This is a genomic window from Nocardioides dilutus (assembly GCF_054779555.1).
Genome location: NZ_BAAGYA010000002.1, coordinates 1 through 57,671 on the forward strand (window position 1 = coordinate 1; position 57,671 = coordinate 57,671).

Below are 57,671 nucleotides of genomic sequence, written 5' to 3' on the forward strand. Positions count from 1 at the left end.
CGCGGTCATGGTCGACACCTTCGCGCCCCTCGACCTGGGCGAGGGCGGCCTGGCCGTCGAGGACCCGGCGTACGCGTGGTCGTGGGCTGGTCGGGGCCCCGAGGGCGGCGACAGCCCGGCGGTGTTCTCCAACAGCTAGAGCTCCCGCTGCATACAGACCGACGTCGCGCTGTCGACGTAGGGCCCGAACCGCGGCACCACCTCGAAGCCGTGCCGTGCGTAGAACCTCATCGCGGCGTGCTGCTTGTCGCCGGTCTCGAGTCGCACCGTGGTCGCGCCCTGGGCCCGCGCGTGCTCGACCAGCGCCTCGATCACCGCGTCCGCGACGCCCTGGCCGCGGTGGCCCGGGTCGACGTAGAACCGCTTGAGCTCGGCGAAGCCACCCTCCTGGAGCTCGACCCCGCCGATGCCCACACACCGGCCCCCGGCGCGGGCACCGACCAGGTGTACGCCGGACTGCTCGAGCTGGTCGAGGGAGTAGCCGAACGTCTCCTCGTCGGAGTAGCCGCTGTCGGCGAGCTCGGCGGTCAGCGCGTCGATGAGCCCGGCGACCTCCGGGTCGCGCACGGAGGCGGGGGCGAGGTCGAGCACGGCGAGAGATTAGCCGTCCGTATCGTGTGGGGCATGCGCTCCTGGCCGACCGTCCTCGCCGCTGCCGCACTCTCCATCTCCCTCGCCGGGAGCCTCGGCGCGTGCGGGGACGACGGCGAGGACCCCTCGGCCGAGGACACCGCGACCGCGTCGAGCAGCCCGACCCCCAGTGAGACGGCCTCACCCAGCGCCTCGGAGTCCGCCGTCGCGACCGAGACGCCGAGCGAGACGCCGTCACCCACCGAGGAGGCGGGCACCGTCGTGGTCATCTCCATCGAGGGTGACCAGATCAAGCCCGGCGGCGACCGGATCGAGGTCGAGCGCGGCGAGGTGGTGACCCTGAAGATCACCAGCGACCGCGCCGGCGAGCTGCACGTGCACAGCAAGCCCGAGCAGTACGTCGAGTTCGAGGAGGGGACCTCCAACCACAAGCTGGCGATCGACGCGCCGGGGATCGTGGACGTCGAGGACCACGAGACCGGGTTCGTGATCGTCCAGCTCGCGGTCCAGTAACTATTCGACGGCCTGGCCGGTCAGGACGCGGTAGGTGTAGGCGCCGCCAAGCAGCACCACGGGGAGCGCGAGGAGCAGGCCCACCCCGCACAGCGCGGCGCCGGCGGCGACCACCAGGCCGGCGAGCACGAACCACACGAGCGACTCGGTGAGGCGGCTCCTGACCAGGTCGACGCTGGCCCGGATGGCCTCCCTGGGACCGTGCCCCCGGTCGATGACGAAGAACAGGCTCCACTGGGTCAGGAAGGCGACCGCCAGGCCCGGGAGGTAGCACAGGAGCGAGCCTAGGAACGTGCCCCCGGCGATGACCAGGCCGGTCGTGACGATGCGGCCGAGACCCTCGGTGCGCAGGACGTCGCGGGCCTCGAACGGCCGGCCCTGCGTGACGCCCAGCGCGCCCCGCAGGAACCCCGCCCCGAACACCTGCGCGGCGACGACGAGCAACCCGACACCGGCGGCTCCGACCAGCAGGCTGAGCCCGAGCCCGGTGGTGACGTCGACGAAGCGCGCCTGGAGCAGGACCCCGACCGCCGCGGCAACGGTGAGCCCGGCCGCGAGGACCAGCACGCCCAGGACGTAGGACGAGGGGTCACCGCGGAACCGGGCCCAGCCGTAGCCGAGGGCGTCGCCCACGTTCCAGCGCATGGGCGCTGGGTGACTGTCGGCGTCAGCCGATCTTCATCACCTGCGTGCCGCCGGCGAACTTGTCGAACCAGTGCTGGCGCTTGACGGGGTCGCCGTTGATGCCGACGGCGATGAGGATGACCGCCGCCAGCTGGGCGAGCCCGGAGAGCCACCAGACGAACGGGATGACCGAGATGATGCCCGCCGCGGCCCAGATGTTGCGGCGGATCGCCTGCTCCATGGTCGGGTTGCTGACGCCGTCGGGGCCGAAGACCTTGAGCTTCATGACGATCTTGCCGACCGTCTGGCCTCGCGACGACTCCATGTAGGCGAAGTAGCCGGTGTAGAGCACGGCCGAGAGCACGCCGATGATCAGGTAGTAGAAGTAGACCTCGGAGCCGGATCGGTAGCCGGTGATGAGCGCGCCGCCGACGATGCCGGCGATGATCGCGTAGATCACGCCCAGGATGACGCCGTCGATGAGCTTGGCCAGGAACCGGTCCACCAGCTCGCCGGGACGGGGGACCCCCTGGGCCATGGCGGCAGCGGGCGGGGGTGCCGACGCGGCCGGCGGTGGCGGCGTCGACGCGGGAGGAGGCGGCGGCGGAGGGGCGGCGCTCTGCCCGGGGTCGGGGGCGGCCGGCGGCGGCGTGGGCTCGCCGGGGGCGCCGGTGGGAGGCTCGTTGGTGCTCATATTGCTCCTTCAGGGGTGTGGGCACGCGTCCCGAGACGTTGCCGATCGGCCCGAACCTAGTCGTTCAGACGCCCTCTGGACAGGACCCGCACGGGTCATTCGCCAGCTGGTGTGTGACATGTGCGTGACGTGCCCGTGGCCCAGCGAGGCAGGATGGCCGGGTGAGCCGCAAGCCGCCGGTGCGCGACATCGACGAGAACGACCTGGAGGTCGAGGCGGCCGATCGCGCGGCGGCCGGCCCGAGGGCGGTCGCGGTGGCGATGAAGCGCGCCGTCGAGCAGATGGGGGTCACCCGCGCAGCGAGGACGCTGCGCCGGCTCAACCAGGTCGACGGCTTCGACTGCCAGGGCTGCGCCTGGCCGGACCCCGCCCCGGACCAGCGGCACCATGTGGAGTTCTGTGAGAACGGCGCCAAGGCGGTCACCGAGGAGGCGACTCGACGCCTCCTCGACCGGTCCTTCTTCGCCGCACACCCGATTGCGGACCTGGCGGACAAGACCGACTACTGGCTCGGCCAGCAGGGCCGGATCACTGAGCCGATGGTGCTGCGAGCCGGGGCGACCCACTACGAGCCGATCGGCTGGGACGACGCGTTCGCGATGGTGGCGGGGCACCTGCGCGGCCTGGCCTCGCCGGACGAGGCGGTGTTCTACACCTCGGGCAAGACGTCCAACGAGGCGGCGTTCGCCTACCAGCTGTTCGTCCGCGCCTTCGGCACCAACAACCTCCCCGACTGCTCGAACATGTGCCACGAGTCCACGTCGGTGGGGCTGGCAGAGACGATCGGCATCGGCAAGGGGTCGGTGTCGCTCGAGGACATCCACCGGGCCGAGCTGATCGTGATCGCTGGCCAGAACCCCGGCACCAACCATCCCCGGATGCTGATGGCGCTGGAGAAGGCCAAGAGCAACGGCGCGAGGATCATCGCGGTCAACCCGCTGCGCGAGGCGGGCCTGGTGAGGTTCAAGAACCCGCAGAAACCGCGCGGCTGGGTCAGCGGCGGCACACCGCTGGCCGACCTGCATCTGCCGATCCGGCTCAACGGCGACCTGGCGCTGTTCCAGGCGATCGGGTCGCTGCTGCTGGAGTGGGACTCTGCCGATCCCTCCCACCACACCGTCGACCACGACTTCGTCGCCCAGCACACGACCGGGTACGAGCAGTGGGCTGCGCACGTCGGCGACCTCGACTGGGACGTCGTACGCCGGGCGACCGGCCTGACCCGCGAGCAGATCGAGGAGGCCGCGGCGATGTTCCGCGACTCCCGGGCGACCGTCACCTGCTGGGCGATGGGCATCACCCAGCACCGCAACGCGGTGGCTACGGTCAAGGAGTTCGTCAACGTGGCGCTGCTCCAGGGCAACATCGGCAAGCCGGGCGCCGGGCTGTGCCCGGTGCGTGGTCACTCCAACGTGCAGGGCGACCGCACGATGGGCATCTGGGAGCGCCCGAAGCCGGAGTTCCTCGACGCCCTCGAGCGCGAGTTCGGCTTCGCGCCGCCCCGGGAGCCCGGCTTCGACACGGTCGAGGCGGTCCGGGCGCTCCGGGACGGCCGGGCCCGGGTGTTCTTCGCGATGGGCGGCAACTTCGTCTCGGCCGTGTCCGACACCGACGTCACCGAGGAGGCGATGCGCCGGGCCGACCTCACCGTGCACGTCTCCACGAAGCTCAACCGCTCGCACGTCGTCACCGGCCGCGAGGCGCTGATCCTCCCGGCGCTGGGCCGCAGCGAGCGGGACCGGACCGGGGGCCATGACCAGCGGGTCACCGTCGAGGACTCGATGTCGGCGGTCCACGCCTCGAAGGGGCCGCTCGAGCCGGCCTCGGCGGACCTGCGCTCCGAGGTCGACATCGTCTGCTCGCTCGCCGAGGCGACCCTTGGCCAAGAAGGGGAAGGTGCCCACGACCTGCCGTGGGCCGCCTACCGGTCCGACTACGCCGCCATCCGCAGGTCGATCGCCAACGTGGTGCCGGGCTGCGCGGCGTACGACGAGAAGGTCGACCAGCCCGGGGGCTTCGTGCTGCCGCACCCACCGCGTGACTCGCGGGAGTTCCCGACCGCGGCGGGCCGGGCGGTGTTCTCGGTCAGTCCCATCGACGTGCTCGAGGTGCCCGAGGGCCGGCTGCTCCTGCAGACGCTGCGCTCGCACGACCAGTTCAACACCACGATCTACGGCCTCGACGACCGCTACCGCGGGGTCAAGGGCGGGCGGCGGGTCGTGTTCGTTCACCCGGATGACATCGCCCACCTCGGCTTCGCCGATGGCGACCAAGTCGACCTGGTGAGCGAGTGGCGCGACGGCTCCGAGCGCGCCGCCGTCGACTTCCGGATCGTGTCCTACGACCAGCCGCGCGGGTGCGCCGCGGCCTACTACCCGGAGACCAACCCGCTCGTCCCGCTCGACTCCAACGCCGAGGGCAGCAACACTCCGACCTCGAAGTCGGTGGTCATCCGGCTCGAGCGGCCCGGAGGTCGCCGTACCGGGGTCATCCGCGCGGCCGCCGACGCGCACGAGACCGGGCACAAACGGCAGACTGATCCGGTTCAGCAGTCATGACCGTGGAGATCCTGACCCCGCGCGAGGTCCCGCTGGGCGGGCTGCGCGCCATGACGGTGCGCCGCACGTTGCCCCAGCGGCAGCGCTCCTTGATCGGGGCCTGGTGCTTCCTCGACCACTACGGCCCGGACGACGTGGCGGAGACCGGCGGCATGTCCGTGGCCCCGCACCCGCACACCGGGCTGCAGACCGTGAGCTGGCTGTTCACCGGCGAGATCGAGCACCGCGACAGCGCCGGCCACCACGCCCTGGTGCGCCCCGGCGAGCTCAACCTGATGACCGCGGGGCACGGCATCAGCCACTCCGAGGTCTCGACGTCGGCCACGACGACCCTGCACGGCGCGCAGCTCTGGGTGGCGCTCCCGGACGCCGCCCGGGACGGCACGCCGGGCTTCGAGCACTACGCGCCGCCCGAGGTCACCGGAGACGGCTGGGCGGTCCGGGTGTTCATCGGCTCGCTGCTCGGCTCGACCTCGCCGGTGGCCACCGCGACCCCATTGCTCGGTGCGGAGATCCTGCTCGATCCGAGGGCGCGGCTCGAGGTCGACGTCGACACGTCGTACGAACACGGGGTCCTGGCCGACACCGGCGTCGTCCGCGCGGACGGCGCCGAGGTCAAGGCGCACGAGCTCGCCTACCTGGCTCCCGGCTCCGCGCGCCTCACGCTCGAGGCAGGGGACGACGGCGCCCGGCTGCTGCTGCTCGGAGGGCCGCCGTTCGGCGAGCCGATCGTCATGTGGTGGAACTTCGTGGGCCGCACCCACGAGGAGGTCGTGGCCCACCGCGACGCCTGGCAGGCGCAGCTGGCGGCGGGCTACGCCGACGGCCGCTTCGGCATCCCTGTCGGCAACGAGATGCCGCCGATCCCGGCCCCGCCGCTGCCCAACGCCCGGCTCAAGGAACGCCGCTGACCTCGCACCATCTCGGCCACCAGGTGACCGAGAGGCTGCGCGGTCTCACGCGGCTGGCTCGGCGGCGATCGTGCAGCCTGGTCCGCAAGGGGTGACCACGCCGTCCCAGCCGCGCGCCCCGAGGACTCCGCCGACGATCAGGGCGAGCCGGCACGGCTCGAGCACCTGCCCCCATCCGACGCGCATCGTCACCTGGCCGACGACGGTGGCCTCCAGGTCACGCTCGAGGTCCTGCCAGCGGTCGGCTGCCTCCTCGTGGCCGACCCGTCCGTCGAGTTCGACCGAGGTGGCGTGCTCGACGTAGTCGACGTCCCGGTAAGCCACCGTCTTGCCCGGCCGGACCCTGCGCTGGCGCTGTGCCGTCGGCAGCCCGTGCGGCCGCTCCACGTCGGCGAGGTAGTGCTGCTCGAGCACCGAGTAGGCCCCCACGGCGACGTCGCCCAGGATCTCCAGCAGCAGGGCACGATGCCGCAGCCGGGTCAGGTCGGCCAGTCTGCCGACCAGGCGCCCCACCGTCGTCTTGCCCTGCTGCACGGCGTCGGCGACCACGGCAAGCGCATCGTCGGGTCGCTCGCGACGAGACGCTTCGAAGAGCAGGGCGTACTCCAGCCGCATCCGCGGCGGCGACGTGTTCAGACGGCACCTAGCATCGAAATCCTTCACCCGCTCCACCCGGATGCCGCCGACGGGTCGCACATAGCGCTCGGCGGCGATGCAGACCACGATGGGGCCATCCGTCCGCTGCCCGCGGATCCCTTCGGCATGCAGGGCCGACGACCCAGCCAAGGCAGCCGGCTCGTGCATGAGCACGGCGGCCCAGGCTCGCTGGCGCCAGGTCGGCGGCCCGGTGTGCTCGACGAACACCCCGCTGAACATCCGGGCCCACTCTCGGCGTCTCACCAGGCGACGGATGTCCTGGTCCTTCACGCCGAGGGCCGTGAGCTGCCGGCGCGAGACGACGCCGTCCTGACGCTTCAGCAGCGCACGTACGGCCTTGACGTCCATGCGGGTGAGTTTCGGGTGCGCAGCCCGCGGCTCGGCAGGTGCTCCCGCTCGGGTGTGGACGACCCCCCGGCGGCGTCGGTTGTGGAGTCTTGCTGGAGGGATACGTTGCTGCGATGGGACCAGTGACGGGGGAGGACGGCCTCGCGCGCTGCCCGTGGGCGGGGGGCCCGGGGGTTATGCGCGACTACCACGACCAGGAGTGGGGCAACCGCGTGCACGGCGAGGCGGCCTACCTCGAGCGGCTGACCCTCGAGGCGTTCCAGTCGGGCCTGTCGTGGTCGACGATCCTCAACAAGCGCGACGCGTTCCGCGAGGTCTTCCACGACTTCGACGCGGAGGCGGTCGCGGCGTTCGGACCCGACGACGAGGCCCGGCTGATGCAGGACGCCCGGATCGTCCGCAACCGCGCCAAGATCTCGGCCGCCGTGGTCAACGCCCGCGCGACGGTGGCGCTGCGGGATGCCCGCGACATCCAAGGGGGCCTGGAAGCGCTGGTCCTCTCGTTCGCGCCGGAACCGACGCCAGCCCCCGAGACGACCGAGGAGATGCTGACGGTCTCGCCGGAGTCCAAGGCCCTGTCCAAGGAGCTCAAGAGGCGAGGCTTCGCGTTCGTCGGCCCGACCACGATGCACGCGCTGATGGAGGCGATCGGGGTGTTCGACCCGCATCTGGTGGGGTGCCACCGCCGGGGTCAGTCCGGCTGAGCCACCAGCCCGGCCGACTCGATGCCGGCGACCGCCGCTATCTCGTCGTTGTCGGAGTTGTCACCGGAAACGCCTACGGCACCGAGCAGGTCGCCGTCGGCGGAGCGGATGAGCACGCCGCCGGGCACCGGGACGAGCGTGCCCACGGCGACGGTGACCGCAGCCACGAAGGAGGGGAACTGCTCGGCGCGCTCCATGTTGCGCCGCGACCCCCAGCCCATCGCGATCGCGCCGTGGGCCTTGCCGTGCGCGACCTCGAAGCGCTTGGTCGACGAGCCGTCCTCCTTCTCGACCGCGACCACGTGGCCACCGGCGTCGAGGACCACCACGGTGAGTGGGTTGAAGCCGTGCTCCCGTCCGGCGGCGCGGGTGCCGGCGATCACGGCGCGGGCCTGGTCGAGGGTGATGCCCAACGTCTGGCGCGCGCTCATGACTGCGACTCCTTGAGGGCCCGGCGGCGCCGGTGCAGGATCGGTTCGGTGTAGCCCGAGGGTTGGGTGAGCCCTTCGAAGACCAGGTCGTGGGCGGCGGCGAACGCCTGGCCGTCGTACGCCGGGCCCATCGGCCGGTAGCCCGGCTCGGCGGCGTTCTGCTCGTCGACCACGTCGGCCATCCGGCGGAACGCGGCCTCGACCTCCTCGGCGGTGACGACCCCGTGGTGCAGCCAGTTGGCGACGTGCTGGGAGGAGATGCGGCAGGTGGCGCGGTCCTCCATCAGGGCGGTGCCGTGGATGTCGGGGACCTTGGAGCAGCCGACGCCGTCGTCGATCCATCGCTTCACGTAGCCGAGGATCCCCTGGAGGTTGTTCTCGAGCTCTGCGCGCTTGTCCGCCTCGCTCCACGAGGTGTCGGTCGCGACCGGGATCGTGAGGAGGTCGGTCAGCGTGCCGCGCCGGTGCCCCTTCTGGAGGGGACCGGCGAGCTCCTCCTGCCGGGCGGCCACGTCGACCTGGTGGTAGTGCAGGGCGTGCAGCGTGGCCGCGGTGGGCGACGGCACCCACGCACAGCTCGCCCCGGCCTGCGGGTGACCGACCTTGGCCTCCAGCATCGCGGCCATCTCGTCGGGCATCGCCCACATGCCCTTGCCGATCTGGGCCCGCCCGGCCAGGCCGCACTCCAGCCCGATGTCGACGTTCTGGTCCTCGTAGGCCGCGATCCACGCCGAGGACTTCATGTCGCCCTTGCGGATCATCGGGCCGGCCAGCATCGAGGTGTGCATCTCGTCGCCGGTGCGGTCGAGGAAGCCGGTGTTGATGAAGCCGATGCGGCCACGAGCGGCGGCGATGCAGGCCTTGAGGTTGACCGACGTACGCCGCTCCTCGTCCATGATGCCGAGCTTGATCGTGTTGCGGTCGAGCTCGAGCAGGTCCTCGACCCGCGCGAACAGGTCGTCGGTGAAGGCGACCTCCTCGGGGCCGTGCATCTTGGGCTTCACGGCGTACATGGATCCGGCCCGGGAGTTGGTCAGCTCACCGCGGCCCTGCAGGTCGACCAGGCTGCACAGCGCCGTCACGACCGCGTCGAGAATGCCCTCGGGGATCTCCTCGCCGTCCAGGAGAACCGCGTCGGTCGTCATCAGCAGCCCGACCTGGCGCACGAAGAGGAGGGCGCGGCCGGGGAGGGTGACCTGGTCGTCGCGGCCGCGCGTGTAGACCCGGTCCGGCTCGAGCCGCCGGGTGAACGACTTCCCGCCCTTGGCGACCTCGGCGGCGAGGGTGCCGCGCATCAGCTCGAGCCAGGTGCGGTAGCCGGCCACCTTGTCCTCGGCGTCGACCGCGGCGACCGAGTCCTCCAGGTCGATGATCGTCGAGACCGCCGCCTCGATGAGCAGGTCCTTCACCCCGGCCGCGTCGTCCTTGCCGATCGGGTGCTCGCGGTCGAGCTGGACCTCGACGTGCAGGCCGTGGTGGACGAGCAGGACGGCCTCGGGGTCGTCGGGGGAGCCGCGGTGACCGGCGTACTGCTTGGGGTCGGCGAGCCGAGAGGTCCCCTCGTGCAGGGTGACGTGCACGCCGAGGTCGTCGACGGCGTACTGCGTGGCGTCGGCGTGGCTGCCCTTGAGCAGCGGGAAGTGCGCGTCGAGCAGCGCCCGCCCGCGGGCGATCACCTCGGCACCGCGGACCGGGTTGTACGACGCTGCGCCTGATCCCACGGAGCGCTCGCGCCCGCCGTCCTCGGCGATGGCGTCGGTGCCGTAGAGCGCGTCGTAGAGCGAGCCCCAGCGGGCGTTGGCGGCGTTGGCGGCGAACCGGGCGTTGAGCGCCGGCACCACCAGCTGTGGCCCGGCCTGGACCGCGACCTCGTCGTCGACCCGGTCGGTCTCGACCGTGACGTCCTCGGGTTCCTCGACCAGGTAGCCGATCTCCCGCAGGAAGGCCTCGTACGCCGCGGGGTCGACCGGACCAGGGGCGGCGCGGTGGTAGTCGTCCAGCCGCCGCTGCAGCTCCTCGCGGACGGCCAGCAGCGACCGGTTGCGCGGGATGAAGTCGACGAGGATCGCCTCGACCCCCGCCCAGAACGCGTCCTCGTCGACGCCGGACCCCGGCAGCGCCTCGTCGCGGACGAAGTCGTGCAGCGCCCGCGACACCTGCAGCCGGGCCAGGTCCACACGCCCGGTCTCTACGCCAGTCGTCATGCGCACAGTTCTATCTTGCTCACATGGTCGACCTCACGCCGCTGGTGTCCGCACTCGGCGATGACGTCGTGCTCGTCGACACGGACCGGATGGCCGGCTACCGCTGGGACCGCGCCAACGACCCGGACGCGGGCATGCCGCTGGCGGTCGTGCGGGCGGGCTCCACCGAGGACGTCCAGACCGCCGTCCGGTTCGCGGCCGAGCACGGCCTGGCGGTGGTGCCGCGCGGTGCCGGCAGCGGTCTGAGCGGAGGATCCTCCGCGGTCGACGGGTGCCTCGTGGTGTCGACGGAGCGGATGACCCGCGTGGAGGTCGACCCGGTCACCCGGACCCTGGTGGCCGAGCCGGGGGCGATGAACGCGGCGGTCAAGGCGGCGGCAGCGGAGCACGACCTCTGGTACCCACCCGACCCGTCGTCCTACGAGATCTGCTCCATCGGCGGCAACGTGGCCACCAACGCCGGGGGCCTGTGCTGCGTGAAGTACGGCGTCACGACCGACTACGTCCTCGGTCTCACGGTGGTCCTCGCGGACGGGACCGCGGTGGAGCTCGGCGGGCCGCGCCTCAAGGACGTCGCGGGTCTGTCACTGACCAAGCTGTTCGTCGGCAGCGAGGGCACGCTCGGCATCGTCACCCGGGTCGTGCTGCGGTTGATCCCGGCGCAACGGCCGCCGGCCACGCTCGTCGCGACGTTCGCCTCCCTCGACGAGGCCACCTCGACGGTGCTGGCGATCACCCGGCGGATGCGCCCGTCGATGCTCGAGTTCATGGACCGCACCACCATCAACGCGGTCGAGGACATGACCCGGATGGGCCTGGACCGCTCGGCCGCCGCGCTGCTCGTCGTCCAGTCCGACGAGCCGGCCGAGCATGCGGGAGTCGAGATCGCCACCATCACCGGCATCTGCGAGGCGCACGGCGCCACGGAGGTCTTCGCGACCGACGACCCGGAGGAAGGCGAGGCCTTCGTCGTCGCCCGGCGCAACGCGATACCAGCGGTCGAGCGCACCGGCACCCTGCTGCTCGAGGACGTCGGCGTACCCCTGCCCCAGCTCGGTGCGTTGGTCGACGGCATCGCGGCGATCGCGCAGGCCCACGACGTCACCATCGCGGTCATCGCCCACGCCGGCGACGGCAACACCCATCCGCTGATCGTGTTCGACCCGACCGACGCCGACCTCACGGCCCGGGCGCAGAAGGCGTACGGCGAGGTGATGTCGCTGGCGATCGAGCTGGGCGGCACCATCACCGGTGAGCACGGCGTCGGTCGCCTCAAGAAGCCGTGGCTGGTCGACCAGATCGGCGATGATGCGCTCGAGCTCAACCGCAGGGTGAAGAACGCGCTCGACCCGCTGGGGATCCTCAACCCAGGAGCAGTCTTCTGATCGTTCACCCCCGCGAGTTTCGGCCCCGGCCCACGACGGACGCTCGCTCCGCTCGCGGGCTTCGCTGTCCATCGTGGGCGCGAAGCCGATCGCGGGGCGCGCTCGCTCCCCTCGCCATCGCTCGCGTCGGTCGCTTCGCTCCCTCGCTCGCAGCGATTGCTCGCCGCGCACTAGGTTCCTCGGGTGACGAATCGGGTTCATGCTTTCGACGACGACGCGCTGGGGTCCCACGACGCCGTCGGGCTCGTGGGGGCGCTGCACGCCGGCGAGGTCTCCGTCGCCGAGGTGGTGGAGGCGGCCATCGCCCGGGCCGAGAAGGTCGAGCCGCAGCTCAACGCGATCGCGCACCGAGGCTACGACCGGGCGCGCGCCGAGGCGAAGGACCCCCGGCCCGGCTTCTTCGCCGGCGTACCCACCTGGATCAAGGACAACTCGCTCCTCGAGGGCATGCCCACCCGACACGGCACGGACGCCTGGGACCCGCCACCGGACACCGCCGACGGAGACTTCGCCCGGATGTACCTCGCCGCCGGCGCGATCCCGCTCGGCAAGAGCCGGCTCTCCGAATACGGCTTCCTGCCCACGTGCGAGCACCCTCGCCTCGGCCCGGTGCACTGCCCGTGGGACACCACTCGCACCGCCGGAGCCTCGTCGGCAGGTTCGGCGGCGCTGGTCGCGGCGGGCGTCGTCCCGATCGCGCACGCCAACGACGGCGGCGGCTCGATCCGGATCCCGGCCTCCGTCAACGGGCTGGTCGGCCTCAAGCCCACCCGCGGCCGGATCCCGACCGACAAGCTGGCCCGGGAACAGCCGGTGCAGATCGTCGCCGACGGGGTGGTCACCCGCAGTGTCCGCGACACGGCGGCGTTCATGCGTGAGGCCGAGCGGATCTACCGCCACCTCAAGCTGCCACCTATCGGCGACCTGACCCGGCCTACCAAGGCCCGGCTGCGGATCGCCGTGCAGACCAGCGCGCTGGACCGGGACGCCTCGCCGGAGGTCACCGAGCTGACCATGAAGACGGCCGCACTGCTGGAGTCTCTCGGCCACCACGTCGAGGAGGCGTCCCTCCCCGTCGCGCCGAGCTTCCAGGAGGACTTCCTCCTCTACTGGGCCACGCTGGCGGTGTTCCTGACCCGCAACGGCCGCCGTCTGCACGGGCCGAGCTGGCTGCTGGACAACCACGACCAGTTCACCTTCGGCCTGGCCTCCCACGCGCTGCGGCGCCTGCCCAAGGTGCCACTGGCGATCGCCCGGCTGCGGGCCGCCCGCCGCTCTGCGGAGCGGTTCTTCTCCACCTACGACGTGCACCTGTCGCCCACGCTGGCCAGCGAGACCCCGGTCATCGGCCACCTCGACCCGATGCAGGACTTCGAGGTCACCCTCGACCGGCTCTTGCAGTGGATGTCGATCACGCCCTACCAGAACGTCACCGGTCAGCCCGCGATCTCGCTCCCGCTCGCCACCACCGCAGCAGGCCTGCCGCAGGGGATGATGTTCAGCGCCGGCGCGGGCCGTGAGGGACGGCTGATCGAGCTGGCCTACGAGCTCGAGGAGGCGAGTCCGTTCGCCTCCATCCAGGCGTGATCAACCGATTTCACCCCCGCCCGGAGCCGCATGTATCGTTCTCCGCTGTTGCCCCTTTAGCTCAGTCGGCAGAGCGTCTCCATGGTAAGGAGAAGGTCTACGGTTCGATTCCGTAAAGGGGCTCTCCCGTGGCGGGGTAGCTCAGGTGGTTAGAGCACACGGCTCATAATCGTGGTGTCGCGGGTTCGAGTCCCGCCCCCGCTACCAGTTCCCGGCTCCACCGTTTCGCCCGCAACCTAAGGATTCCCCGTGGCCAGCAAGAGCTCCGACGTCCGCCCCAAGATCACGCTCGCGTGTGTGGAGTGCAAGGAGCGCAACTACATCACCAAGAAGAACCGCCGCAACGACCCTGACCGGATGGAGCTGGCCAAGTTCTGCCCGCGCTGCCGCAAGCACCAGCCGCACCGCGAGACCCGCTGACCCTGCCCCGGCGCTAGCCTCGGGAGATGCCCGTCGACCAGTCCCTCGTCGGCCGGACGTTCCCGCCCACGGCCGCCCACGAGGTGACCGAGGACCGGCTCCGCGACTTCGCCGACGCCGTGGGCGTGACGTACGACGGCGGGCACGCCCCGCCGACCTACCCGATCGTGCTGGCCTTCGACGCGATGAACGCGTTCCTCCAGGCCGAGGCGATCGACCTGTTCCGGATCGTGCACGGCGAGCAGAAGTTTTCCTACGAGCGGCCGATCGTGGCCGGTGACGTGCTGACGGCGACCCTGACCGTCGCGAGCCTGCGCCAGATCGCGGGCAACGACATCATCGGGACGACCAGCGAGGTCACTGACTCCTCCGGTGTGCTGGTCTGCTCGACCAGCGCGACCCTGGTCCATCGGGGCCCGGACGCATGACCCTCGACAGCAAGGTCTTCACGATCACCCGCGCCGACCTGGTGCGCTACGCCGCCGCGAGCGGCGACCACAACCCCATCCACCAGGACGACGAGGTCGCCCGGAGCGTCGGGCTGCCCGGGGTGATCGCGCACGGGATGTACACGATGGCGCTGGCGGCACGGGCGGTCACCGAGTGGTTCCCGGACGCAGAGGTCGTCAGTCTCGGCTGCAAGTTCACCAACCCGGTCGTCGTCCCGGCCGAGGGCGGCGTGGACGTCGAGGTCGCGGGGGAGGCCAAGGGGCCGGTCGACGGGCTCACCACGGTCGCGCTCACCGTCACCTGCGAGGGGCAGAAGGTGCTCGGCATGCCCAAAGCAGTCATCCGTGCCCACTGAAACGACGCAGCGGCTCGCCGACCACACCACCCTGCGACTCGGCGGCCCGGCGCGCGAGTGGGTCACCGCGACGACCGAGGCTGAGCTGGTCGCAGCGTTGGACACGGCCGAGCCGGTGCTGGTCGTGGGCGGCGGCAGCAACCTGGTGGTCGCCGACGACGGTTTCGCCGGCCGAGTGGTCGAGGTCGCCACCCGTGGCGTGGTGCCGGACATCGAGTCCACCGCCGACCCGTCCTGCGGTGGAGTTCTGGTCAGGGTCGCGGCAGGCGAGAGCTGGGACGACCTCGTCGCGCAGGCCGTGGACCGGGGCTGGGTCGGCATCGAGGCGCTCTCCGGCATTCCGGGGCGGGTGGGCGCCACGCCGATCCAGAACGTCGGGGCCTACGGCCAGGAGGTGTCGCAGACCATCGCGAACGTCCGGGTGTGGGACCGGCAGCTGCGGGGCGTGCGCACCTTCGCCAACGCCGACTGCGGCTTCGGCTACCGGACCTCGCGCTTCAAGGCGGACCCCGAGCGGCACGTCGTCCTCGACGTCACGTTCCAGCTCGCCGTGGGGACGCTCGGGACGCCGGTCCGCTACGCCGAGCTCGCCCGCACCCTCGGCGTCGAGGAGGGCGGACGCCCACCACTCGGCGTGGTCCGCGAGGCGGTCCTCGAGCTGCGCCGCGGCAAGGGCATGGTGCTGGACCCGGCCGACCACGACACCTGGAGCGCCGGCTCGTTCTTCACCAACCCGGTCCTCGCCGCTGCCGAGGTCCCGGAGGGCGCACCCTCCTGGCCGCAGGCGGACGGCCGGGTCAAGACCAGCGCCGCCTGGCTGATCGAGCACGCCGGCTTCGCCAAGGGCCACGGCGCCGGTCGAGGCTCAGGCCGGGTCGCTCTGTCCGGCAAGCACGTCCTGGCCCTCACCAACAGGGGCGGCGCCACGACCGAGGAGCTGCTCGCGCTGGCCCGCGAGGTGCGCGACGGCGTCGAGGCGGCGTACGGCGTCCGGTTGGTCAACGAGCCCGTGCTCGTCGGCTGCACCCTCTGAGCGTCGCGACCCAGTTCAGACGAGGGACCAGCCGCTGCCGATCAGCACGGCGATCCCGACGAAGCCGGCGAGGACCAGCAGACCGAAGACACTGCCGACGACGCCCATCACGACGCCGGCCTGCGCCGCCCCACGGTTGCGGTAGACGCCGGGCGAGGCGTCGATCTCCCGTTTCGCCCGGGCGCCCACGACCCAGGCGAAGGGGGCGAGGAACACCCCTGGGATGGTCACGCAGCAGAACAACGAGAGCCCCAGGCAGACCAGGGCGACGATGCCGAGGACCATCGCGTTCTGCGCGCCCTTGTGGTCCTGGCCGCCGACGAGCGGGGGACCGTACGCCGGGGTCCAGCCCGCTCCCCAGGCGGTGCCGGGCGGACCTGTCATCGGCGGCGGTGGTGCGGGAGGCGGCACGTAGCCCGGACCGGAGGGCTGGCTGGCCGCGCCGGAGGGCGACGTGAACGGGTTGTCCGGCTCGCCGGTGCCGTAGCTCCGGTGCGTGAACGGCATCGTTTCCTCGGGCTCGTCGCCGTGGCCGCCGGTCACGTTTTCATCCTGTCAGCCAGTCCTCGATCCCGGACAGCAGGCGACTCCGCACGTCATCCGGTGCGGTCGAGGCTCGCACGGACATCCGGGCCAGCTCGGCCAGCTGGGCATCGCTCAGGTCGTGCGCGGCCCGCATGGTGGCGTACTGCGCCGCCAGCCGGGACCCGAAGAGCAGCGGGTCGTCCGCGCCCAGGGCCACCGTCGCTCCCGCTTCCAGCAACGTCGGCAGCGGCACCGACGACAGGTCGCTGTAGACGCCGAGGGCGACGTTGGAGACCGGACACACCTCCAGCGGGATGCCGGCGTCGACGACCCGGGCCAGCAGATCCGGGTCCTCGGCGGTGCGGACGCCGTGCCCGAGCCGGTGCGCATGCAGGTCGTCGAGGCAGACCCGCACGTGCTCCGGACCCCGGAGCTCGCCGCCATGCGGCACCAGCACCAGCCCGGCCCGCTCCGCGATCCGGAACGCCGGCGCGAAGTCGTGGGTGCTGCCGCGGCGCTCGTCGTTGGACAGGCCGAAGCCGACGACCCCGCGCCCGGCGTACTGCGCGGCCAGCCGGGCCAGGGTTCGCGCGTCCAGCGGGTGCCGGGTGCGGTTGGCCGCGATGACCACCGCCACCCCGACGCCGGTCGCCGTCGACGCGTCCCGCACGCAGTCGAGGACCAGGTCGGTGAACGCCGTGACGCCGCCGAACCGGGCGGCGTAGCCGCTCGGGTCCACCTGGATCTCCAGCCACCCCCCGCCGTCGCGGGCGTCGTCCTCGGCGGCCTCGCGCACCAGGCGGCGTACGTCGTCGGGGGTGCGCAGCACGGAGCGGGCGACGTCGTAGAGGCGCTGGAAGCGGAACCACCCCTTCTCGTCCGCCGCGCTGAGCCGCGGGGGCCACTCGGACACCAGCGAGTCCGGGAGCGCGATGCCGTCGCGAGCGGCGAGCTCGAGCAGCGTCTCGTGCCGCATCGAGCCCGTGAAGTGAAGGTGGAGATGGGCCTTCGGCAGGGAACGCAGGTCCCTGTGTCGCTCGTTGGCAACTGCGGTTGGTGCTTTTGGAGGGCCCACGGTCACATGCGTAGACTGCCTCTTCGGTGGATTCCCACATGCTTTGCCATGCCCGGAGGTCGCTGACTCACGTCACGGCCACTGGGTCGGGAACCGTCGAAGGGCACTAGCTCAACTGGCAGAGCATCGGTCTCCAAAACCGAAGGTTGGGGGTTCAAGTCCCTCGTGCCCTGCAGATCGATCGAGCAGATCAAGACAACAGATCAACGACAACCAGGCGAACGAAGGTGAGAGGCGTGACGGACAGCAAGGCCGTCCGTGGGCCACGCGACAACAGTCGTGACAAGGGTCCCGAGGGCCGCACCAGCATCCCCACCTTCTACCGGCAGATCGTCGCCGAGCTGCGCAAGGTCGTCTGGCCGACGCAGGAGCAGCTGGTCACCTACTTCACGGTGGTCATGGTCTTCGTCCTCGTGATGATGGCGATCGTGTCCGGGCTGGACCTCGGGTTCGGCAAGCTGGCCTTCGAGGTCTTCACCGGCCGTTCGTCGGAGTGACCACCGGGCCGAAGCGGCCCGCCCCCCGAGCAACAAACAATGGAGCAAACGCGTGTCTGAGCAGTACGAGCAGGACGGCCCGGTCGAGGTCGACGCCATCGACGAGGCAGCCGACGAGGCAGCCGACGACGCAGCCGACGACGCAGCCGACCCCTCCGCCGAGGGTGTCGCCGAGGACGCGCTCGTCGAGTCCGTCCTCGAGGACGTGGTCGAGGACCAGCCGGCCGAGGACGAGCTGTTCGTCGGCGACGCGGACGACGCGGACGACGCGGACGATGCTGCGGCCGACGAGGTCGAGGCTGCCGACGACGCGGCCGACGACGCAGCCGACGACGCAGCCGACGACGCAGCCGAGGCCGCTGCCGACGACCTGGACGACCTGAGTGGCTCCGACGACGACGAGCCCGGCCCGGCCGACCCCCTCGAGGCGTTCCGCGCCGAGCTGTGGGCCAAGCCTGGCGACTGGTTCGTGGTGCACACCTACTCCGGCATGGAGAACCGGGTGAAGTCCAACCTCGAGAACCGGATCATCTCCTTGAACATGGAGGACTACATCCACGAGATCGTGGTCCCCACCGAGGAGGTCGCCGAGATCAAGAACGGCCAGCGCAAGATGGTCAAGCGGACCGTCCTGCCCGGCTACGTCCTGGTGCGCATGGACCTCACCGACGAGTCGTGGGCCGCGGTCCGCCACACCCCGTCGGTCACCGGGTTCGTCGGCCACAGCCACCAGCCGGTGCCGCTGAGCATGGACGAGGTCGAGAGCATGCTGGCCCCCGCCGTGGTGGCCCGCGCCGAGGCCGAGGCGGTCGCCGCCGGCACGTCCAAGGGCGGTGCCACCACCGCCAAGAAGCCCGTCGAGGTCGCCGACTTCGAGGTGCAGGACTCCGTCATGGTGGTCGACGGCCCGTTCGCCACGCTGCACGCCACGATCACCGAGATCAACCCCGAGTCGCAGCGCGTCAAGGCGCTCGTCGAGATCTTCGGCCGGGAGACCCCGGTCGAGCTGAGCTTCAGCCAGATCCAGAAGGTCTGACCGGAGCCCAGCGAAGCAGCACCCCTGTGGCAGGGCGTCGAAGGTCGGCGTCCGCGATGACCACGAGAAGAAAGTAGAAGAGCAATGCCTCCCAAGAAGAAGATCGCTGCCCTGGTCAAGGTGCAGCTGCAGGCCGGCGCAGCGTCGCCCGCCCCGCCCGTCGGCACCGCGCTCGGTCCCCACGGCGTCAACATCATGGACTTCTGCAAGGCCTACAACGCCCAGACGGAGTCGATGCGCGGCAACGTCATCCCGGTCGAGATCACGATCTACGAGGACCGGTCGTTCACGTTCATCACCAAGACCCCGCCGGCCGCCGAGCTGATCAAGAAGGCCGCGGGGCTCCAGAAGGGCTCAGGCGTCCCGCACAAGGAGAAGGTCGGCAAGCTGACCAAGGACCAGGTCCGCGAGATCGCCCAGACCAAGCTCCCCGACCTCAACGCCAACGACATCGAGGCGGCAATGAAGATCGTCGAGGGCACCGCCCGCTCCATGGGCGTCACCACGGAGGGGAACTGACATGCAGCGCAGCAAGACCTACCGCGCGGCGGCCGAGATGTTCGACAAGGACGAGCTCCACGCCCCGCTGACCGCGATCAAGCTCGCCAAGAGCGGCTCCAAGAAGAAGTTCGACGAGACCGTCGACGTGGTGATGCGCCTCGGCGTCGACCCGCGCAAGGCCGACCAGATGGTCCGCGGCACTGTCAACCTCCCGCACGGCACCGGCAAGACCGCCCGGGTGCTCGTCTTCGCCAACGCCGAGAAGGCCGACGCCGCCCGTGAGGCCGGCGCCGACGTCGTCGGCGGCGACGAGCTGATCGAGAAGGTCAACGGCGGCTGGCTCGAGTTCGACGCCGTGGTCGCGACCCCGGACATGATGGGCAAGGTCGGCCGTCTCGGTCGCGTGCTCGGTCCCCGCGGCCTGATGCCGAACCCCAAGACCGGCACCGTGACGCCCGACCCGGCCAAGGCTGTGGCGGACATCAAGGGCGGCAAGATCGAGTTCCGCACCGACCGGCACGCCAACCTGCACTTCATCATCGGCAAGGCGTCGTTCTCCGAGGCCCAGCTGGCCGAGAACTACGCCGCCGCCCTCGAGGAGGTGCTGCGGCTCAAGCCGGCCAGCTCCAAGGGCCGCTACATCCGCAAGGTCACGGTCTCCACGACCATGGGCCCCGGCGTCCAGGTCGACCCCAACCGCACCAAGAACGTCGCGTCCGAGGACGAGGCGTCCGCCTGATCATCGCTGGTTGAGGTGCGAGCGCAGCGAACCTCGCGCCTCGCACCTCAACCAGCGGTGAGCTGCTCGGCTGCCGCGAGCGAGACGCAGGTGGCCACGCCGGCCATCGCGGTCTCGACGTCGGCCAGCGACGGGAAGGTCGGGGCGAGCCGGATGTTGCGGTCGTTGGGGTCGTTGCCGTGCGGGAAGGCCGAGCCGGCCGGAGTGAGCGCGATGCCGGCCTCCTTGGCCAGCTGGACCACGCGCGACGCGGTGCCGTCCAGGACGTCGAGGTTGACGAAGTAGCCGCCCGACGGCTTGGACCACGCGGCGATGCCCAGCCCGGCGAGCTCCGCGGTCAGCGCCGCGTCCACCGCCTGGAACTTCGGGGCGATGATGTCGCGGTGCTTGCGCATGTGGGCGCGTAGCCCGTCGGCGTCCTTGAAGAACTCGACGTGGCGCAGGTGGTTGACCTTGTCAGGCCCGATCGAGGCCATCGCCAGGTGCTTGAGATACCAAGCCTTGTTGTTCGCCGAGAGCGCCAGGACCGACACACCGGCGCCCGCGAAGGTGATCTTGGACGTCGACGCGAACACGATGGGCCGGTCCGGGTGCCCGGCGGCTGCGGCCAGGCTCAGCGCGTCGGCGCTCTTGGCCTCCTCCTCGGTGAGGTGGTGGAACGCATAGGCGTTGTCCCAGAAGATCCGGAAGTCGGGTGCCGCCGACGGCATCGCCATCAGCTCCGCGGCGACCTCCTGCGAGCACACCGCGCCGGTCGGGTTGGCGTGCGTCGGCACGATCCACATGCCCTTGACGGCAGGGTCGGACTCGACGAGCGCGCGCACGGCACCGAGGTCCGGGCCGTCGTGGTGCATCGGCACGCTCAGCATCTCGATGCCGAAGTCCGCGAGCATCGTGAAGTGCCGGTCGTAGCCCGGGACCGGGCAGACGAACTTCACGACCGGCTCGTCCTTCCACGGTCGCTGGGACCCGGGCCCGCCCCAGAGCAGCAGGAACGTGATCACCTGGTGCATCACGCTCAGACTCGAGTTGCCGCCGCACAGGACCTGCTCCGGCTCGACCCACAGCAGCTCGGCGAAGATCTCGCGGAGCTCGGTGAGCCCCTCGAGACCACCGTAGTTGCGCACGTCGGCCCCGGACCGGTCGACGGTCGTGGTCGGCAGCCGCAGCAGGTCGTTGGACAGGTCAAGCTGCTCGCTCGCGGGCTTGCCCCGGGTCAGGTCCAGCTTGAGCCCCTTGGCCTGCAGCTCGGCGTACGCCGCCTGGCGGTCGGTGAGGAAGGCGGCGAGGTCGGCGGGGGAAAGGTCGGCCAGGGGAGTGGTCAGCGGAACGGTCACAACAACGATCCTCTCAGCCGGCGCCACGCGGTTTCGAGACGGCTCACTCGTCCCTCGCAGGCTCGGTCCGAGTCGAGCCTCCTCAACCTCCTCGCTTCCCGCTCCGCACTCGCAAGCTCGCGCGGAGCGCGCTCGGAGATTTGGCCCGGACGTCCCCGGCGCCGTACGGTGAACCCCGTAACCAGAGACCGCCGGTGGTCGGGTGCGTGCACCAGACCGAAGGTTCCGCGGAAGCGGACGGCCTGCGCAGGGGACAGAGCAGCACTCCGCTGAATCCTTCCGATTCGCCGGATGTCACGCCCTGAGCCTGCGCTCGGGGCGTTCGTCATTCCGGGGGACCCGGCCACCGGGGCCGAGACTTGTGGAAGGAGACCGATGGCGCGGGCAGACAAGCAAGCCGCCGTCGCGGAGATCGTCGAGTCGTTCAACGACTCCGCCGGTGCCGTGCTCACCGAGTATCGCGGTCTCACCGTCAAGGAGCTGCAGGACCTGCGCCGCTCCCTGGGTGAGAACGCCGACTACGCCGTGGTCAAGAACACCCTGGCCAAGCTGGCTGCCACCGAGGTCGGCATCTCCGGCTTCGAAGAGCTGCTGACCGGTCCCACCGCGATCGCCTTCATCAAGGGCGACGTGGTCGAGGCCGCCAAGGGGCTGCGTGACTTCGCCAAGACCAACCCGGCCCTGGTGATCAAGGGCGGCATCCTCGACGGCAAGCAGCTCGACGCGAGCGAGATCACCAAGCTCGCCTCGCTCGAGTCGCGCGAGGTGCTCCTGGCCAAGCTCGCGGGCGCCATGCTCGCCTCGCTCAGCCAGGCCGTCTACCTGTTCAACGCGCCGCTCGCCCAGGCCGCCCGCCTCGCGGGCGCGCTGCAGGCGAAGGCCGAGCAGGACCCCTCGATCCTCGCCGGCGGTGCCGGAGAGGCCCCGGCCGTCGAGGCCGAGCCCGAGGCGCCCGAGGCGACCGAGGCGACCGAGCCAGACACCACCGAGACGACCGAGGCCCCCACGGCCGAGGACGCCAGCACCGAAGCCTGAAAGACCACCACCCTGTAAACCCGGCCGCTCCGGCGGTCACATCTGAAAGGTTGCGCCACCATGGCCAAGCTCAGCACTGACGAACTCCTCGACGTGTTCAAGGAGATGACCCTCATCGAGCTCAGCGAGTTCGTGAAGCAGTTCGAGGACACCTTCGGCGTCACCGCGGCCGCCCCTGTCGCCGTGGCCGCCGCCCCCGCTGCGGGCGGCGCCGCCGCTGCCGGCGGTGCCGACGAGGCCGCTGACCAGGACGAGTTCGACGTCATCCTCGAGTCCGCCGGTGACAAGAAGATCAACGTCATCAAGGAGGTGCGTGCCCTGACCTCCCTCGGTCTCAAGGAGGCCAAGGACCTGGTCGAGTCCGCGCCCAAGCCGGTCGTCGAGAAGGTCACCAAGGACGCTGCCGCGAAGGCCAAGGAGGCCCTCGAGGGCGCCGGCGCCACGGTCACCGTCAAGTAGCACCCGCAGCACCACCGTTCCACCGGCTCGCCGGGGACGGCGTCTCACTCGCAGAGACGCTCGTCCCCGGCGAGTTCTGCGTTGGCCCGCGTGACGCCGGTCGCATCCGACGCGTAACCTCGCTGCGGCACCGACGTTGTTACTGGTCAGTGGGACGCGTGCAACACGCGCTCGCACAAACGGGCCACCCACGGAGAGCAAGGCTCGTTTTCTAGAGGGAGAGCGCGATGGGCGTAGAGATCAAGATCGAGCACTTGACCAAGTCCTTTGGCAAGCAGCTGATCTGGGGTGACGTGACGCTGACCGTCCCCGCCGGGGAGGTCTCGGTCATGCTCGGCCCGTCCGGCACCGGCAAGTCGGTGCTGCTCAAGACGCTGATCGGCCTGCTCAAGCCCGACAACGGCTCGGTGGTCATCGAGGGCACCGACATCGCGAGCTGCTCGGAGAAGGAGCTCTACGAGATCCGCAAGCTGTTCGGGGTCCTGTTCCAGGACGGCGCGATGTTCGGGTCGATGAACCTCTACGACAACGTCGCCTTCCCGCTGCGCGAGCACACCAAGAAGTCCGAGACCGAGATCCGCAACATCGTCATGGAGAAGATGGACCTGGTCGGTCTCATCGGCGCCGAGGACAAGCTCCCCGGCGAGATCTCCGGCGGCATGCGCAAGCGCGCCGGGCTTGCCCGAGCACTCGTGCTCGACCCCGAGATCGTGCTCTTCGACGAGCCGGACTCCGGCCTCGACCCGGTCCGGACCGCGTTCCTCAACCAGCTGATCGTCGACCTCAACGCCCAGATCGACGCGACGTTCCTCATCGTCACCCACGACATCAACACCGCGCGCACCGTGCCGGACAACATCGGTCTGCTCTACCACCGCCACCTCGCGATGTTCGGTCCCCGCGAGATGCTGCTGAGCTCGGAGGAGCCCGTCGTCCGCCAGTTCCTCAACGCCCAGAAGGTCGGGCCGATCGGCATGTCGGAGGAGAAGGACGCCGACGAGCTCGAGGCGGAGAAGGACGAGGAGATGCCGCCGCTGCCGCCGATCCCGCTGCAGCTCGAGCCCTCCAACGGCATTCCCCGTCGCAGCCAGCGCGAGCCGGGCACGTGGTGCAAGGAAAACAACGTCACGCCGCCCCCTGGCTCGTTCCAGCCGGCCATGAGCATGGCGACGGGCGGCTAGGTCGACAGATGGCCTCCACGACTGCGACGAGGGTGCTCGCTCCGGTCGGGACCGCGGGGAAGCTGTTCGCCTTCGGTCTCGATGTCGGGCGCAACCTGTTCAAGCGACCCTTCCAGACGCGCGAGTTCATCCAGCAGGCCTGGTTCATCGCCTCGGTCACCATCATCCCGACCGCGCTGGTCGCCATCCCGTTCGGTGCGGTCATCGCCCTCCAGGTCGGCGGCCTGATCAAGCAGTTCGGTGCCCAGTCCTTCACCGGCTCCGCCTCGGTCCTCGCGGTCGTGCGTGAGGCCGGCCCGATCGCGACCGCGCTCCTGATCGCCGGGGCCGGGGGGTCGGCGATCGCCGCCGACCTCGGCGCCCGGAAGATCCGCGAAGAGCTCGACGCGATGATGGTGCTCGGCATCGACCCGATCCAGCGTCTGGTCGTTCCCCGGGTGCTGGCCTGCATGCTGGTGGCGTTCTTCCTCAACGGCCTGGTGAGCGTGGTCGGCGTCTCCGGCGGCTACGTGTTCAACGTGGTCCTCCAAGACGGCACGCCAGGGGCGTATCTAGCGAGCTTCACCGCGCTCGCCCAGCTGCCGGATCTGTGGCAAGGCATGCTCAAGGCACTGATCTTCGGGCTGCTGGCCGCCATCGTCGCCTCCTACAAGGGCATGAACGCCGCGGGTGGACCGAAGGGCGTCGGGGACGCCGTCAACGAGTCGGTCGTCATCACGTTCCTGCTCCTGTTCGTCGTCAACTTCACGATGAGCGCCATCTACTTCCAGCTCGTTCCACCGAAGACGGGTTAGCGACGTGGCCAACCTGAAGTCGGTCTACGAGAAGCCGGCAGACGAGCTCGACAAGCTGGGTGGACAGCTCAGCTTCTACGTCCGCGCGCTGGCGTGGACCCCGCGGGCCCTCACGCACTACCGCAAGGAGATCCTCCGGATCCTGGCCGAGGTGACCCTGGGCTCGGGTGCACTGGCGGTCATCGGCGGCACGGTCGGCGTCATCGTCGCGATGTGCTTCTTCACCGGCACCGAGGTCGGCCTCCAGGGCTACGCGGCGCTCAACCAGCTCGGCACCGCCAACTTCGCCGGCTTCGTCTCGGCCTACTTCAACACCCGAGAGATCGCCCCGCTCGTCGCCGGCATCGCGCTCGCCGCGACGGTCGGCTGCGGTTTCACCGCCCAGCTCGGCGCGATGCGCATCTCCGAGGAGGTCGACGCCCTCGAGGTGATGGCGATCCCCTCGCTGCCCTTCCTGGTCACCACCCGCATCATCGGGGGCCTGATCGCGGTCGTCCCGCTCTATGTCGTCGGCCTGCTGTCGTCCTACTTCGCGTCACGGCTGGTGGTGACCCAGTTCTTCGGGCAGAGCACGGGCGTCTACGACGACGCGTTCAACAAGTTCCTACCCCCGGGCGACGTGCTCTGGTCGTTCGGCAAGGTGCTGGTCTTCGCGGTCGTTGTGATCCTGATCCACTGCTACCACGGCTACAACGCCTCCGGCGGCCCGGCCGGCGTGGGCGTGGCCGTGGGCCGGGCGGTCCGCACCAGCATCGTCGCCATCAACGTCATCGACCTGCTGCTGTCGATGGCGATCTGGGGAGCGACGACAACGGTGAGGTTGGCCGGATGACCAACCGCAAGCAGCGCAAGGGTTTCAGCCTCGCCCGTCAGACGAAGGCCTTCGGGGTCGTCTTCCTCGGGCTGGTGGTCCTGGCCGTCTACCTCACCTACGCGACGTTCACCAAGAAGTTCGCCGACTACGACGAGGTGTCGCTCGAGACCTCCAAGATCGGGCTGCAGCTGCCGGAGCGCGCCGACGTCAAGATCCGCGGGGTCATCGTCGGCGAGGTGCTCGAGCGCAACACCAGCGGCGACGGTGCCGAGCTCGTGCTCGGGATCTACCCCGACCACACCGACAGCATCCCCGCCGACGTCACTGGCTCGATCGTCCCCAAGACCCTGTTCGGCGAGAAGTACGTCTCCCTCATCCCCACCGAGGGAGGCTCGTCCGAGCCGATCCAGGCCGGCGACACGATCGAGCGGACCCAGGTGGCCACCGAGGTCGAGGAAGTGCTGTCCGACCTCTACCCCTTGCTGCGCACGGTCCAGCCGGCCGAGCTCAACATGACCCTCAACGCGATCGCGACGGCGCTCGAGGGCCGAGGTGACCAGATCGGAGAGAACCTCGAGACGGTCGACAGCTACCTCAAGCGCCTCAACCCGCAGATCCCGGCGCTGGTCGAGGACCTCCGGCTCACCGCGCAGGTCTCCGACATCTACGCCGACGTGCTGCCCGAGGTCGGCACGATCCTGCAGAACTCCGTGACCTCGATGGGCACCCTCGAGGACCGCGAGGCCCAGCTCAACGCCTTGTTCACCAACGTGTCCAACTTCTCCGACAGTGCCCGCACGTTCCTCGACGACAACGAGGCCAACATGATCCGGCTGGGCGAGGTCAGCCGCGCCCAGCTGCGCGTGCTCTCGCGCTACTCCACGGAGTTCCCGTGCCTGCTCAAGGGCATCGTGACCGCCGGCGAGTACCAGGCCGAGGCGTTCCGCGGGTTCACGCTCCACATCGTGCTCGAGACACTGCCCAACCAGCCGCGCCCCTACGGCCCGCAGGACAAGCCCGAGCTGGGTGAGGACCGCGGTCCCACCTGCATCAACCTGCCCAACCCGCCCGGGTCGCAGAGCAACCCGGTCCGGCGCCAGCCCGACTTCAAGGACGGCGTCGACGAGCCGACCGGCAAGGGCACCTCGCGTGCGGGCACCGGCTACACCGCGCTGGACACCAGCATCTTCGGCATCCCGGGCTACGCCGGTAGCACAGCCGAGGCCGACCTCCTGCGCGAGCTGCTCGCACCCGGCCTCGGCGTGACCGCTGACGAGGTGCCCGACCTCGGTGCGCTGCTCGTGGGACCGCTCGCCCGAGGCGCCACCGTGTCGCTGGGCGAGCCCGCAGCGACGGGGGGTGGACTGTCGTGAGGTTCAAGCTCCTCGACAAGAAGACCGGCGCCGACCTGGTCAAGCTGATCGTCTTCATCCTCATCACCACCCTGGCGACCGGGGTGCTGGTCGCCACCATCGGCAACCTGTCGCTGAGTGCGAAGAAGACCTACAAGGCGGAGTTCGTCGACGCGACCGGCGTCGTCAAGGGCGACGACATCCGGATCGCCGGAGTCAAGGTCGGCAGCGTCCAGGACGTGGAGATCAAGGACCGGACCCGGGCGCTGGTCACGTTCAACGTCGACGAGTCGACCCCGGTGACCGAGGCGACCAACGCCACGATCAAGTACCGCAACCTGGTCGGCCAGCGCTACATCAGCCTCACCCAGGGCACCGGCGCCGACGACGCGCTGGGCGAGGGCGACATGATCCCCGTGTCCAAGACCTCGCCGGCCCTGGACCTCACGGTCCTGTTCAACGGCTTCAAGCCGCTGTTCGAGGCCCTCTCGCCGGCCGACATCAACCAGCTGTCCTACGAGATCGTCCAGGTGTTCCAGGGTGAGGGCGGCACGCTGGAGAGCCTGCTGGCCAACACCGCCTCGGTGACCAGCACCCTCGCGGAGCGCGACGAGGTCATCAGCAGCCTGATCGACAACCTCAACGTCGTCCTCGACAACCTCGGTGACCGGGACGAGCAGCTGTCGGAGCTGATCCTGACCTTCAAGGCGTTCGTCGGCGGACTCAAGGACGACAGCGACGCGATCCTCGACTCGCTCGACCAGATCTCCGCGCTGTCGGTCGAGACCGCCGACCTGGTGAAGGGCATTCGCTCCCCGTTCGTCGAGGACATCAAGCAGCTGCGCAGGCTCACCAAGAACATCGACCGCAACAAGGCCGAGCTCGACCGCGCGCTGCAGGTCCTCCCGATCAAGCTGGAGAAGGTCGGCCGGACCGCGATCTACGGCTCGTTCTTCAACTTCTACCTCTGCAACTTCCAGGGCAAGATCCGCTTCCCCGGCGGGCAGACCGTGCCGGTCAACTACAACACCGGCACCCCAAGGTGTGATCTCGGATGAGCAAGCCCTTCCGCGAGCGCAACCCGGTGGTCATCGGGGCGATCAGCATCTCCGTGATCCTGCTGATGCTGCTGGCCGCGTTCCGAGCCCAGGACCTGCCGCTGATCGGCGGCGGCGACCGCTACACCGCGGCGTTCACCGAGGCCGGCGGTCTCAAGCCCAACGACGAGGTCCGGATCGCTGGTGTGCGGGTCGGCAAGGTGGAGAGCGTCGCGCTCGACGGCGACCAGGTCAAGGTGACCTTCCGGGTCAAGACCGACTCCTCGTTCGGCACCGAGACCGGCGCCGCCATCAAGGTCAAGACCGTTCTCGGCGCCATGTACCTCGCGCTGGAGCCGGCCGGCAGCGGCCAGCTGGACGAGGGCGACGAGATCCCGGTCGAGCGCACCAGCTCCCCCTTCGACGTCGTCGAGGCGTTCTCGGGTCTGGCGGAGACCGCCCAGGCGATCGACACCGACCAGTTCGCCGCCGCTTTCACCACGCTGGCGGACCTGACCCGCAACACCCCCGAGGAGTTCCGCAGCGCCCTGGCGGGTGTCTCCGCGCTGTCGGCCAACATCGCGGCCAAGAACGAGCGGATCAACGAGCTCCTCACCAACCTGGACCGGGTCACCTCCGTCCTCAGCGACCGGGACCAGGACATCATCAAGCTGATGCAGGACTCCGACGTCCTGTTCCAGGCCCTGGTGGCGCGGCGCGAGGCCGTCCACAACCTGCTCGTGGCCACCACGACGCTCTCGACCGAGCTGACCGCCCTCGTGCGCGACACGCGTGAGGACCTCAAGCCGGCCCTGACCCAGCTCGAGTCCGTGGTCGCGGTCCTCAACAAGAACGAGGACAACATCGACAACAGCCTGCGGCTGATGGCGCCGTTCTACCGGGTGTTCACCAACACCCTCGGCACCGGACCGTGGTTCGACACCTACATCCAGAACATGCCGCCGGCCCCCGACGCCGCGGGCGGGGGTGGTGTGTCGTGAGCACTCGAGTCGACTCCGTGAAGCGGTTCGCCGTTCCGGCGCTCATCGTCGCGCTGGTGGCTGCGGCCGGTGTGTGGATGTTCACCGGTGGTGACGACAGCAAGAAGCTGGTCGCGCACTTCCCCAGGACGATCTCGGTCTACGAGGGCAGCGACGTGCGAGTCCTCGGCGTCCCCGTCGGCAGGGTCGACAAGATCACGCCGTCGGGCACCGAGGTGGTCGTCGAGATGAGCTACGACGAGGACATCAAGCTGCCCAAGGACGCCCAGGCGGTGATCATCGCGCCGTCGATCGTGGGCGACCGCTACGTCCAGATCACTCCGGCCTACACCGAGGGCGCGACGCTCGCCGACGGCGCGACCCTCGCGACCGACAACACCTCGGTGCCGCTCGAGCTGGACGAGATCTACTCGAGCCTCAACGACCTCAACGTGGCGCTCGGGCCCGACGGGGCCAACAAGCACGGTGCCCTCACCGACCTCCTCGAGGTGACGGCCGACAACTTCGGCGGTCAGGGCGAGCAGTTCCACCAGACGATCCAGGACTTCAGCCAGCTGTCCCAGACCCTCGAGGACAACAAGGAGGAGCTGTTCGGCTCCGCCGCCCAGCTCGAGGAGTTCGTCTTCACGCTCGCCCAGAACGACTCGACGGTCCGGGCCTTCAACGAGTCGTTGTCCAACGTGTCCACGATGCTCAACGGTGAGAAGGAGGAGCTGGCGGCGGCCCTGAAGAACCTGTCGATCGCCCTCGGCGAGGTGACGACGTTCGTCAAGGACAACAAGGCCTCGCTCACGCGCAACATCAAGGGCATCAACCGGGTCGCCAAGGTCCTGGTCAAGCAGCGCGCGGCGCTCGAGGAGACGCTCATCAACGCCCCGATCGCGCTCAACAACCTGGCCCTGACCTACAACCCCCAGGCGGGCACGCTGGACACCAACGCCAACCTCGGCCACCTGGAGGGTGAGATCGCCTCCAACCCGGCCCTGGTGCTGTGCACGTTCGTCGAGCCGAGCGACCCCGACGGCGAGCTGTGCGACGCGATCGGCCAGATCCTTCCGCGGGCCGGGGTGTTCACCCAGGGCACCGGCTCCTCGAGCAACGAGACCTTCGACCTCACCCTCGGTGGACTCGTGGAGGTGCAGCGATGACCCGCCGCCCCAGCCGGATGCCGCGCCTGGCTCGCGCCGTGGCGGCTGCGCTCGTCGGCTCCGTGGTGCTCTCGGGTTGCGACTTCGACGTCTACGAGCTCCCGCTGCCCGGGGGCACCGACGTCGGCGACGACGCGATCACGGTGAAGGTGCAGTTCGAGGACGTCCTCGACCTGGTGCCCCAGTCCTCGGTCAAGGTCAACGACGTGAGCGTCGGCAAGGTGACCGACGTCGAACTGGTCGGCTACACCGCCGAGGTCACTCTCCAGCTCCGCAAGGACGTCGAGCTTCCTGACAACGCGATCGCCGAGATCCGCCAGACCAGCCTCCTCGGCGAGAAGTTCGTCTCGCTGGGGGCGCCCCCCACGGGTGCCAGCGACGAGCCGCTCGGCGACGGCGACACGATCGCGCTCGCCGACAGTGGCCGCAACCCGGAGGTCGAGGAGGTCCTGGGCGCCCTGAGCCTCCTGCTCAACGGCGGTGGCGTGGCGCAGATGAAGCTCATCACCCAGGAGCTCAACAAGGCGCTCACCGGTCGCGAGGACTCCGCGCGCTCGGTGCTGAACCAGATCGAGATCTTCACCGGCGCGCTGGACGACAACAAGGCCGACATCGTCGACGCGATCGAGTCGCTTGATCGGCTCGCCAAGGCCACCAGGGCCCAGCAGGACGACATCAACTCCGCCCTCGACGAGCTGCCCAGCGCCCTGACCAGCATCGACGGCCAGCGAGCCGACCTGGTCAAGATGCTCGAGGCCCTCAATGAGCTGGGCGACGTCGGGGTGCGGGTCATCAAGGCCTCCAAGGAGGCCACCATCGACTCGATCACCCAGCTGCAGCCGGTGCTCACCGAGCTCGCCAACTCCGGCGACGCGTTCGTGAAGGCGTTCCACGTCTTCCTCACCTACCCGTTCGTGGACGACGTCGTCGGCCGCGACCCGCAGGTCGCCCGCAACCTCCACATGGGCGACTACACCAACCTGTCGGTCACCCTCGACATCGACCTGACCGAAGGGCTCCCTGACGCACCTGGCGTGCCCAACATCCCGTGCATCGAGATGGAGGAGATCCCACCGGCCGGACCGTTGCCGCCGCCGAGCGAGCTCTGCGACGGCGTGATCGACGCCATCAACGAGTGCCTCGCCGAGCCCACCCTCGAGAACTGCCAAGGCCTGCCGGAGTTCCTGATCGAGGAGATCTGCGCCCAGCTGCCGATCCCCGGGCTGTGCCCCAACGGCGGTGGCGGCGGTGGCGGCGGCCCTCTGCCGACCTCGTTGCCCACAATCGAGCTGCCGGACCTCCCCAACCTCGGACTGAGCGCGCTGGGTGGGCTGCTGCGCCCCGGCACGGGCTACGAGTCCGCCGTCGACCCGGCGCGCGGCCCGACCTACGGGCAGCTGTCGTCGGCCTACGACCCCGCTCTGGTGGCGCTGCTCGTCCCGGCGCTGGTCGTGTCCGACGCTGCCGACGATGATGCCGCGGCTGACGGGAGTGCCGACTGATGATCAGCCGTCGCACCAAGGTCCAGCTCGTGATCTTCGTGATCATCACGCTGCTCGGCGTCTCCTTCGTCGGCATGCGATACGCCCAGCTCGACCGCTACTTCGTCGACCGGTCCTACGAGGTCACGGCCCACTTCAGTGACTCCGGCGGTGCCTTCGCGGGCGGTCAGGTGACCTACCGAGGGGTCTCGGTCGGCAAGGTCGACCGGCTGGTTCTGACCGAGGACGGCGTCGACGTCGTTCTCAGGATCGACAACGAGCACGACGACATCCCGGCTGACTCGCGGGCGCTGATCGGCAACGGCTCCGCCGTCGGGGAGCAGTACGTCGAGCTCCAGCCGAAGAGCGACGATGGTCCCTACCTGGGCGAGGGCGACGACATCGCCATGGCGGACACGCAGATCCCGATCGCCACCGAGACGCTGCTGGCCAACCTGTCGACCACCGTGGAGTCGGTCGACAAGGAAGCCCTCAAGACCACGGTCGACGAGTTCGCCAAGGCGTTCGGCGGCACGGGGGAGGACCTGCAGCGGCTGATCGACTCGGGCAACTCGTTCATCGAGACCGCCGACGCCAACTTCGACACGACGACAGCCCTGATCCGGGACAGCAACACCGTCCTCAACGGCCAGATCGCCTCCGAAGGAGCACTCCGCAACTTCGCCACCCAGCTGGCCGGTTTCAGCACTGTCCTGGCCGGCGCGGACCCCGACGTACGCCGGCTCATCGAGACCGGCTCGACCTCGACCATCGAGCTGCGCGACCTCATCGAGACCAACCGGATCGAGCTCGGGTCGCTATTCAACAACCTGGTGACGACCGGCGAGATCTTCGTGCGGCACCTCGACGGCATCAAGCAGGTGCTGGTGATCTACCCCTACGTCGTCGAGGGCGGGTTCACCGTCGTCTCCAAGAGCCCGGACACGGGTCTCTACGACGCGCACTTCGGGATGATCATGTCCGAGACCGCGCCCTGCCAGGAGGGCTACGAGGGCACCGACAAGCGGCTGCCCAGCGACGGCTCCAACGCCCCGATGAACGAGGACGCCCGCTGCACCGAGCCCGCCACCCAGAGCAACCCGCGCGGCGCCCAGCACGCGCCGCGCCGGGCCGCCCCGGGCTACGACGCCCCGGTGGTCGGTTCGTTCGACCCGGAGACCGGTGAGTTCACCTGGGGCGACGTCGACCCGGCGTTGAGGTCGACCGGTACGGTGGCCCCGCAGACGCTCGGAGAGGAGTCGTGGAAGTGGCTGTTCCTCCAGCCCCTGACGACCGCTCAGGAGTGACGACGGACAGCAGCACCCACGACAGCCAGGCCGGGAACGCCTCCCGGAGCACGTCGGCCGGAGCCCGTCGGCTCATCGCAGCGGTGCTCGGCGTCGCCATCCTCGCCTCGGCGGCCACCCTCGCCTACCTGGTGTCCCAGCGTTCCGGCGATGCCGCGGAGCTGCAGACGCAGCGCGAGAAGGTCATGGCCCAGGCCCGGCAGTTCATCCTGCGTGTCAACACCTATGGCCCGGACCTCCTCGCCGAGGACGGCACGATGCCCGAATACCGCGAGCTCGTGCTCGAGGTGATCACCGACAAGTTCGCCGCGGACTTCGAGGAGACGGTGCCGGCGGCCGAGGCCACCGTCGCGCAGGCCGGGTTCGCCCGCCGGGCCGAGGTGTTCGGAGCCGGGGTCTCGGTGATCGACAGCGACTCCGCCACGGCTCTCGTGGCCGGCTCGTTCACCAACTCCTACCCCGACCCCGACGACGACACCCAGCGGGTCGACGACCTGCCGCTGCCCTTCCGCGTGCAGATCGAGCTCGTCAAGGTCGACGGCAAGTGGCTGGTCGACAACTTCGCCCCGGTGACCGGCGAGACCCCCAACGAGACCCCCGACGAGACCCCCGGCGACACCCCGTCGCAGCCACCGTCTGAAGAGGCCTCGGAGTGAACACGCCCGGACCGAGCTGGTACGACGTCCTGGGCGTCGAGCCCGAGGCTTCTGCCGAGGACATCCGCGCCGCCTGGAAGGCCGGCATCGCCGAGCTCGACCCCACCGACCGGCAGTTCAGGCTGCTCAACCAGGCCGCGGAAGTGCTGCTCGACCCGGTGAGCAGGCAGTCCTATGACGAGTCCCTGGCAGAGCCTGAGCCGGCACCGGCGAAAACCGAAGCCAAAGCCGAAGTTGAGATCGAGACGGACCCCGGACGGACGAGCTCCAAGGGAGTCCCCGCCTGGCTTCTCGCCGGACTCGGCGTCGTGGCCGCGGTGCTCATCGGTCTGTGCGTCTGGCAGGCCGGGGAGCCCACCGATGCGCAGGTCAAGGAGGCGACCACGGACGCCCAGGCCGCGGCGGAGCGGGCGATCGTCGCGATCGTCTCCTACGACTACCGCAGCCTCGAGGACGACCAGACCAAGGCGTCGGCCTACATGACCGACGACTTCAAGAAGGACTACGAGGCACTGTTCGCGGTGATCCGCGAGAACGCTCCGGAGACCAAGACCGTCCTCACGACCGAGGTGGTCGCCTCGGGCGTCGTGCGCTCCGGCGACGACCGGGTGCAGATCTTCATGTTCATCGACAACCCGAGGACCAACGCCGAGATCACCACGCCGGAGATCCAGCGCAACCAGGTCACCGTGACGATGGAGCAGGTCGGCGACGAGTGGCTCGTGGACGACCTGAAGACCACGCTCCCGGCGGCCTGAGTCTCTCTCCGTCCCCAGGCTCTCCGGGGTTGTGCTTGACCTGGGTCCCTCGGCCCTCCATGATCATGGGACGTCGCGCGGGCGAATCCGCTAGTGCGGTGTTGAAGCGTGCCTCGTGCTGCGCTATCGTGGGTCCTTGCGCCTGCCCTCAGATACCTTCGTCCTGCCCGGATGGACGACACGGTGGTCGGTCGGCGCCACTCACCTGCGAGTTCCGCATAAGGACACGTCTTGGCCGCGCGCAACACCCCCGGTAGTACCCGCACGACTTCCCGCATCTCCTTCGCGAAGATCCAAGAGCCTCTCGAGGTCCCGCAGCTCCTCTCCCTCCAGACCGACAGCTTCGACTGGCTGATCGGCAACGAGGCTTGGGACGCTGCGGTCGAGCGCCGTCGTGGCGAGGGCGAGGACGTCTCGAGCAAGTCTGGTCTGCAGGAGATCTTCGAGGAGATCTCGCCGATCGAGGACTTCAGCGAGACGATGTCGCTCTCCTTCGAGGACCCGGTCTTCTACGACCCGAAGTACACCGTCGACGAGTGCAAGGAGAAGGACTTCACCTACTCCGCTCCGCTCTACGTGTCGGCGGAGTTCACCAACAACGACACCGGTGAGATCAAGGGCCAGACGGTCTTCATGGGCGACTTCCCGCTCATGACCGACCGGGGCACCTTCATCATCAACGGCACCGAGCGTGTCGTCGTCTCCCAGCTGGTCCGCTCGCCGGGCGTCTACTTCGAGCGCACTGCCGACAAGACGTCCGACAAGGACATCTACACCGCCAAGCTGATCCCGAGCCGCGGTGCCTGGCTGGAGTTCGAGATCGACAAGCGCGACATGGTCGGGGTCCGCCTCGACCGCAAGCGCAAGCAGAACGTCACCGTCCTGCTCAAGGCCCTGGTGGCCGTCGCCGAGGACATCGGCGAGGACTACGACTACGAGGCCGTCATGGCCCAGCTCCGCGAGTTCGAGTCGATCCGGCTCACCGAGGAGAAGGACCACACCGTCGGTCCCGACGACGCGCTGCTCGACATCTACCGCAAGCTGCGCCCGGGCGAACCGCCGACGCGTGAGGCCGCGCTGACGCTGTTGAAGAACTACTACTTCAACTCCAAGCGCTATGACCTGGCCAAGGTCGGCCGCTACAAGATCAACAAGAAGCTCGGCCTGCTCGAGGCGTTCGACAAGCAGACGCTGACCATCGCCGACGTCGTCGCCGCGATCGGCTACATCTGCTCGCTGCACGAAGGCCGTGAGGAGATCCAGGCGCCGCAGGGCACCCTGGAGATCGCCGCCGACGACATCGACCACTTCGGCAACCGCCGGATGCGCACCGTCGGCGAGCTCATCCAGAACCAGCTCCGCACGGGCCTGGCCCGCATGGAGCGCGTGGTCCGGGAGCGGATGACCACCCAGGACGTCGAGGCGATCACCCCGCAGTCCCTGATCAACATCCGCCCGGTCGTCGCGGCGCTGAAGGAGTTCTTCGGCACCTCGCAGCTGAGCCAGTTCATGGACCAGACCAACCCGATCGCGGGCCTGACGCACAAGCGTCGACTCTCCGCGCTCGGCCCGGGCGGTCTGTCCCGTGACCGCGCCGGCATGGAGGTTCGTGACGTCCACCCGTCGCACTACGGCCGGATGTGCCCGATCGAGACCCCTGAGGGTCCCAACATCGGTCTGATCGGCTCGCTGGCGTCCTACGGACGGATCAACCCGTTCGGCTTCGTCGAGACGCCCTACCGCCGCGTGGTCAAGGGCCGCGTCAGCAACGAGGTCGACTACCTGACCGCCGACGACGAGGACCGCCGCACCGAGCGTGACGGCAAGCAGGTCGACGTCGTCATCGCCCAGGCCAACGCCGGTCTCGACGACAAGGGCAGGTTCACCGAGGACCGCGTGCTGGTCCGGATGCGCAACGGCGAGGTGTCCGAGGTGCCGGCCGACGAGGTCACGCACATGGACGTCTCGCCGCGCCAGATGGTGTCGGTCGCGACCGCGCTGATCCCGTTCCTCGAGCACGACGACGCCAACCGCGCGCTCATGGGCGCCAACATGCAGCGCCAGGCGGTGCCGCTGATCCGCAGCGACTCGCCGCTGGTCGGCACCGGCATCGAATACCGCGCCGCGGTCGACGCCGGCGACGTGCTGGTGGCCTCGGCCGCCGGTGTTGTCAAGGACGTGTCCGCCGAGGTCATCGAGACGATGAACGACGACGGCACCTACTCGACCTACAAGCTGGCCAAGTTCCGCCGGTCCAACCAGGGCACCTGCATCAACCAGCGTCCGCTGGTCAGCGAGGGTGACCGGGTCGAGGTCGGCAGCCCGATCGCCGACGGTCCGTGCACCGACAACGCCGAGATGGCGCTGGGCACCAACCTTCTCGTGGCGTTCATGCCGTGGCAGGGCCACAACTACGAGGACGCGATCATCCTCAGCCAGCGCCTGGTGCAGGAGGACATGCTCACCTCGATCCACATCGAGGAGCACGAGGTCGACGCCCGCGACACCAAGCTGGGCCCGGAGGAGATCACCCGCGACATCCCCAACGTCGGCGAGGAGATGCTGGCCGACCTCGACGACCGCGGCATCATCCGCATCGGCGCCGAGGTCACGACCGGCGACATCCTGGTCGGCAAGGTGACGCCCAAGGGTGAGACCGAGCTGACCCCGGAGGAGCGGCTGCTGCGCGCGATCTTCGGTGAGAAGGCACGCGAGGTGCGCGACACCTCGATGAAGGTGCCGCACGGTGAGTCCGGCACGGTCATCGGCGTGCGGGTCTTCGACCGCGAGGACGGCGACGAGCTGCCTCCGGGTGTCAACCAGCTGGTCCGCGTCTACGTCGCCCAGAAGCGCAAGATCTCGGTCGGCGACAAGCTCGCCGGACGCCACGGCAACAAGGGCGTCATCGCCAAGATCCTGCCGGTCGAGGACATGCCGTTCATGGAGGACGGCACTCCGGTCGACGTGGTGCTCAACCCGCTGGGTGTGCCGCGCCGGATGAACATCGGGCAGATCCTCGAGCTCCACCTGGGCTGGCTCGCCAAGCAGGGTTGGGACATCAACCTGAGCGGCGACAAGGACAGCTCGGAGTGGAAGCAGCGCCTGATCAAGATCGGTGCCGACAAGGCCGAGCCGGGGACCAAGGTCGCCACGCCGGTCTTCGACGGTGCGCGTGAGGACGAGATCATCGGCCTGCTCGGGTCGACCCCGCTCAACCGCGACGGCGTCCGGATGATCGACACCACCGGCAAGGCCAACCTGTTCGACGGACGTTCCGGCGAGCCGTTCCCGGAGCCGGTGGCGGTCGGCTACATGTACATCCTCAAGCTGCACCACCTCGTGGACGACAAGATCCACGCGCGCAGCACGGGTCCCTACTCGATGATCACCCAGCAGCCGCTCGGCGGTAAGGCCCAGTTCGGTGGCCAGCGCTTCGGTGAGATGGAGGTCTGGGCGATGGAGGCCTACGGCGCCGCCTACGCCCTGCAGGAGCTCCTGACCATCAAGTCCGACGACGTGCCGGGTCGCGTCAAGGTCTACGAGGCGATCGTCAAGGGCGAGAACATCCCCGACTCCGGCATCCCCGAGTCGTTCAAGGTGCTCGTCAAGGAGATGCAGTCGCTGTGCCTCAACGTCGAGGTCCTGAGCCAGGACGGCAGCTCGATCGAGCTCCGTGACGCGGAGGAGGACGTCTTCCGCGCCGCCGAGGAGCTCGGTATCGACCTGTCGCGCCGCGAGCCCAGCTCGGTCGAAGAAGTCTGAGTGCGGGTGGTACGCCGGCGGTGCCGGCGTACCACCAGCCCAGTCCCCAGCCACACACACAGAACTACCGAAGGACAGCAGCCATCGTGCTCGACGTGAACTTCTTCGACCAGCTTCAGATCGGCCTGGCCACCGCGGAGGACATCCGCGGGTGGAGCCACGGCGAGGTCAAGAAGCCGGAGACCATCAACTACCGCACGCTCAAGCCCGAGCGTGACGGACTCTTCTGCGAGAAGATCTTCGGTCCCACCCGGGACTGGGAGTGCTACTGCGGCAAGTACAAGCGCGTGCGCTTCAAGGGCATCATCTGCGAGCGCTGCGGCGTCGAGGTGACCCGCTCCAAGGTCCGCCGCGAGCGGATGGGCCACATCGAGCTCGCGGCTCCGGTCACCCACATCTGGTACTTCAAGGGTGTCCCCAGCCGGCTCGGCTACCTGCTCGACCTCGCCCCGAAGGACCTCGAGAAGGTCATCTACTTCGCGGCCTACATGATCACCTCCGTCGACGAGGACGCCCGCCACCGCGACCTCGAGTCGCTGGAGAACAAGGTCGGGCTGGAGCGCGAGCGCCTCCAGAAGCGCATGGACTCCATGCTCGACGAGCGGACCAAGAAGGAAGAGGCCGACCTCGCCGAGCTCGAGGCCGAGGGCGCCAAGGCCGACGCCAAGCGCAAGGTCCGTGACGGTGCCGAGCGGGAGCGCACCCAGATGCGCCGCCGCGGCGAGGCCGAGATCGCCCGCCTCGAAGAGGTGTGGAGCACGTTCAAGGCGCTCAAGGTCCAGGACCTGATGGGCGACGAGATGCTCTACCGGGAGATGAAGAACTGGTTCGGCAAGTACTTCGAGGGCCACATGGGGGCCACCGCGATCCAGAAGCGCCTCCAGGACTTCGACGTCGAGGGTGAGGTCGAGTCGCTCCGCGACACGATCGCCACCGGCAAGGGTCAGCGCAAGGTCCGCGCGCTGAAGCGCCTCAAGGTCGTCGACGCGTTCCGCAAGACCGGCAACAAGCCCGAGGGCATGGTCCTCGACGCGGTCCCGGTCATCCCGCCGGACCTGCGCCCGATGGTGCAGCTCGACGGCGGCCGGTTCGCCACCTCCGACCTCAACGACCTCTACCGCAGGGTCATCAACCGCAACAACCGGTTGAAGCGGCTGCTCGACCTCGGTGCCCCCGAGATCATCGTCAACAACGAGAAGCGGATGCTCCAGGAGGCCGTCGACTCGCTGTTCGACAACGGCCGCCGCGGCCGTCCGGTCACCGGCCCGGGCAACCGGCCGCTGAAGTCGCTGTCCGACATGCTCAAGGGCAAGCAGGGCCGGTTCCGCCAGAACCTGCTCGGCAAGCGCGTCGACTACTCGGGCCGCTCGGTCATCGTGTCGGGCCCGCAGCTCAAGCTGCACCAGTGCGGTCTGCCCAAGATGATGGCGCTGGAGCTCTTCAAGCCGTTCGTGATGAAGCGGCTGGTCGACCTCTCGCATGCGCAGAACATCAAGTCCGCCAAGCGGATGGTGGAGCGCGCGACCTCCGGTCTCTCGCGCTACGCGATGGTCTGGGACGTCCTCGAAGAGGTCATCATGGAGCACCCGGTGCTCCTCAACCGGGCACCGACCCTGCACCGCCTCGGCATCCAGGCCTTCGAGCCGCAGCTGATCGAGGGCAAGGCCATCCAGATCCACCCGCTCGTGTGCGGCGCCTTCAACGCCGACTTCGACGGTGACCAGATGGCGGTGCACCTGCCGCTGTCCGCCGAGGCCCAGGCCGAGGCGCGGATCCTGATGCTGTCGACCAACAACATCCTCAAGCCGTCGGACGGCCGTCCGGTGACCATGCCCTCGCAGGACATGATCATCGGCCTGTTCTGGCTGACCACCCAGCGTGGCCAGGCGGTCGACCCGCACGACAAGAAGAAGGAGCGCCTCCGCTCGTTCTCGTCGCCGGCCGAGGCGATCATGGCCTTCGACCGCGGCGAGATCACCCTCCAGAACGAGGTGCGGATCCGGCTCGACGACGTCGTCCCGCCGCTCGAGTGGGACCTCGCCGACTGGGAGGAGGGTCGCTCGATCACCCTCAACACCACGCTGGGCCGGGCCCTCTTCAACGACACGCTGCCCGCCGACTACCCCTACGTGAACTACGAGGTCGGCAAGCGTGCCCTGGGCGCGATCGTCAACGACCTGGCCGAGCGCTACACCAAGGTCGAGGTCGCGGCGTCGCTGGACGCCCTCAAGGACGCCGGTTTCCACTGGGCCACCCGCTCCGGTGTCACCGTGTCGATCGATGACGTCACCACCCCCCCGGACAAGGTCGAGATCCTGGCCGAGTTCGAGAAGCAGGCGGCGAAGGTCCAGCAGCAGTTCGAGCGCGGTCTGGTGACCGACGACGAGCGCCGCCAGGAGCTCATCGAGATCTGGACCGAGGCGGCCTCGCGGGTCGGGAAGTCCATGGAGTCCCACTTCGACAAGACCAACTCGATCTACATGATGGTCGACTCGGGCGCCTCCGGAAACATGAACCAGATCCGGCAGGTCGCCGCGATGCGTGGTCTCGTGGCCAACCCGAAGGGCGAGATCATCCCGCGGCCGATCAAGTCCAACTTCCGCGAGGGCCTCACCGTGCTGGAGTACTTCATCGCCACGCACGGCGCCCGGAAGGGTCTGGCGGACACCGCGCTGCGGACCGCCGACTCCGGCTACCTGACCCGTCGCCTCGTCGACGTGTCGCAGGACGTCATCATCCGTGAGGACGACTGCGGCACCGAGCGTGGTCTCGACAAGGTGATCGGCGTCCGCGACGCCGATGGCACCGTCCGCAAGGACGACAACGCGGAGACCGCGGCGTACGCCCGCACGGCGGCCGTCGACATCGCCCACCCCGACACCGGCGAAGTGCTGGCGACGGCGGGCGAGGACCTCGGTGACGTCAGGATCGGCGAGCTCGTGGCGGCCGGCATCGAGACCGTCAAGGTCCGCTCCGTGCTGACCTGCGACGCCAAGACCGGCACCTGCGCGAAGTGCTACGGCCGCTCGCTGGCCACCGGCAAGCTCGTGGACATCGGCGAGGCCGTGGGCATCATCGCGGCCCAGTCGATCGGTGAGCCGGGCACGCAGCTGACCATGCGTACCTTCCACACCGGTGGTGTGGCCTCGGCCGACGACATCACGCAGGGTCTGCCCCGCGTGGTCGAGCTCTTCGAGGCCCGCTCGCCCAAGGGCGTCTCGCCGATCACCGAGGTGGCCGGCCGGGTCGAGATCGAGGAGACCGACAAGGCGCGCGTCGTCAAGGTCACCCCCGACGACGGCTCCGAGGTGCAGGAATACCCGGTCAGCCGGCGCTCGCGCCTGCGCGTCGGCGACGGCGACCACCTCGAGGTCGGCGACCAGCTCGTGGTCGGCACCCCGGACCCCAAGGAGGTGCTCCGCATCCTGGGCGTCCGCAAGACCCAGCAGCACCTCGTCGACGAGGTGCAGGCGGTCTACCGCTCGCAGGGCGTTGCGATCCACGACAAGCACATCGAGATCATCGTGCGGCAGATGCTGCGCCGGATCACGGTGCTGGAGTCCGGCGACACCAACATGCTGCCGTCGGACCTCGTGGACCGCGGTCGCTTCGAGGAGGAGAACCGTCGGGTGGTCTCCGAGGGCGGCAAGCCCGCCTCGGGTCGCCCCGAGCTCATGGGCATCACCAAGGCCTCGCTGGCCACCGAGTCGTGGCTCTCGGCGGCCTCCTTCCAGGAGACCACCCGGGTGCTGACCGACGCGGCCATCCACGGTCGCTCGGACTCGCTGCGCGGTCTGAAGGAGAACGTGATCATCGGCAAGCTGATCCCGGCGGGCACCGGCCTCGAGCGCTACCGCAACATCCGGGTGGAGCCCACCGAGGAGGCCCGCGCCGCGGCCTACTCCGTCACCGGCTACGACGCCTACGACTACGAGTTCGGCGGTGGTCACGCAGTGGCTCTCGATGACTTCGACTTCGGGAGCTATCAGAACTGAGACATGCAGAGGGCCCCTTCGCGAGGCAGCCGCCAGGCTGACGAGCGGAGGGGCCCTCTGCTGTCTCGTCTGGACGGAGCCGAGTCGGCGGTACTGCCGCGCCGGTGAAGCCCCTCAAGCAGTAGCGCCGACTCGGCGATCACGAAGCCCAACCCCAGCCGCCGAGTCGTCGTTACTGACGCTCAGTAGCGCCGACTCGCCGGGGCGCACGCTCACGGGATGGTTGGGTACCGGATCCCGCATGGGTGAGCACGACAAGACCGACGTGACCGAAGCGGACCGCCTGGTGTCGGCGGGTGCCGAGACCAGCGCCAGGCCAGGCCAGGACGAGATCGGACCGGTCTCGGGTGAGGCCGAGGAGCAGCCCGGGACCCAGCAGCCCGGGGCCGACCCCGCGGAGGCCGAGGAGATCGAGGCCGAGCGTCAGGAGCGCCTCGACCCCGACAACCGCCCCGAGGGCGCCGAGGTGGACAACACCGACCGGGACTTCGACGCCGAGAAGGGCATGTATGCCGACTCGGACGGCTACGAGGACGCCGAGCAGCGGTTCCCGCCGACGGGCGAACAGGGAGCCTGAGCCGCGGGCAGCGGCCAGTGGCGGGCGATCCCGGATTCCGCCTGCTGGCCGACGCCCTGAGACAATTGCGGGGTGACCGCTCCGACCCACGCCGACGTGCTGGTCGTGGGTGCCGGCCCCGCTGGCTCGGCGGCCGCGGCCTGGGCTGCTCGGGCGGGTCTGGACGTCGTCCTCGCGGACGCGGCCGTCTTCCCACGCGACAAGACCTGCGGTGACGGCCTCACCCCGCGGGCCATCGGCGAGCTGCAGCGCCTGGGCCTCGAGGACTGGCTGCGCGCCCACACCGTCAACCAGGGGCTCCGCGCGCACGGTTTCGGCCAGACGCTGCACCTGCCCTGGCCGGGTGGCTCCCTGCCCGACTGGGGCTCGGCGGTGGCCCGGACCGAGCTGGACGACCACCTCCGGACCACGGCGATCAAGGCCGGGGCCACGGCGATCGACGGGGTGCGCGCTGTCGACGTACGCCGTGACGGCGACCGGGTCGCGGGCGTCGTGTTCAGGACCGACGACGGACAGCGAGAGATCGAGTGCCGGCACCTGGTCGTGGCCGACGGCGTCCGTTCGCCGCTGGGCAAGGTGCTCGGACGCGAGTGGCACCGCGACACCGTCTACGGCGTCGCGGGCCGCTCCTACATCGCGTCAGGGATGTCCGACGACCCGTGGATCAGCTCGCACCTCGAGCTCCGCGACCAGGACGACAAGGTCCTCTCGGGATACGGCTGGATCTTCCCGCTGGGGACCGGCGAGGTGAACATCGGCGTCGGCACGCTGGCGACAAGCAAGCGTCCCGCCGACATCGCCATCAAGCCGCTGATGGCCCACTACGCCGACCAGCGCCGCGAGGAGTTCCAGCTCTCGGGTGACCTGCGGATGCCCACCTCCGCACTGCTCCCGATGGGCGGGGCGGTCAGCAACGTCGCCGGGGCCAACTGGGCGCTGATCGGCGACGCGGCCGCCTGCGTCAACCCGCTCAACGGCGAAGGCATCGACTACGGCCTCGAGACCGGCCGCCTGGTCGCCGAGACGATCGCCGACGGGGCGGCCCTCGGCCGGGCCTGGCCGGCGCTGCTGACCCAGCACTACGGCGAGTCCTTCTCCATCGCGCGTCGGCTCGCCGGGCTGGTGACGGTCCCGTGGGTGCTGCCGCGGTTCGGGCCGCCCGGCATGCGGTCGGACTGGCTGATGACCCTGGCCCTGCGGTGGATGGGCAACCTGGTCACAGACGAGGACCGCGACCGGGCCGCGCGCGTGTGGAGGTGGGCCGGGCGCCGGTCGCTCGCGAGAGACGCGCGGCCGCCGTTCTCATGACCGCGCGCCCAAGCCGTGGCCCGGGAATCTAGGGTCGGAGTGTGGCGCAACGGGAGAGGCGGCCGAGCCGCCAGGTTCGGAAGGTCCAGCGGGTGGCGGCGTACGCCGTCATCATCCGCGACCACAAGATCCTGCTCAGCCGCCTCGCCTCCCGGCTGTCCGCCAAGGAGCTGTGGACCCTCCCCGGCGGGGGAGTCGAACACGGTGAGGACCCCCGCGCCGCGGTCGTGCGCGAGGTGCACGAGGAGACCGGTCTGGACGTCGACATCGCCGAGACTGCCCGCGTCTACTCCTTCCACAACCGCAACGACTGGCGACACGGCCGCCGCGTCGACGCGCATGCGGTCCGGATCGTCTACGACGGCTGGGTGCCGGTCGACGCGCCCGAGCCACGCGTCGTCGAGGTGGACGGCTCGACCATGGACGCCGCCTGGATGCCGCTCGCCGAGGTGCTCAACGGCACGGTGCCCACGGTCTCGCTGGTCACCGAGGTGCTCGAGCAGCACGTCGCGTTCCAGCTCCAGCGGGTGGCGGCGTACGGACTGGTGATCCGAGGTCACCAGGTGCTCCTCGTGCGCAACTCGCCCCGAGGCCCCTACCCGGGCGGCTGGTCGCTGCCCGGTGGGGGGATCGACCACGGGGAGTCGCCGCGGGAGGCGCTCGCGCGGGAGATGTTCGAGGAGACCGGGCTCCGGTGCACCGTCGGCGACGTCCTGGAGGTCGCCGACTCGCACTTCGAGGGCACGGCGCCGTCCGGCCGTCGCGAAGACTTCCACACCGTCCAGATCATCTTCGAGGCGCAGGTGTCCGGCGACGACCCGCCCCGAGTCGTCGAGCAGGGCGGCACCACCGACGCCGCCGCCTGGGTCGACCTCGCAGACATCGACGGACCGGCCTTCCCCGTGCGCCCCAACGTCGGGGCGGCGCTCGCCGCCCGGGAGCGGAGGCTTCGCCGATGACCGAGACCGTCTTCACCTACGCCGCGCCGGCGCTGAAGTTCGGCACCGGCGCCAGCGCCGAGGTAGGGCACGACCTGCTGGCCATGGGTGCCCGGCGGGTGCTGCTCGTGACCGATGCCGGCGTTGCCGCCACCGGCCACCCGGAGCGGATCGCCACCCAGTGCCGGGCGAAAGGCCTGGAGGTCGTCGTCTTCGACGGCGCGCGGGTGGAGCCGACCGACGAGTCGATGGAGACCGCGATCGCCTTCGCCCACGACGCCCAGTCACAGGGAGCGCCTTTCGACGCGGTGCTCGCGGTCGGCGGGGGCTCGGCGATCGACACCGCCAAGGCGGTCAACCTCCTGCTCACCAACCCGGGCGAGCTGATGGACTACATCAACGCCCCGGTCGGCATGGCCCGGGCACCCGAGCGTCCCTTGCTGCCTCTGGTGGCGGTGCCGACGACGACCGGCACCGGCAGCGAGAGCACCACGATCTGCGTCCTCGACGTGCTGTCGCTGCACGTGAAGACCGGGATCAGTCACGCCGCGCTCCGCCCGAAGCTGGCGGTCGTCGACCCGACGCTCACGATCACGCAACCGGCGATGGTGACCGCCGCGGCCGGGATGGACATCCTGTGCCACGCGCTGGAGAGCTACACCGCGCGCTGGTACGCCGACTTCGACGCCAAGCAGCCCGAACAGCGGGTGCCCTACTGCGGCGCCAACCCGATCGCCGACCTGTGGTCGGAGAAGGCCCTCACGCTTCTCGCCGGCGCGTTCCGCAAGGCCGTGCAGGACGGTTCCGACATCGACGCGCGCGAGCAGATGGCGATGGCCGCGACGTTCGCCGGGCTCGGCTTCGGCAACGCCGGCGTGCACATCCCGCACGCCAACGCCTACCCGATCGCCGGCCGGGTGCGGTCTTACGTCCCCCCGGGCTACCCAGCGGGGGCGCCGATCGTGCCGCACGGCATGGCGGTCTCCCTGACTGCTCCGGAGGCGTTCCGGTTCACCTACGAGGCCGACCCGGGCCGCCACCTGCGGGCCGCCCGGCTGCTCGACCCGGGCGTGGGCGGGGACGGTCCCGACGTGCTGCCCGGCGTGCTCCGCGCGCTCATGCAGGACGTCGGCATCCCCAACGGGCTGGCCGAGGTCGGGTACGGCGAGGCGGACGTGCCGGACCTGGTCGCCGGCGCGGTCCAGCAGCAACGGCTGTTGGCCACCTCACCCAGGACGCCCACGGAGGAGGACCTCGCCGGGATCATCGCCGCGTCGATGGAACACTGGTGAGGTGACAACGACCCCGGATCTGGTGGCGGAGCTGCGCCGCCGAGGGGTTGCCGACGTGGACGACTCGACCCTCGCCCGGGCGCTCTACTCCAGCGACGCGTCCCTCTACCGGGTCGTGCCGCAGGTCGTCGTCCGGCCGCGCGAGACCGACGAGATCCTCGCCGTCCTCGACGTGTCGCGCGCGCTCGGTGTGCCGGTCACGATGCGGGGGGCCGGCACCTCGATCGCCGGCAACGCGGTCGGCCCGGGCATCGTCGTCGACACGGTCAGGCACCTCGGCAACGTGCTGTCGATCGATCCCGAGGCCCGGACCGCGGTCGTCCAGCCCGGCACCGTCCACGCCGACCTGCAGCGCGCCGCGGCGCCGTACGGGCTCCGCTTCGGGCCCGACCCGTCGACCCACCCGCGCTGCACGATCGGCGGGATGATCGGCAACAACGCCTGCGGGTCCCGGGCGCTGGGCTACGGGCGGACGTCGGACAACGTCGAGGGACTGAAGGTCGCGTTCGGCACCGGCGAGGTCTGGGAGGGCGGGGCCAGCCCCGCCACCGACCGGCTGGCGGCGATGGGCGACCACCACCTCGGGCACATCCGCACCGAGTTCGGCAGGTTCACCCGCCAGGTCAGCGGCTACTCCCTCGAGCACCTGCTGCCGGAGCGCCGTCGCATCGACCGGTTCCTGGTCGGGTCGGAGGGCACCCTCGGCGTCGTCCTGGAAGCGACGGTGCGGCTCGTGGCGGAGGAGTCCGGGCGCCTGCTCGTGGTCCTGGGCTACCCGTCGATGGCCGAGGCCGCCGATGCGGTGCCGGCGCTGCTGTCGGTCGCCGGCGGCCGGATGATCGCCTGCGAGGGCCTCGACGCCCGGATCGTCGACCTGGTCAGGGCCCAGGGATCGGGTGGGGGCGCGGCGGTGCCGCAGCTGCCGCGCGGCGCCGGCTGGCTGTTCGTCGAGGTCGCGGGTGACGACGCCGGGTCCGTGGCGGACCAGGTGGTGGCGGCCTCCGCCGCGCTCGGCCACCGCCGGGTCCCCGACCTCGCCGAGCAGGCGGCCCTGTGGCGGATCCGCGAGGACGGCGCCGGCCTCGCCGCGCGCAGCCTGCACAGACCCGCCTACTCCGGCTGGGAGGACGCCGCCGTCCCACCCGAGCGGCTCGGTGCCTGGCTGCGCGACTTCGACGACCTGCTGCGCGCGCACGACCTGGACGGCGTGCCCTACGGGCACTTCGGCGACGGCTGCGTGCACGTGCGCATCGACTTCCCGTTCGTGCCCGGTGACGAGCGCGGCAGGCGTGTCTTCCGCGACTTCCTGAAGGCGAGTGCCCACAAGCTCCGCGAGCACCGCGGGTCGCTGTCGGGAGAGCACGGTGACGGCCGGGCACGCTCGGAGCTGCTGCCCCTGATGTACGACCAGGAGTCACTCATGCTCTTCGCCGCCGCCAAGGCGGTGTGCGACCCCGACAACCTGCTCAACCCGGGCGTCCTGGTCGACCCCGAGCCCCTGGACGCCTCCCTCCGCGCACTGCGTCCGCGCACCGTCGTGCGCAGCGCGCTCAACCTGGTCCACGACGGCGGCTCGCTCGGCGACGCCGTGCATCGCTGCACCGGGGTCGGCAAGTGCGTGGCCCCGACGACCAGCGGCGTGATGTGCCCGTCCTACCTCGCCACCCGCGACGAGAAGGACTCCACTCGGGGACGCTCCCGGGTGCTCCAGGAGGCGCTCGACGGGACGCTGGTCAAGGGGCTCGCGGACCCGGCCGTCGGGGAGGCGCTCGACCTGTGCCTGGCCTGCAAGGGGTGTGCGTCCGACTGCCCGACGGGCGTGGACATGGCGACCTACAAGGCCGAGGCGCTGCACCAGAAGCACGACGTCGAGGGCGTACGCCGCCCGCGCAGCCACTACCTGCTCGGCCGGCTGCCGCGCTGGGCCGACCGTGCCGCCCCCTTCGCTCCCCTGGCCAACCGGATGCTGCGGCTCGGTCCGCTCGCCCGGCTGGCCCGGGCCACGGCGGGCATCGACCAGCGGCGGTCCATCCCGGCGTTCGCCCCGACCACCCTGCGGGAGTCGGTCCCGGCGGGCGGGGACGTCCCGGACGTGTGGATCTGGGCCGACTCGTTCAGCGACCACTTCTTCCCCGGCAACGGTCACGCCGCGATCCGCTACCTCGAGTCGGTGGGTCTCACCGCCAGGGTGATCCCCGAGGACGCCTGCTGCGGCCTCACTTGGATCACGACCGGCCAGCTCGACAAGGCCCGCGCCATCATGGAACGCACCATGCGGACGCTGCGGCCCTACGTCGAGTCCGACGTGCCAGTGGTCGCGCTCGAACCGTCCTGCCTGGCGACCCTCCGCAGCGACGCGGTCGAGCTGACCGGCGAAGCACCCGACGTCCTCAGCCTGGCCGAGCTCGTCACCCGCAGGGAACTGCCGCTCCCGGACCTCACCGGCATGGAGATCGTCGCCCAGCCGCACTGCCACCACCACGCGGTGATCGGCTGGGCCACCGACCAGGCGCTGCTCGAGAAGGCCGGCGCCACGGTCACCAGGGTGGCCGGCTGTTGCGGCCTGGCCGGCAACTTCGGCATGGAGAAGGGCCACTACGAGGTGTCCGTGGCCGTCGCCGAGACCCATCTCCTCCCGGCGGTGCGCGGCAACCCCGACGCGGTCGTGCTGGCCGACGGCATGTCCTGCCGGGTGCAGCTCGACGACCTCGCGGGCGTGCAGGCGCTGCACCTTGCGGAGCTGCTGGCGCCGCCTCCCTGACCTCCGGGCGGGCATCCCCCAAACGGGTTAGTCCGGATGGCTCATCGACGAGGGGCACGTCTGGGCTACAGAGACCGAGTCGCTTTTCGGGCACAGTCGTGAGTTGACGACCCACTGCTCGGGCAGGCACCCGTCGGGGGGAACGACATGGTCAACTGGATCCGCACAGCCCTTGGGACGACGCTGGGCGTGCTGCTCGTCATCCTGCTCGGCGCGACGAGCTCGGCCTCGGGTTCCGGCGCCGCTGACGACGACGCGGTGTTGCAGGGAACCTGGACCATCGTCTACGAGACCCAGGAGGTCGTGCCCACCATCGGTGACGCCAGCGGCACGGTGACCTACCGCTTCGGGGAGGGGTGCTCGACCGCAGCCGGGTGCATGGTGTCGGTGCACAAGGACGAGGGTGAGCCCGGTGAGCTCGAGCTGTCCCCGGGCGGGCAGGGACTGGTCTTCACCGAGGAGGAGGCGCTCGACTGCTTCGACACCGTGACCGGTGAGCTGACCACCGAGCACGGAGCGGACTACGCCGCTACCGGCCGGCTCGCGCTGACCAAGACCAGCGTTCGCGACGGGGTCACCTACGTGTCCGCGATGGCCGGCACCTACGTGCAGACGATCACGCTCACGGCCGCCGGGCATGCCGCGAACTGCACGATCGGCGACCAGGACGTGGACCAGCTCACCCAGCGCTCGACCATCACCGGTACGCCGGTCGCGCTGCCGCCGATCGAGCCCACGACCTCGTCGGACCCCGTGTCGGTGGACCCGACGACCGCCGGCGTGAGTGGGACGCTGCCGGAGTTCCTTCTCCCGCACAGCGACACCGCCGAGGAGAGCGCCGCGGCGGTCGACGCCGGGCGCCGTTCCTCGGTCCCCGGCGCGCTCACCACACCCGCGGACGCCCTGGACAGTCTGGGGAACCGGCTGCCGCAGGCCGCGCTGCTGGCCGCCGTGCTCGGCCTGCTCATCGTGTTCCCGGCTGCGATCTTCAACAGCACCTACGAGGAGAACCGCGACCGCATCGACCGCGCGTTGCGGCGCCCTCGACGTCCCGTCCCGGCCGCGCCGCAGAGCCGGCCCCGTCGGCTCGGGGTCTTCCTGCTCTGCACGGTGGTCGGCGCCCTCCTGGGTGGCCTGCTCGACGAGGACCTCGGGGCGAACACGCCGTCCTACGCGCTGCTGACCGGGATCTTCGTCGCCCTGCTGGTGGCGGTGGCGGTGGTGGCCCTGACGGGCTGGTTGTTCCGCACCGTGCGGCACCAGCCGCACGAGTGGTTCCTGCGGGCGGTCCCGGGTGCGCTCGTCGTCGCGGTGCTGTGCGTGGTGGTCTCTCGGCTGACCCACTTCGAGCCCGGCTACCTCTTCGGCATCCTGGGCGGGGCGGTCTTCGCGGCGTCGCTGGAACGGCGCACCGCCGGACGGGCCGAGTTCGCCACCCTGGTCGCGGTCCTGCTCGTGTCGCTCGGCGCGTGGGTCGCCTTCGGACAGGTCGTGGACCGGGCCAACGCCGACGACGCGTCGTTCGGGATCCTGGCCCTCGACGCCCTGCTCGCCTGCCTGTTCATCGGCGGCATCGAGGGGCTTCTCTTCTCGCTTGTGCCGCTGCGGTTCCTCCCGGGTCACCGGGTGCGGCAGTGGGGCCTGATCCCGTGGCTCGCCCTGACCGCGGTGGTCGCCTTCGTGTTCGTCCACGTCCTCCTCATCCCGGAGGCCGGCTACCTCGGCCGCTCCACGTCGGCGACCGCGACCCTCACTGTCGTGCTGTTCGGCGCGTTCGGCCTCGCCTCCTTGGTGTTCTGGGCCTGGTTCCGGTTCCGTCCGGACCCGGCTCAGCAGCAGGCGCCGACGACGGCGGTCCCGGCATGACCGCCCGGACGCCGCGCCCGGCGCACCTCCTCGGGCTGGTCCTGGGGGTCGGGCTGCTCGCCGGCTGCGGTGACGAGCCCGGACTGGACGCGGTCGCCGTCGCCGACTACCTGGAGCAGAGCCAGGAGACGGCGTTAGGTGAGCTCGGTATCGACGGGGCCCGCTGCCCCGACCGGGCGTTGCGGGAGGGGATGACCCTGCCGTGCACGCTCCACGTCGCCGACGCCGAGGTGCCCTACCGGGTGCGCCTTCGAGATGTGCACGCCGAGAAGGTCCGGGTCGAGGTCACGCTCGACGCCGTGGTGTTGTTGCAGGACCGGATCCAGCCGTTCGTCGTATCCACGCTCTCTGACGACTTCTCCTCCGCGCAGGTCGACTGCGGGCACCAGGTCATAGTCGTCCAGGTGGGCGACACCGTCGAGTGCACCGTCGCCGCGGGCGCACAGACCGAGCCGGTCGTCTTGAGCGTCGAGGACGAGGAGGGGCACGTCTCGATCGGCTAGGTTCCGCGCCTACCCTGGGCCGGTGAGCCCCCGGCAGCGTCGCCTCGTGGTCCCGGTCGCCCTGGCCGGGCTCCTGGTCCTCGTCGTGCTCGCAGCGGTGCTGAGGTGAGCGAGCCGCTGCTGCGGGCGCTCGCCAGGATGCGCAGCCACCTCCTCGACCCCGACGCCCTGGTCCGGGCGGTGGCCTCCGGGAAACAGAAGGGCACGACGCCCGCGTGGCGGCGCGCCGAGCTCCGCTACGTCGACCTCAAGGCCGGTCGGCACCTCCAGGTCACGACGTACGACGCCACGCAGGCGCACACCAGCAACTATGCGGCGGGCGACGCAGCCCGGGACGCGGTGGACGCCTTGCTCGACGTGCCGTTCGCCAACTGGCACGTCGACACCACCACGCAGAGCCACCAGCTGCGGGTCACCAAGCCGAACCAGGCCGTCGTGCACAGCAAGGACCGCGAGGAGGCGCTCGAGGCCGAGCGCGGCCACGACCGGGACAAGGAGCGGCTGCTGCCCTCCGACGACCCGCTGTTCCGGGCGCTCGGACTGGCCGACGCCGAGGGCCGGATCAAGCCGAGCCGGCAGGCCAAGCTGCGCCAGGTCGAGGAGTTCCTCCGGCTCCTCGACTCCGCCATCACCGCGGCGCTCGAGAAGGGCCACCTGCGTCGTCCCACCGCCGACGACCCGTTGCGGGTCGTCGACCTCGGCTGCGGCAACGCCTACCTCACCTTCACCGCCCAGCGGTTCCTCAGCGACGTGCGCGGGCTGCCGGTGCGGCTGACCGGCGTCGACGTCAAGGAGCAGTCCCGCGAGCACAACTCTGCGGTGGCCACGGAGCTCGGGATCGACGCTGAGTTCGTGGTCGGCTCGATCGCCGGCGCCGAGCTCGACGAGCGGCCCGAGGTCGTGCTGGCGCTGCACGCCTGCGACACCGCGACCGACGAGGCACTCGCCCGGGCCGTGGAGTGGGAGGCACCGCTCGTGCTCGCGGCGCCGTGCTGTCACCACGACGTGGCGGCCCAACTTCGCAAGGCCCCCACTCCGGCTCCCTACGCGATGGTGACCCGGCACGGCATCCTCCGCGAGCGGCTGGCCGACACGCTCACCGACGCCCTCCGCGCGTCGCTGCTGCGGCAGCAGGGCTACAAGGTCGACGTGGTGCAGTTCGTCGAGAGCCGGCACACCCCTCGCAACACGATGCTGCGCGCCACCCGGACCAGCGGTCCGGTCGCCGGTGGCGGAGTGCGCAAGGAGTACGACGAGCTCGTTGCCTCGTGGGGGATCACGCCACGACTCGCCGTGCTGCTCGGCATGGAGCCCGCGGGTGCGTGAGCTCCTCGTCGCGCTGCTGATCCCGGCGGCGTTCGTGGGTGCCGACGGCGGTGCCGCCGTCGAGCTGACCTTCCGGGACCCGGAGATCGTCGAGTCCAGCGGGTTGGCGCTGGTCGGCGACCTGCTCGTCACGACCAACGACTCCGGGGACGAGGGCCGGGTGTTCGCGGTGGACGCGGAGGGCCGGACCGTCGGGACGTCGCGGTGGTCGTCGGACCCCGACGACGTGGAGGCACTGGCCCCTGGCGTGGGCAGCTCGGTGTGGGTGGGTGACATCGGCGACAACACCGGCAACCGTGCCTCGATCCACGTCGCCTCCGTCCCGGTCGGCCGAGGGGAGATCGACGCCGACGGTCCGGCCTACGACCTCGTCTATCCAGATGGTGCCCGCGACGCGGAGTCGCTGCTGGTCCACCCGGTCACCGGGCGCCTCTACGTCGCCACCAAGGAGGTCTTCGGCGGCGTCCTCTACGCGGCACCGAAGGACCTGGACCCGGCCCGGCCCAACCGGCTGACCGAGGTCGGGCCGGTCGTCTCGATCGCGACCGACGCGGCGTTCTTCCCAGACGGACGACACCTCGTGGTGCGCAGCTACGAGAACGCCAGGATCTACGGCTTCCCGTCCCTGGAACCGATCGCCGATCTCGACCTGCCGGACCAGGAGCAGGGCGAGGGGGTGGCGGTCACCCCCGAGGGCGACCTGCTGGTCAGCACCGAGGGCCAGCACACCGACGTGCTCCGGGTGCCGCTGCCCGCCGAGGTCCGGGAAGCCATGGCGCCCCCGGAGACCGCGCCGCCCAGTCCGGCCTCGACCGGCCCGCCCGCCACCGAGTCCCGGGAGGACCGCGAGCTGCCCGAGAGCACGGAGACGGCGCGCAGCCCGTGGCCGTGGTTCCTCGGCGGCGTCTTCGGGCTCGGCATCATCGTCGTGTTGATGCGGTCGCTCCGCCGGCGCTGACAGCAGTCTCCGGGAGCCGAGTGGTTACCCCAGTGCCCCCAACGGGCCGCGGCTTGCGCTCCGCGCGCCCAGAGCACGCACCTCGCGGCGTTGCCGTCGCTCGCGAGACAACGTGGGTATGGCTTCGCTCCGGCGCCTTGCGATGCACGTACTCTGAGCACGCGGAGCATGAAGCCACGCCCCGTTGGGGACACTGTCGCCATGCCGCGCCTGCGCCGTACCTCTCCCGACCAGCCCGGCTGGACCCGGCGCCGCGCGGGCAAGGGGTTCGTCTACCTGGACCAGCACGGCGACCGTCTCGCGGAGGAGGACGCTCAGCGGGCCCGTGACCTGGTGATCCCGCCGGCCTGGCAGGACGTGTGGATCACCCCCTACCCCAACGGCCACCTCCAGGCGGTCGGCACCGACGACGCCGGCCGGCGGCAATATCTCTACCACCCGCAGTGGCGCGAGCGGCGTGACGCCGAGAAGTTCGACCGGATGCTGCTGTTCGGCAAGGCCCTAGCCAAGGCCCGCGAGCGGGTGCTCGTCGACCTCGGCCTGGAGGGGATGCCCCTGGAGCGGGCCTGCGCGGCGGCGGTGCGGCTGCTCGACCTCGGCTACTTCCGGATCGGCAACGACGTCTACGCCGACGAGAACGGCAGCTTCGGGCTCACCACCCTCGAGCGGCGGCACGTGCGCCGCCAGCAGGACACCCTGATCTTCGCCTTCGTCGGGAAGTCCGGCGTCGAGCACGAGATCACCATCGACGACGCGGTGGTCATCGAGGCGATCGAGATCATGCGCCGCCGGCGCAGTCGGGACGACCCGAGCCTGCTCGCCTACAAGTTCGGCCGTGGCTGGCGGTCCGTGCTGCCCGAGCTGGTCAACGACTACGTCAGGGAGTCGACCGGACTGGAGTCGACGGCCAAGGACTTCCGCACCTGGCACGCGACCGTGCTCGCCGCCGCGGCGCTCGCCGAGACCCCCGAGGCAGGGGAGACCAAGGCGTCGCGCAAGCGCGCCGTCGTGGGCGCCATGAAGGAGGTGGCCTCCTTCCTCGGCAACACCCCGACCCTCGCCCGGTCGTCGTACGTCGACCCGCGGGTGATCGACGCCTACGAGCGGGGCAGGTCCATCGAGAAGGCGACCCGGCGGAACTACGAGACCACCGACGAGCGGCAGGCCGCACTCGAGCGCGCGACGCTCAAGCTGCTGAGGGAGTTCGAATGAGGATCACCGTCGTCCAGGGCGACATCACCCAGCAGGACGTCGACGCCGTGGTCAACGCCGCCAACCGGGCGATGCGGGGTGGTGCCGGTGTGGACGGCGCGATCCACCGGGCCGGCGGACCCGCGGTGCTCGAGGACTGCCGACGGCGGTTCCCGCGTGGCCTCGCGACCGGCGACGCCGGCTGGACGACGGCGGGCGAGATGGCCGCGCGCTGGGTCATCCACGTGGTGGGCCCCAACCGCAACGCCGGCGAGACCGACCGCTCGCTGCTCACCTCCTGCTATGCGCGGGCCCTCGAGGTCGCCGACGAGCTCGGAGCGCGTACGGTCGCGTTCCCGCTGGTCAGCGCCGGGGTCTACGGCTGGCCGAAGGACGACGCGATCGCCGCACCGCTCGAGGTGTTCCGTACCGCCGCGACCCAGGTCGAGGAGGCGCGGATCGTGGCGTTCGACCGCGCGACCTACGACCTGGTCAGCCGTGCCGTCTCTCGAGAGTGAGGCGGTCGATGACGGTGCCGGCCGTGTCCAGGGACACGAGCTTCAGCCGGGCCACACCGGCCTCGTCCCGAGGGACCGCGTCGAGGAACGCGATGCTGTGCGTCTCGTCGGTGAGCGCTGACCAGTCGGTCGCCTCGGGCACCCTGGCGCCGCCCTCGACGGTCACGTAGGAGACCGGCAGGCCGCCGGTCGGGTAGACGGCCTGGCCCGCGCCGCCTGCGGTGAGGTACGTCGTTCCGCGGCTGCTGTCGACGGTGCCGCCGGTGGGCGACTCGAGGACCGGCCGGCCGCCGCGCAGCAGGTGGGTGCGTTCGTAGCAGTGGTTGTGGCCGTTGACGACCAGGTCGACGGAGAACGTGTCGAAGATCGGCTCCCACCGTGACCGGTTGCCCCCGTCGGACCCGTGCACCAGGTTGGTGCAGTACATGCAGTTGTGGAAGCCGACGACGATGAAGTCGACGTCCGGGTCGGCCCGCAAGGCGGTGAGCCGGCGGGTCAGCCAGCGGTCCTGGGCCGACCCGAGGTAGTCGAGGTTGCGGGCGATCTCGTAGGACGCGTCGTTGCCGTCGAGCGCGACGAACCCGACGTTGCCGTAGACGAAGGAGTAGGTGACCGGCGCGCCCCGCACACCGTTGCCGGGCAGCTCGAAGCGGTCGAGGTAGCCGGCGTAGCCCAGCTCTCCGTTGCCGGCTTCCATCTCGTGGTTGCCGACAGTGGTCATCCAGGGATGGCGGGAGGCGCTGGGCTCGATCTGGCGCAGCCACCGGTCCCAGACCGCGAAGTCCTGGGTCTCCGGACCGCCGGCCCCGCTGCCGCCGCTGGAATCCGCGTAGCAGAGGTCGCCCACGACGAAGGAGAAGTCCGGGCGCATGCGGCGGATCAGGGCCACGTGGGCCGCGGCGGCGGCGTTGACACCCATGTCACCGAAGGCCGCGAAGCGGAAAGGCTTGCTCAGGCGGGGAGCGGTGCGGAAGGTGCCGGTGACCGGGGTGCCACCGCCGTGCGTCAGCCGGTAGTAGTAGCGGGTCCCTGGTCGCAGCCCGCGCAGGTCGACGTGGTGGTAGACAGAATTCACGTCCTTCGATGGACGGCTGTCGGCGAGCACCTTCAGGCCGTAGGACCGGTCGAGGCCGAGCTCGAGCCGCGGGCGGCGAACCGAGGCAGGGGTCGACCACGAGACCGCCATCCGGTGTCGTGGGTCCGAGCCGAAGGCGAGGTGGACTCCCGCGGGCCGTGTCGCCGACGCTGCGGGCGGCACCCACAGCAGCGGGCTCGCGACGGTGGCAGCCGCGCCGGCGCCCAGCACAGCGCGGCGGGAGAGCGGCCAGTCGTCGGTCAGAGCCGCTCCACGACCCAGTCGATGCAGGCGGTGAGCGCCTCGACGTCGGAGGGGTCGATGGCGGGGTACATCGCGATCCGGAGCTGGTTGCGGCCGAGCTTGCGGTAGGGCTCGGTGTCGACGATGCCGTTGGCGCGAAGGACCTTGGCGATCCGGGCGGCGTCGATGTCGTCCTGGAAGTCGATGGTGCCGATGACCAGTGAGCGGTGCGCCGGGTCGCTGACGTAGGGGAACGCGTACGGCGACGCCTCAGCCCACCCGTAGAGCGTCTCCGAGGACTGCGTCGTGCGCTCGACCATGCCCTTGAGACCGCCCTGGCTGTTCATCCAGTCGAGCTGCTCGGCCATCAGGAACAGCGTCGCGACAGCGGGGGTGTTGTAGGTCTGGTTGAGCCGCGAGTTGTCGATCGCGGTCTTGAGGTTGAAGAACGCCGGGATGTGCCGACCGGACGCCGCGATCCGCTCGGCCCGCTCGATGGCGGTCGGCGAGAACGTCGCGACGAACAGGCCGCCGTCGGAGGCGAAGGACTTCTGGGGCGCGAAGTAGTAGACGTCGGTCTCGGTCAGGTCGACCGGCAGGCCGCCCGCGCCGGAGGTGGCGTCGATGAGCACCAGCGACCCGGGGTCGGAGCCCTCGGGCCGGACGACGGGTGCCATCACCGCGGTCGAGGTCTCGTTGTGCGCCCAGGCGTAGGTGTCCACTCCGGCCTCGGCCACCGGCTCCGGGCGCGAGCCGGGCTCGCTCTTGATGACGCTCGGGTCGTCGAGCCACGGAGCCGCGCTCACCGCGGTCGCGAACTTGGAGGAGAACTCACCGAACGACAGGTGCTGGCTCTTGCGCTCGATCAGCCCGAACGTCGCCACGTCCCAGAACGCCGTCGCGCCGCCGTTGCCGAGGACGACCTCGTAGCCGTCGGGCAGCGGGAAGAGCTCGGCCAGCCCGTCCCGCACCCGGCCCACCACGTTGCGCACGGGGGCCTGCCGGTGCGAGGTGCCCATCAGGCTGGACCCGGTCGCGGCGAGGGCGTCGAGGTGGCCGGGCTGGATCTTGGAGGGACCTGCGCCGAACCGTCCGTCGACGGGCTTGAGGTCGGCGGGGATCGTCAGGTCGGTCATGGCACTAGTGTCTCAGCCTGCCCA

General features: G+C 70.2%; 51 protein-coding genes and 3 tRNA genes. 43 read left to right on the forward strand and 11 right to left on the reverse strand.

Translation table 11 applies throughout. The features are described 5' to 3' along the window. Window positions 1–135: 135 nt before the first annotated feature. Window positions 136–591 carry a GNAT family N-acetyltransferase gene (locus tag ACYVC6_RS09475; protein ID WP_460713352.1) on the reverse strand — a complete coding sequence of 152 codons (456 nt, stop codon included), beginning with the start codon at window positions 589–591 and terminating at the stop codon, window positions 136–138. A 33-nt stretch (window positions 592–624) separates the two neighbouring features. On the opposite strand from ACYVC6_RS09475, the gene ACYVC6_RS09480 reads away from it, so the two are divergent. Beyond that, entirely contained in the window at window positions 625–1,104 is a 480-nt protein-coding gene (locus ACYVC6_RS09480) for a hypothetical protein (protein WP_460713354.1), read from the forward strand. Here the strand turns inward: ACYVC6_RS09480 and ACYVC6_RS09485 are convergent, their stop codons facing one another. Next, entirely contained in the window at window positions 1,105–1,749 is a 645-nt protein-coding gene (locus ACYVC6_RS09485) for a hypothetical protein (protein ID WP_460713356.1), read from the reverse strand. A gap of 22 nt (window positions 1,750–1,771) precedes the next feature. Then, entirely contained in the window at window positions 1,772–2,422 is a 651-nt protein-coding gene (locus ACYVC6_RS09490; RefSeq protein ID WP_460713358.1) for an RDD family protein, read from the reverse strand. Between the two features lie 161 nt (window positions 2,423–2,583). Between ACYVC6_RS09490 and ACYVC6_RS09495 the strand changes: the two genes are divergently transcribed. Beyond that, complete coding sequence (locus ACYVC6_RS09495; RefSeq protein WP_460713360.1) at window positions 2,584–4,980, forward strand: FdhF/YdeP family oxidoreductase; 2,397 nt, start codon at window positions 2,584–2,586, stop codon at window positions 4,978–4,980. Beyond that, window positions 4,977–5,891 carry a pirin family protein gene (locus tag ACYVC6_RS09500; protein ID WP_460713362.1) on the forward strand — a complete coding sequence of 305 codons (915 nt, stop codon included), beginning with the start codon at window positions 4,977–4,979 and terminating at the stop codon, window positions 5,889–5,891. Before ACYVC6_RS09495 ends, ACYVC6_RS09500 begins: the two co-directional genes overlap by 4 nt. A 45-nt stretch (window positions 5,892–5,936) precedes the next feature. On the opposite strand, the gene ACYVC6_RS09505 is transcribed toward ACYVC6_RS09500, so the two are convergent. Then, entirely contained in the window at window positions 5,937–6,896 is a 960-nt protein-coding gene (locus ACYVC6_RS09505) for a type IV toxin-antitoxin system AbiEi family antitoxin domain-containing protein (RefSeq protein WP_460713364.1), read from the reverse strand. 113 nt (window positions 6,897–7,009) lie between these two features. On the opposite strand from ACYVC6_RS09505, the gene ACYVC6_RS09510 reads away from it, so the two are divergent. Next, window positions 7,010–7,600 carry a DNA-3-methyladenine glycosylase I gene (locus tag ACYVC6_RS09510; protein ID WP_460713366.1) on the forward strand — a complete coding sequence of 197 codons (591 nt, stop codon included), beginning with the start codon at window positions 7,010–7,012 and terminating at the stop codon, window positions 7,598–7,600. Here the strand turns inward: ACYVC6_RS09510 and ACYVC6_RS09515 are convergent. Together ACYVC6_RS09515 and ACYVC6_RS09520 are read right to left on the reverse strand one after the other, a co-directional pair. Then, a complete protein-coding gene (locus ACYVC6_RS09515) occupies window positions 7,588–8,031 on the reverse strand; it encodes a GlcG/HbpS family heme-binding protein (RefSeq protein WP_460713368.1) in 444 nt (147 codons plus the stop codon). The two genes, ACYVC6_RS09510 and ACYVC6_RS09515, sit on opposite strands and share 13 nt — an antisense overlap. Next, window positions 8,028–10,235, reverse strand: coding sequence for a malate synthase G (locus ACYVC6_RS09520; protein ID WP_460713370.1), 2,208 nt, complete (start codon window positions 10,233–10,235; stop codon window positions 8,028–8,030). The genes ACYVC6_RS09515 and ACYVC6_RS09520 overlap by 4 nt, the downstream gene beginning before the upstream one ends. A gap of 23 nt (window positions 10,236–10,258) precedes the next feature. On the opposite strand from ACYVC6_RS09520, the gene ACYVC6_RS09525 reads away from it, so the two are divergent. The 8 genes from ACYVC6_RS09525 (at window position 10,259) to ACYVC6_RS09560 (ending at window position 15,465) form a co-directional block, all read left to right on the forward strand. Continuing rightward, complete coding sequence (locus tag ACYVC6_RS09525) at window positions 10,259–11,620, forward strand: FAD-binding oxidoreductase (RefSeq protein WP_460713372.1); 1,362 nt, start codon at window positions 10,259–10,261, stop codon at window positions 11,618–11,620. A gap of 183 nt (window positions 11,621–11,803) precedes the next feature. After that, window positions 11,804–13,207 (forward strand): amidase, encoded by a 1,404-nt coding sequence (locus ACYVC6_RS09530; RefSeq protein WP_460713374.1) that lies wholly within the window; start codon window positions 11,804–11,806, stop codon window positions 13,205–13,207. A gap of 50 nt (window positions 13,208–13,257) precedes the next feature. Beyond that, window positions 13,258–13,330, forward strand: a tRNA-Thr gene (locus tag ACYVC6_RS09535). A gap of 7 nt (window positions 13,331–13,337) precedes the next feature. Next, a tRNA-Met gene (locus ACYVC6_RS09540) sits at window positions 13,338–13,414 on the forward strand. Window positions 13,415–13,456: 42 nt separating this feature from the next. After that, entirely contained in the window at window positions 13,457–13,627 is a 171-nt protein-coding gene (gene rpmG / locus ACYVC6_RS09545) for a 50S ribosomal protein L33 (RefSeq protein WP_292677334.1), read from the forward strand. A 26-nt stretch (window positions 13,628–13,653) separates the two neighbouring features. Further along, window positions 13,654–14,055, forward strand: a complete 402-nt coding sequence (locus tag ACYVC6_RS09550; protein WP_460713376.1) for an FAS1-like dehydratase domain-containing protein — start codon at window positions 13,654–13,656, stop codon at window positions 14,053–14,055. Next, window positions 14,052–14,432 (forward strand): MaoC/PaaZ C-terminal domain-containing protein, encoded by a 381-nt coding sequence (locus tag ACYVC6_RS09555; RefSeq protein ID WP_460713378.1) that lies wholly within the window; start codon window positions 14,052–14,054, stop codon window positions 14,430–14,432. The genes ACYVC6_RS09550 and ACYVC6_RS09555 overlap by 4 nt, the downstream gene beginning before the upstream one ends. Then, on the forward strand, window positions 14,422–15,465 hold the full coding sequence (locus ACYVC6_RS09560; protein WP_460713380.1) for a UDP-N-acetylmuramate dehydrogenase: 1,044 nt from the start codon (window positions 14,422–14,424) through the stop codon (window positions 15,463–15,465). The genes ACYVC6_RS09555 and ACYVC6_RS09560 overlap by 11 nt, the downstream gene beginning before the upstream one ends. Window positions 15,466–15,480: 15 nt before the next feature. Here the strand turns inward: ACYVC6_RS09560 and ACYVC6_RS09565 are convergent, their stop codons facing one another. Continuing rightward, window positions 15,481–16,008: a hypothetical protein gene (locus ACYVC6_RS09565; RefSeq protein ID WP_460713382.1), complete on the reverse strand. Its 528-nt coding sequence runs from the start codon at window positions 16,006–16,008 to the stop codon at window positions 15,481–15,483. A gap of 4 nt (window positions 16,009–16,012) precedes the next feature. Continuing rightward, window positions 16,013–17,065, reverse strand: coding sequence for an adenosine deaminase (locus tag ACYVC6_RS09570; protein WP_460715322.1), 1,053 nt, complete (start codon window positions 17,063–17,065; stop codon window positions 16,013–16,015). A gap of 100 nt (window positions 17,066–17,165) precedes the next feature. Between ACYVC6_RS09570 and ACYVC6_RS09575 the strand changes: the two genes are divergently transcribed. The 5 genes from ACYVC6_RS09575 to rplA all read left to right on the forward strand — a co-directional run bounded on the left by ACYVC6_RS09575 (window position 17,166) and on the right by rplA (window position 19,838). Next, window positions 17,166–17,238: transfer RNA gene (locus ACYVC6_RS09575), tRNA-Trp, on the forward strand. Between the two features lie 63 nt (window positions 17,239–17,301). Continuing rightward, the gene (gene secE / locus ACYVC6_RS09580; protein ID WP_460713384.1) at window positions 17,302–17,562 is read left to right on the forward strand and encodes a preprotein translocase subunit SecE; all 261 of its coding nucleotides are present in this window, start codon (window positions 17,302–17,304) and stop codon (window positions 17,560–17,562) included. A 205-nt stretch (window positions 17,563–17,767) separates the two neighbouring features. Continuing rightward, window positions 17,768–18,598, forward strand: coding sequence for a transcription termination/antitermination protein NusG (gene nusG, locus ACYVC6_RS09585; RefSeq protein ID WP_460715323.1), 831 nt, complete (start codon window positions 17,768–17,770; stop codon window positions 18,596–18,598). A gap of 84 nt (window positions 18,599–18,682) precedes the next feature. After that, window positions 18,683–19,117, forward strand: a complete 435-nt coding sequence (gene rplK / locus ACYVC6_RS09590) for a 50S ribosomal protein L11 (RefSeq protein ID WP_460713386.1) — start codon at window positions 18,683–18,685, stop codon at window positions 19,115–19,117. A gap of 1 nt (window position 19,118) precedes the next feature. Then, window positions 19,119–19,838: a 50S ribosomal protein L1 gene (gene rplA, locus ACYVC6_RS09595; protein ID WP_460713388.1), complete on the forward strand. Its 720-nt coding sequence runs from the start codon at window positions 19,119–19,121 to the stop codon at window positions 19,836–19,838. 47 nt (window positions 19,839–19,885) lie between these two features. Here rplA and ACYVC6_RS09600 read toward each other — a convergent pair whose 3' ends face one another. After that, window positions 19,886–21,163, reverse strand: a complete 1,278-nt coding sequence (locus tag ACYVC6_RS09600) for a PLP-dependent aminotransferase family protein (RefSeq protein ID WP_460715324.1) — start codon at window positions 21,161–21,163, stop codon at window positions 19,886–19,888. 387 nt (window positions 21,164–21,550) lie between these two features. On the opposite strand from ACYVC6_RS09600, the gene rplJ reads away from it, so the two are divergent. The 26 genes from rplJ to ACYVC6_RS09730 all read left to right on the forward strand — a co-directional run bounded on the left by rplJ (window position 21,551) and on the right by ACYVC6_RS09730 (window position 55,193). Further along, entirely contained in the window at window positions 21,551–22,210 is a 660-nt protein-coding gene (gene rplJ / locus ACYVC6_RS09605; protein ID WP_460713390.1) for a 50S ribosomal protein L10, read from the forward strand. Between the two features lie 60 nt (window positions 22,211–22,270). Then, window positions 22,271–22,669, forward strand: coding sequence for a 50S ribosomal protein L7/L12 (rplL, locus tag ACYVC6_RS09610; protein WP_460713392.1), 399 nt, complete (start codon window positions 22,271–22,273; stop codon window positions 22,667–22,669). Between the two features lie 227 nt (window positions 22,670–22,896). Next, window positions 22,897–23,850: an ABC transporter ATP-binding protein gene (locus tag ACYVC6_RS09615; RefSeq protein WP_460713394.1), complete on the forward strand. Its 954-nt coding sequence runs from the start codon at window positions 22,897–22,899 to the stop codon at window positions 23,848–23,850. Between the two features lie 8 nt (window positions 23,851–23,858). After that, window positions 23,859–24,644 (forward strand): MlaE family ABC transporter permease, encoded by a 786-nt coding sequence (locus ACYVC6_RS09620; protein WP_460713395.1) that lies wholly within the window; start codon window positions 23,859–23,861, stop codon window positions 24,642–24,644. Between the two features lie 4 nt (window positions 24,645–24,648). Next, the gene (locus tag ACYVC6_RS09625; protein WP_460713397.1) at window positions 24,649–25,476 is read left to right on the forward strand and encodes an MlaE family ABC transporter permease; all 828 of its coding nucleotides are present in this window, start codon (window positions 24,649–24,651) and stop codon (window positions 25,474–25,476) included. Beyond that, window positions 25,473–26,831, forward strand: coding sequence for an MCE family protein (locus ACYVC6_RS09630; RefSeq protein ID WP_460713399.1), 1,359 nt, complete (start codon window positions 25,473–25,475; stop codon window positions 26,829–26,831). The genes ACYVC6_RS09625 and ACYVC6_RS09630 overlap by 4 nt, the downstream gene beginning before the upstream one ends. Continuing rightward, a complete protein-coding gene (locus ACYVC6_RS09635) occupies window positions 26,828–27,868 on the forward strand; it encodes an MCE family protein (protein ID WP_460713401.1) in 1,041 nt (346 codons plus the stop codon). Before ACYVC6_RS09630 ends, ACYVC6_RS09635 begins: the two co-directional genes overlap by 4 nt. Beyond that, the gene (locus tag ACYVC6_RS09640; protein ID WP_460713403.1) at window positions 27,865–28,848 is read left to right on the forward strand and encodes an MCE family protein; all 984 of its coding nucleotides are present in this window, start codon (window positions 27,865–27,867) and stop codon (window positions 28,846–28,848) included. The genes ACYVC6_RS09635 and ACYVC6_RS09640 overlap by 4 nt, the downstream gene beginning before the upstream one ends. Beyond that, complete coding sequence (locus ACYVC6_RS09645) at window positions 28,845–29,996, forward strand: MCE family protein (RefSeq protein WP_460713405.1); 1,152 nt, start codon at window positions 28,845–28,847, stop codon at window positions 29,994–29,996. Before ACYVC6_RS09640 ends, ACYVC6_RS09645 begins: the two co-directional genes overlap by 4 nt. Further along, window positions 29,993–31,498, forward strand: coding sequence for an MCE family protein (locus ACYVC6_RS09650; protein ID WP_460713407.1), 1,506 nt, complete (start codon window positions 29,993–29,995; stop codon window positions 31,496–31,498). Before ACYVC6_RS09645 ends, ACYVC6_RS09650 begins: the two co-directional genes overlap by 4 nt. Beyond that, window positions 31,498–32,784, forward strand: a complete 1,287-nt coding sequence (locus ACYVC6_RS09655) for an MCE family protein (RefSeq protein ID WP_460713409.1) — start codon at window positions 31,498–31,500, stop codon at window positions 32,782–32,784. The genes ACYVC6_RS09650 and ACYVC6_RS09655 overlap by 1 nt, the downstream gene beginning before the upstream one ends. Beyond that, window positions 32,781–33,440 carry a hypothetical protein gene (locus ACYVC6_RS09660; RefSeq protein WP_460713411.1) on the forward strand — a complete coding sequence of 220 codons (660 nt, stop codon included), beginning with the start codon at window positions 32,781–32,783 and terminating at the stop codon, window positions 33,438–33,440. Before ACYVC6_RS09655 ends, ACYVC6_RS09660 begins: the two co-directional genes overlap by 4 nt. Further along, window positions 33,437–34,198 carry a DnaJ domain-containing protein gene (locus tag ACYVC6_RS09665; protein WP_460713413.1) on the forward strand — a complete coding sequence of 254 codons (762 nt, stop codon included), beginning with the start codon at window positions 33,437–33,439 and terminating at the stop codon, window positions 34,196–34,198. The genes ACYVC6_RS09660 and ACYVC6_RS09665 overlap by 4 nt, the downstream gene beginning before the upstream one ends. A gap of 231 nt (window positions 34,199–34,429) precedes the next feature. Further along, window positions 34,430–37,960: a DNA-directed RNA polymerase subunit beta gene (gene rpoB, locus ACYVC6_RS09670; RefSeq protein ID WP_460713415.1), complete on the forward strand. Its 3,531-nt coding sequence runs from the start codon at window positions 34,430–34,432 to the stop codon at window positions 37,958–37,960. Between the two features lie 86 nt (window positions 37,961–38,046). Next, the gene (locus tag ACYVC6_RS09675) at window positions 38,047–41,955 is read left to right on the forward strand and encodes a DNA-directed RNA polymerase subunit beta' (protein ID WP_460713417.1); all 3,909 of its coding nucleotides are present in this window, start codon (window positions 38,047–38,049) and stop codon (window positions 41,953–41,955) included. 241 nt (window positions 41,956–42,196) lie between these two features. Then, a complete protein-coding gene (locus ACYVC6_RS09680; RefSeq protein WP_460713419.1) occupies window positions 42,197–42,532 on the forward strand; it encodes a hypothetical protein in 336 nt (111 codons plus the stop codon). A gap of 72 nt (window positions 42,533–42,604) precedes the next feature. Then, window positions 42,605–43,840, forward strand: a complete 1,236-nt coding sequence (locus tag ACYVC6_RS09685) for a geranylgeranyl reductase family protein (protein ID WP_460713421.1) — start codon at window positions 42,605–42,607, stop codon at window positions 43,838–43,840. A 41-nt stretch (window positions 43,841–43,881) separates the two neighbouring features. Continuing rightward, window positions 43,882–44,799 carry an NUDIX domain-containing protein gene (locus tag ACYVC6_RS09690; RefSeq protein ID WP_460713423.1) on the forward strand — a complete coding sequence of 306 codons (918 nt, stop codon included), beginning with the start codon at window positions 43,882–43,884 and terminating at the stop codon, window positions 44,797–44,799. Further along, window positions 44,796–46,070: a hydroxyacid-oxoacid transhydrogenase gene (locus ACYVC6_RS09695; protein WP_460713425.1), complete on the forward strand. Its 1,275-nt coding sequence runs from the start codon at window positions 44,796–44,798 to the stop codon at window positions 46,068–46,070. Before ACYVC6_RS09690 ends, ACYVC6_RS09695 begins: the two co-directional genes overlap by 4 nt. A gap of 1 nt (window position 46,071) precedes the next feature. After that, window positions 46,072–48,831 carry an FAD-binding and (Fe-S)-binding domain-containing protein gene (locus ACYVC6_RS09700; protein ID WP_460713427.1) on the forward strand — a complete coding sequence of 920 codons (2,760 nt, stop codon included), beginning with the start codon at window positions 46,072–46,074 and terminating at the stop codon, window positions 48,829–48,831. Between the two features lie 147 nt (window positions 48,832–48,978). Beyond that, window positions 48,979–50,697: an FGLLP motif-containing membrane protein gene (locus tag ACYVC6_RS09705; protein ID WP_460713429.1), complete on the forward strand. Its 1,719-nt coding sequence runs from the start codon at window positions 48,979–48,981 to the stop codon at window positions 50,695–50,697. Beyond that, complete coding sequence (locus tag ACYVC6_RS09710) at window positions 50,694–51,200, forward strand: hypothetical protein (protein WP_460713431.1); 507 nt, start codon at window positions 50,694–50,696, stop codon at window positions 51,198–51,200. The genes ACYVC6_RS09705 and ACYVC6_RS09710 overlap by 4 nt, the downstream gene beginning before the upstream one ends. Before the next feature lie 105 nt (window positions 51,201–51,305). Continuing rightward, window positions 51,306–52,526 carry a class I SAM-dependent methyltransferase gene (locus ACYVC6_RS09715; RefSeq protein ID WP_460713433.1) on the forward strand — a complete coding sequence of 407 codons (1,221 nt, stop codon included), beginning with the start codon at window positions 51,306–51,308 and terminating at the stop codon, window positions 52,524–52,526. Further along, window positions 52,519–53,484 (forward strand): hypothetical protein, encoded by a 966-nt coding sequence (locus ACYVC6_RS09720; protein ID WP_460713435.1) that lies wholly within the window; start codon window positions 52,519–52,521, stop codon window positions 53,482–53,484. Before ACYVC6_RS09715 ends, ACYVC6_RS09720 begins: the two co-directional genes overlap by 8 nt. A 201-nt stretch (window positions 53,485–53,685) precedes the next feature. Beyond that, on the forward strand, window positions 53,686–54,696 hold the full coding sequence (locus ACYVC6_RS09725; protein ID WP_460713437.1) for a DNA topoisomerase IB: 1,011 nt from the start codon (window positions 53,686–53,688) through the stop codon (window positions 54,694–54,696). Then, window positions 54,693–55,193 carry an O-acetyl-ADP-ribose deacetylase gene (locus ACYVC6_RS09730; RefSeq protein ID WP_460713439.1) on the forward strand — a complete coding sequence of 167 codons (501 nt, stop codon included), beginning with the start codon at window positions 54,693–54,695 and terminating at the stop codon, window positions 55,191–55,193. Before ACYVC6_RS09725 ends, ACYVC6_RS09730 begins: the two co-directional genes overlap by 4 nt. Here ACYVC6_RS09730 and ACYVC6_RS09735 read toward each other — a convergent pair. Beyond that, window positions 55,168–56,499: a purple acid phosphatase family protein gene (locus tag ACYVC6_RS09735; RefSeq protein WP_460713441.1), complete on the reverse strand. Its 1,332-nt coding sequence runs from the start codon at window positions 56,497–56,499 to the stop codon at window positions 55,168–55,170. The two genes, ACYVC6_RS09730 and ACYVC6_RS09735, sit on opposite strands and share 26 nt — an antisense overlap. A gap of 29 nt (window positions 56,500–56,528) precedes the next feature. Then, window positions 56,529–57,647, reverse strand: a complete 1,119-nt coding sequence (gene serC, locus ACYVC6_RS09740) for a phosphoserine transaminase (protein ID WP_460713443.1) — start codon at window positions 57,645–57,647, stop codon at window positions 56,529–56,531. Between the last annotated feature and the right edge of the window lie 24 nt (window positions 57,648–57,671).

What these genes read in the sequence shown, in the direction of transcription:
- ACYVC6_RS09695 (WP_460713425.1), top strand. Translation starts at nt 44,796, where the DNA reads ATGACCGAGACCGTCTTCACCTACGCCGCGCCGGCGCTGAAGTTCGGC.
- ACYVC6_RS09615 (WP_460713394.1), top strand. Translation starts at nt 22,897, where the DNA reads ATGGGCGTAGAGATCAAGATCGAGCACTTGACCAAGTCCTTTGGCAAG.
- ACYVC6_RS09555 (WP_460713378.1), top strand. Translation starts at nt 14,052, where the DNA reads ATGACCCTCGACAGCAAGGTCTTCACGATCACCCGCGCCGACCTGGTG.
- ACYVC6_RS09705 (WP_460713429.1), top strand. Translation starts at nt 48,979, where the DNA reads ATGGTCAACTGGATCCGCACAGCCCTTGGGACGACGCTGGGCGTGCTG.
- ACYVC6_RS09505 (WP_460713364.1), bottom strand. Translation starts at nt 6,896, where the DNA reads ATGGACGTCAAGGCCGTACGTGCGCTGCTGAAGCGTCAGGACGGCGTC.
- ACYVC6_RS09620 (WP_460713395.1), top strand. Translation starts at nt 23,859, where the DNA reads ATGGCCTCCACGACTGCGACGAGGGTGCTCGCTCCGGTCGGGACCGCG.
- ACYVC6_RS09640 (WP_460713403.1), top strand. Translation starts at nt 27,865, where the DNA reads ATGAGCAAGCCCTTCCGCGAGCGCAACCCGGTGGTCATCGGGGCGATC.
- ACYVC6_RS09510 (WP_460713366.1), top strand. Translation starts at nt 7,010, where the DNA reads ATGGGACCAGTGACGGGGGAGGACGGCCTCGCGCGCTGCCCGTGGGCG.
- ACYVC6_RS09725 (WP_460713437.1), top strand. Translation starts at nt 53,686, where the DNA reads ATGCCGCGCCTGCGCCGTACCTCTCCCGACCAGCCCGGCTGGACCCGG.
- ACYVC6_RS09630 (WP_460713399.1), top strand. Translation starts at nt 25,473, where the DNA reads ATGACCAACCGCAAGCAGCGCAAGGGTTTCAGCCTCGCCCGTCAGACG.
- ACYVC6_RS09730 (WP_460713439.1), top strand. Translation starts at nt 54,693, where the DNA reads ATGAGGATCACCGTCGTCCAGGGCGACATCACCCAGCAGGACGTCGAC.
- rplJ (WP_460713390.1), top strand. Translation starts at nt 21,551, where the DNA reads ATGGCGCGGGCAGACAAGCAAGCCGCCGTCGCGGAGATCGTCGAGTCG.
- ACYVC6_RS09680 (WP_460713419.1), top strand. Translation starts at nt 42,197, where the DNA reads ATGGGTGAGCACGACAAGACCGACGTGACCGAAGCGGACCGCCTGGTG.
- ACYVC6_RS09650 (WP_460713407.1), top strand. Translation starts at nt 29,993, where the DNA reads ATGACCCGCCGCCCCAGCCGGATGCCGCGCCTGGCTCGCGCCGTGGCG.
- ACYVC6_RS09710 (WP_460713431.1), top strand. Translation starts at nt 50,694, where the DNA reads ATGACCGCCCGGACGCCGCGCCCGGCGCACCTCCTCGGGCTGGTCCTG.
- ACYVC6_RS09525 (WP_460713372.1), top strand. Translation starts at nt 10,259, where the DNA reads ATGGTCGACCTCACGCCGCTGGTGTCCGCACTCGGCGATGACGTCGTG.
- ACYVC6_RS09550 (WP_460713376.1), top strand. Translation starts at nt 13,654, where the DNA reads ATGCCCGTCGACCAGTCCCTCGTCGGCCGGACGTTCCCGCCCACGGCC.
- serC (WP_460713443.1), bottom strand. Translation starts at nt 57,647, where the DNA reads ATGACCGACCTGACGATCCCCGCCGACCTCAAGCCCGTCGACGGACGG.
- ACYVC6_RS09515 (WP_460713368.1), bottom strand. Translation starts at nt 8,031, where the DNA reads ATGAGCGCGCGCCAGACGTTGGGCATCACCCTCGACCAGGCCCGCGCC.
- rplK (WP_460713386.1), top strand. Translation starts at nt 18,683, where the DNA reads ATGCCTCCCAAGAAGAAGATCGCTGCCCTGGTCAAGGTGCAGCTGCAG.
- rplL (WP_460713392.1), top strand. Translation starts at nt 22,271, where the DNA reads ATGGCCAAGCTCAGCACTGACGAACTCCTCGACGTGTTCAAGGAGATG.
- ACYVC6_RS09480 (WP_460713354.1), top strand. Translation starts at nt 625, where the DNA reads ATGCGCTCCTGGCCGACCGTCCTCGCCGCTGCCGCACTCTCCATCTCC.
- rplA (WP_460713388.1), top strand. Translation starts at nt 19,119, where the DNA reads ATGCAGCGCAGCAAGACCTACCGCGCGGCGGCCGAGATGTTCGACAAG.
- ACYVC6_RS09655 (WP_460713409.1), top strand. Translation starts at nt 31,498, where the DNA reads ATGATCAGCCGTCGCACCAAGGTCCAGCTCGTGATCTTCGTGATCATC.
- ACYVC6_RS09490 (WP_460713358.1), bottom strand. Translation starts at nt 2,422, where the DNA reads ATGAGCACCAACGAGCCTCCCACCGGCGCCCCCGGCGAGCCCACGCCG.
- ACYVC6_RS09500 (WP_460713362.1), top strand. Translation starts at nt 4,977, where the DNA reads ATGACCGTGGAGATCCTGACCCCGCGCGAGGTCCCGCTGGGCGGGCTG.
- ACYVC6_RS09485 (WP_460713356.1), bottom strand. Translation starts at nt 1,749, where the DNA reads ATGCGCTGGAACGTGGGCGACGCCCTCGGCTACGGCTGGGCCCGGTTC.
- ACYVC6_RS09520 (WP_460713370.1), bottom strand. Translation starts at nt 10,235, where the DNA reads ATGACGACTGGCGTAGAGACCGGGCGTGTGGACCTGGCCCGGCTGCAG.